This window comes from Pseudomonas sp. PI1 (assembly GCF_000812405.1).
Classification (GTDB): Bacteria; Pseudomonadota; Gammaproteobacteria; order Pseudomonadales; family Pseudomonadaceae; genus Pseudomonas; species Pseudomonas citronellolis.
In genome coordinates, this window is record NZ_JWMC01000091.1 from 1 (window position 1) to 56657 (window position 56657).

A 56657-nucleotide genomic window follows, 5' to 3' on the forward strand; every position below is an offset into this window, starting at 1 on the left:
ATTCGCGAGGGTAGCCCGGCTCCATCGGGCCCGTATGTCGGGGCAAGCCTTTTTGGTTCCTTTTGTGGCGTTTGACAAAAGGGACTCGCCCGAGGGGGAGAAACAAGAAGGTCGGGCAGACTCGGTGCGGCGCAGAAACACCCAAGCCAAGGCAACTGGGTTATTCCCCTTCGGGCCAGCGCAAGCTTCGCGATGAAGCCGCGTCCCGCGTTCGCGGGAATGACGAGGGGAGTGAGGAGTTTCAGGATGACTCCAAACTCCCCGCCCACTCCGAACGGCCCCCTCTCCCGCTTGCGGGAGAGGGTTGGGGAGAGGGGCTCTTGAACCCAACACTTAGCTCACCGGTAACTACTGTTCGCGAGCAAGCTCGCTCCTACGAAAAGCCCCTGGCCCGCCTCAGATCTCCCGCGTCGGCACATGCCCGAACAGCTTCTGCGAGAAACGCACCCGCTCCTCCGGTGTCTCCTGCACGCCCTTGGCCTGCAGCTCCACCAGGTGGGCCTCCACCGCCTGGGCGCGGCCGGTCAGGCCGCAGTCGTTGGCGATCTGGATGTTCAGCCCGGGGCGGGCGTTGAGTTCGAGGATCAGCGGGCCCTTGTCCTGGTCCAGCACCATGTCCACGCCGATGTAGCCCAGGCCGCACAACTCGTAGCAGCCGGCGGCCAGCTTCATGAAGCCGTCCCAGTGCGGCAGCTGCACGCCGTCCACCGCGTTGGTGGTGTCCGGGTGCTTGGCGATCTTGCGGTTCAGCCAGGTGCCCTGCAGGGTGATGCCGGTGGCCAGGTCCACGCCCACGCCGATGGCGCCCTGGTGCAGGTTGGCCTTGCCGTTGGACTGGCGCGTCGGCAGGCGCAGCATGGCCATCACCGGGTAGCCCATGAGGACGATGATGCGGATGTCCGGCACGCCTTCGTAGCTGATGCTGCGGAAGATCTGGTCGGGGGTGACGCGGTACTCGATCAGCGCGCGGTCGCGGTGCCCGCCCAGGGAGTACAGGCCGGTGAGGATGCTGGAGAGCTGGTACTCGATCTCCTCGCGGCTGATGATGCGCCCGGAGACGGTCTTGAAGTTGCCCTCGAAACGGTCGGCGATCACCAGGATGCCGTCGCCGCCGGCGCCCTGCGCCGGCTTGATGACGAAGTCGTTGCGCTCGCCGATGATGGAATCGAGCTTCTCGATCTCCTTCTCGGTGGAGATGATCCCGTACATCTCCGGCACGTGGATGCCGGCGGCGATGGCGCGTTCCTTGGTGATGATCTTGTCGTCGACGATCGGGTACAGGTGGCGCTTGTTGTACTTCAGCACGAAGTCCGCGTTGCGCCGGTTGATGCCCATGATGCCCTTGGCTTCCAGGGCTTTCCACCGCTTGATCAGGCCGAACATGGCTCAGTCCTTCAGGAAGGCTTTGAAGCGGAACAGCTCGGTCAGGCGGTAGCCGCGGTAGCGACCCATCGCCAGCATGAAGGCCACCAGGAGCAGCAGCACCGCCGGGAAGGTGAACACGAAGTACACCAGCTCCGGCACGCGCATCAGGATGTGCGCCAGGGCCGCGGCGAACAGGGTGCCCACCGCCGCCTTCATGGCGTGCGCGGCGCCGCGTTCTTCCCAGGTGATCGACAGGCGCTCGATGCTCATGGTCAGGATCACCATGGGGAACAGCGCCACCGACAGGCCGCTCTCGAAGCCCAGGCGGTGGCTGAGCAGGCTGATGGCGGCGATCATCACCACCACGAAGGTCAGCACCACCGACAGCCGCGGCAGCATCTGCAGCTTCAGGTGCTCGAGGTACGAGCGCAGCGACAGGCCCAGGGCGGTGATCACGGTGAACAGGCCGATGCCCCACTGCAGGCCGGTCTCGCGGAAGGCGAGGGCGATCAGCACCGGGGTGAAGGTGCCGAGGGTCTGGATGCCGATCAGGTTGCGCAGGACCAGGATCACCAGCACGCCGAAGGGGATCATGATCATGATCTGGAAGGTCTGCTGGGTGGACAGCGGCAGGCCGTACAGCGAGTAGTCGAGGAAGGACGCGTCGGTGTTCTCGTTGGTCAGCTTGGCCAGGCGGATGGCGTTCATCTCGCTGTTGTTCAGGCTGAAGCTGATCAGTGCCTTCTTGCCGCCTTCCACCGCCAGCAGCGGCTCGTCGCCCAGCCACCAGATCAGGCGGTCGGCGGGCAGGCCGCGCTCGCCGGTTTCCGGGTTGAAGTACAGCCAGTCCTTGCCGTTGTAGCTGCGCAGCCACAGTTCCGGGCTCTGCGCCTGGTTGGCCAGCAGGCGCAGGGTGTGCACGCGCTCCATGGGCACGTGGGCCTGGGCCAGCAGGGTCTCGACGATGTACGAGCGCTTCTCCAGGCTGGTGTCGCCGGCCAGCAGCAGCTTGACGTTGTCGTCGGCCAGGTTGTTGGCGCGCTTGATGGTTTCGCTGACGAAGGTCTCGATGTCCGCCGAGTGCTGGCGGATGGGCGCGATCAGCGCTTCGGCGGCGATCTTCTCCGGGCCTTCCAGGGGCGGGCTGTCACGGAAGATCGGGCCTTTTTCCTTGGGTTGCTCGCCGCTGAAGCGCTTGGTCAGCACCAGGCGGTAGTAGAGCGTCTGCTTGCCGTTGGCGCGGCGCGAGGACCAGGTCACCTTGCGGTTGCCGTCGGCGCGGTTGATGCTCACCCCGTAGTTGTTCGAGACGAAGCTCTCGTTGAGGCTGACGTAGCCCTGGGTCAGCGGCGGCACGAACATCTGCACCTTGACCGGGGTCTTCGGCGCGGCGAGGAACTCGACCTTGGCGTCGATGTTCCACAGGTCGTCGGTTTCCGCCTCGGTCATGGGGATGCCGAGGATGAAGATCTGGTAGGCGGTGATGGAAACGCCCAGGACCACCAGGATGGCGATCAGGATCTTCAGGTGCAGGTTGATGGAGCGCATGGGCTTTACTCGGCAGGTTTCGCAACGGGGCAGCCGGGCTGGCCGGCGGCGTATTTCAGGCTGGGGTCGACCAGGGCGCCGAAGCGCTTGAGCGCGTCGGAGCCGATCAGCAGGGGATATTGGAATGCGCTGCGGTCGGTAAGGTTCACTTCGATGGTGCGGCGCAGCCTGCCCAGGCAGACGTCCAGCTCGATGACCGGACGCGCGGTGTAGGCCTTGCCCTCGTCGGGGTCGAAGTCGCCGTGGCGCCGCTTGATCTTGCTGATGCGCGCCAGCGGCCGCTCCAGCGGCTGGCTGTCGGCGGTGTCGGTGGCCAGGTAGAAGCGCACCCAGGTTTCGCCGTCGCGCTTGAAGCGCTTGATGTCGCGGGCGCTCAGGGAGGCGGTCTTGGCGCCGGTGTCGAGCTTGGCCGCCAGCACCTGGTCGAGCTGGCCGATGTGGGCGTATTCGATGAGCCCGTAGACGGTCTTGCCGGCGGCGCCGGCGGGGCCGCCGAAGGCCGCCAGGAAAATCAGGAGCAGCAGGGCTGTGGGCTTGAGTCTCATAAGTCCTGAGCGCTGGGGGCCGTAGGCCAGTGAACGGGTACATCCGGCAAACGCCACGGCCTGCGGGCGAGTCATCCTTGGCCGGGGCCTGGGCCCCCCAGGAGGGATGCGGGGCGCGATTCTAGCACGCAGGTGCCGTGTGACGACACCCGCCAGGCCCCGGCGGGCGGCAGCGTGAGCCGGTTCACAGGGCCGTGTGGGGCTACTTCAGGCGGCGCTCGACGCCTTTCTCCACCATGATCTTGGCGGCGATCTCCTCCACCGAGAAATGGGTGGAATTGATGTAGGCGATGTTCTCGCGGCGGAACAGGTTCTCCACCTCGCGCACCTCGAACTCGCACTGGGCGAAGCTGGCGTAGCGGCTGTTGGGCTTGCGCTCGTTGCGGATGGCGGTGAGCCGGTCGGGGTCGATGGTCAGGCCGAACAGCTTGCCCTTGTAGGGCTTGAGGGCGTTGGGCAGCTGCAGGCGCTCCATGTCCTCCTCGGTCAGCGGATAGTTCGCCGCACGAATGCCATATTGCATTGCCATATAGAGGCAGGTGGGCGTCTTGCCGCAGCGCGACACGCCGACCAGGATCAGGTCGGCCTTGTCGTAGTAGTGGGTGCGGGCGCCGTCGTCGTTGTCGAGGGCGAAGTTGACCGCGTCGATCCGCTCCATGTAGTGCGGATTGTGGCCGATGCTGTGGGATTTTCCGACGGAATACGACGAGTCCGCGGATAATTCCTGCTCCAGAGGGGACAAAAAGGTCGAGAAGATGTCGATCATGAAGCCGTTCGACTGGGCCAGGACCGCCCGGATCTCACGGTTGACGATGGTGTCGAAGATGATCGGGCGGGCGCCGTCCGCCTGCGCAGCCGCGTTGATTTGCTGTACCATGACGCGCGCTTTTTCTTCGGTGTCGATGTACGGTCGCGTCAGTTTGTGGAAATGGATGTTCTCGAACTGCGCAAGAAGACTCTGGCCGAGGGTTTCGGCGGTGATGCCGGTTCCGTCGGAAATGAAGAAAGCCGTACGTTTCATTGCGCTGCGGGCCTTAATGTAGGAAAGAATCCTGAGTATGATAGGCCGCGCTTTTGCAAGGCCTCCTGCCGGGGCATTGTCACTTATTTTTCTGGCCGCGGCCAGAAAGGGGCGGTGTCGCGGTGGCCCGTTTGAGCTTTTCCAACATTCAGTGGAGAGATCACCTTGGTAGAGTACGTAGTTTCCCTCGATAAGCTCGGCGTCCATGATGTCGAACGTGTGGGGGGCAAGAACGCATCCCTGGGCGAAATGATCAGCAACCTCGCCGGTGCTGGGGTTTCGGTTCCCGGTGGTTTCGCCACCACCGCCCAGGCCTACCGTGACTTCCTCGAGCAGAGTGGCCTGAACGACCGCATTCACGCCGCCCTGGACGCCCTCGATGTCGACGACGTCAACGCCCTGGCCAAGACCGGCGCGCAGATTCGCCAGTGGGTGATGGACGCCGAGTTCCCCGCCCAGCTGGACGCCGACATCCGCAAGGCCTTCGCCGAGATGGCCGGCGGCAACGACAACATGGCCGTGGCCGTGCGTTCCTCGGCCACCGCCGAAGACCTGCCGGACGCCTCCTTCGCCGGCCAGCAGGAGACCTTCCTGAACATCCGCGGCGTGGACAACGTGATCCGCGCGGCCAAGGAAGTCTTCGCCTCCTTGTTCAACGACCGTGCCATCGCCTACCGCGTGCACCAGGGCTTCGACCACAAGCTGGTCGCCCTGTCCGCCGGTGTGCAGCGCATGGTCCGCTCGGAAACCGGCACCGCCGGGGTGATGTTCACCCTGGACACCGAGTCCGGCTTCCGTGACGTGGTGTTCATCACCGGCGCCTACGGCCTCGGCGAGACCGTGGTGCAGGGCGCGGTGAACCCCGACGAGTTCTACGTGCACAAGCCCACCCTGGAAGCCGGCCGCCCGGCGATCCTGCGCCGCAACCTGGGCAGCAAGGCGATCAAGATGATCTACGGCGACGAAGCCAAGGCCGGCAAGTCGGTCAAGGTGGTCGACGTGGAGAAGGCCGACCGCGCGCGCTTCGCCCTGTCCGACGCCGAGGTCACCGAACTGGCCAAGCAGGCGCTGATCATCGAGAAGCACTACCAGCGCCCGATGGACATCGAATGGGCGAAGGACGGCGACGACGGCAAGCTGTACATCGTCCAGGCCCGCCCGGAAACCGTGAAGAGCCGTTCCAGCGCCACCGTGATGGAGCGCTACCTGCTCAAGGAGAAGGGCAAGGTCCTGGTGGAAGGCCGCGCCATCGGCCAGCGCATCGGCGCAGGCCCGGTGAAGGTCATCCACGACGTCTCCGAGATGGACAAGGTGCAGCCCGGCGACGTGCTGGTCTCCGACATGACCGACCCGGACTGGGAGCCGGTGATGAAGCGCGCCAGCGCCATCGTCACCAACCGCGGCGGGCGTACCTGCCACGCGGCGATCATCGCCCGTGAACTGGGCATCCCGGCCGTGGTCGGCTGCGGCAACGCCACCGCCGTGCTGAAGGACGGCCAGCAGGTCACCGTGTCCTGCGCCGAAGGCGACACCGGCCTGATCTACGAAGGCCAGCTGGGCTTCGACGTGCGCCAGAACTCGGTGGACGCCATGCCCGAGCTGCCGTTCAAGATCATGATGAACGTCGGCAACCCGGACCGCGCCTTCGACTTCGCCCAACTGCCCAACGAGGGCGTGGGCCTGGCCCGCCTGGAATTCATCATCAACCGCATGATCGGCGTGCACCCCAAGGCGCTGCTGAACTTCGCCAGCCTGCCGGCCGACATCAAGGAAAGCGTCGAGAAGCGCATCGCCGGCTACGACGACCCGGTGGGCTTCTACGTCGAGAAGCTGGTCGAGGGCGTCAGCACCCTGGCCGCGGCCTTCTGGCCGAAGAAGGTCATCGTGCGCCTGTCGGACTTCAAGTCCAACGAGTACGCCAACCTGATCGGCGGCAAGCTCTACGAGCCGGAAGAAGAGAACCCGATGCTTGGCTTCCGCGGCGCCTCGCGCTACATCAGCGAATCCTTCCGCGACTGCTTCGAGCTGGAATGCCGGGCGATGAAGAAGGTCCGCAACGAGATGGGCCTGACCAACGTCGAGCTGATGGTGCCCTTCGTGCGCACCCTCGGCGAGGCTTCCCAGGTGGTCGAACTGCTGGCCACCAACGGCCTGAAGCGCGGCGAGAACGGCCTGAAGGTCATCATGATGTGCGAACTGCCGTCCAACGCCCTGCTGGCCGAGGAGTTCCTGGAGTTCTTCGATGGCTTCTCCATCGGCTCCAACGACCTGACCCAGCTGACCCTCGGCCTGGACCGCGACTCGGGCATCGTCGCGCACCTGTTCGACGAGCGTAACCCGGCGGTCAAGAAGCTGCTGGCCAACGCTATCCAGGCGTGCAACAAGGCCGGCAAGTACATCGGCATCTGCGGCCAGGGCCCCTCGGACCACCCGGACCTGGCCAAGTGGCTGATGGAGCAGGGCATCGAGAGCGTCTCGCTGAACCCCGACTCGGTGCTCGACACCTGGTTCTTCCTGGCCGAAGGCCAGGCCTGACGCCAACCGAACCTGCGGGTTCAGGAAGGGCGGGTGCTTGCACCCGCCCTTTTTTCGTGCCAACCCATTCCACGACATGCACAGCAGTAGCCGACTCTTTCCCGTGGCGCTCGTCAGCGCCGACCTGCGTGGCGACCTCACCGAGGACGTCTACCGCCTGAAACCCAACAACAGCCCCGACCCCAGCGTCGAACTGGCGCTGACCCGCCTGGGCCTGCCGGGCCGCGAGCAGCGCGGCGCGCCGGTGATCCTGGTGCACGGCAGCTTCTCCAACCGGCGCTTCTGGTACTCGCCCAAGGCCATCGGCCTGGGGCCGTACCTGGCGCGCGCCGGCTTCGACGTGTGGATACCGGAGATGCGCGGCCACGGCCTGTCGCCGCGCAACCTCGACTATTCGCGCAACAGCGTCGCCGCCTACGCGCGCTTCGACCTGCCGGCCATCGCCGACTTCGTCGTCGAGCAGAGCGGCCGGGCGCCGCACTGGATCGGCCATTCCCTGGGCGGCACCAGCCTGGCGGCGGCCCTCGGCGGCGGCTACCTGGCGGCGGAACAGGCCGCCAGCGTGGCGCTGTTCGGCAGCCAGGTCAGCCGCGACTACTGGGTGCTGAAGCTGCCGCCGGTGGCCTGGGGCGGGCGCCTGCTGCTCAAGCGCATGGGCGTGATCCCCGGCCCGCGCCTGCGCCGCGGCCCGGAGGACGAGCCCATCGGCCTGGCCCTGGAGGCCTTGCGCTGGCATGGCCTGTTCGGCCGCTTCGGCGAGCGCGACAATGACTGGTGGGGCGGCCTGGCCAAGGTGACGGCGCCGGTGCTGGCGGTCAGCGCCGAGGGCGACCGCCAGGACCCGCCCTGGGCCTGCCGCAAGCTGTTCGAACAGTTCGGCTCGGAAGTCCGTGAGTACCTCTGCCTGGGGCGCCGGCAGGGCTTTTCGGAAAACTTCGGGCACGTCGAGATGCTGGTGAGCAAGGGCGCCCAGCGCGAGGTCTGGCCGCGGGTCCTGCACTGGCTGCAGCACCAGGCCCTGCCTCCCGGCAACCCGTAGGATTACAGGCGGCGCCGAGGTGCTTTTCGTAGGAGCGAGCCATACTCGCCAGCGGGCCCTGCCCGCGATTTCGCGCGCAGGGCGCGCTCCTACAGGGGAATGGCGCGGGTGGGGCAGCGTAGGAGTGGACCTCATCCGCGAATCGCGCCGGGATGGCCGGCTATCGCGGACAAGGTCCGCTACGGGGGGAGGAATACCGTGCCATCCGGCGGGCTGTAGGAGCGGGCCCTGCCCGCGATTTCGCGCGCAGGGCGCGCTCCTACAGGGGAATGCCGTGGGTGGGGCAGCGTAGGAGCGGATCTCATCCGCGAATCGCGCCGGGGCGTCCGGCTATCGCGGACAAGGTCCGCTCCTACGGGGGGCGGATACCGTGCCTCCCGGCGACCTGTAGGAGCGGGCCCTGCCCGCGATTTCGCGCGCAGGGCGCGCTCCTACAGGGGAATGACGCGGGTGGGGCGGCGTAGGAGCGGATCTTATTCGCGATCCGCGCCGGGACGTCCGGCTATCGCGGACAAGGTCCGCTCCTACGGGGGGAGGAATACCGTGCCATCCGGCGAGCTGGGAGCGGGCCCTGCCCGCGATTTCGCGCGCAGGGCGCGCTCCTACAGGGGAGTGACGCGGGTGGGGCAGCGTAGGAGCGGATCTTATCCGCGATTCGCGCGGGACGTCCGGTTATCGCGGACAAGGTCCGCTCCTACGGGGGGAGGAATACCGTGCCATCCGGTGGGCTGTAGGAGCGGGCCCTGCCCGCGATTTCGTGCGCAGGGGAATGGTGCAGGTGGGGCGGCGTAGGGCGAATAACCGTTCGCGGTTATCCGCCGATACACCGAGGCTACAGCCAACGCCCAGGTCAACCCTGGCGCCGCCGGCAATCAAGGCCAAACGGCGGATAACGCCGTAGGCGTTATGCGCCCTACGCGTGCCTCCCGGCGAAAGGCGCCAAGCCGCAGAGCGGGGCGGCGGGCGTAGGCGGATGGCGTGACAGTCGCTAGACTGTGACGCCAAGCCGGGTTCCGGTCATTCCGGGCTTCATCGCCGCTCCGCCGGTCCGCCGCAGGTTCATCCCGACACTCCAAGGAGTCTCTCCATGCAATACGTCACCCCTGATCTGTGCGATGCCTATCCCGACCTGGTCCAGGTCGTCGAGCCCATGTTCAGCAACTTCGGCGGTCGCGACTCCTTCGGCGGCGAGATCGTCACCATCAAGTGCTTCGAGGACAACTCGCTGGTCAAGGAGCAGGTGGACAAGGACGGCAAGGGCAAGGTGCTGGTGGTCGACGGCGGCGGCTCGCTGCGCCGCGCGCTGCTGGGCGACATGCTGGCCGAGAAGGCGGCGAAGAACGGCTGGGAAGGCATCGTGGTCTACGGCTGCATCCGCGACGTCGACGTGATCGCGCAGACCGACCTGGGCGTGCAGGCCCTGGCCAGCCACCCGATGAAGACCGACAAGCGCGGCATCGGCGACCTCAACGTGGCCGTGACCTTCGGCGGCATCACTTTCCGTCCGGGCGAGTTTGTCTACGCCGACAACAACGGCATCATCGTCTCCCCCCAGGCCCTGAAAATGCCCGAGTGAGCTGAACGCCGGGCGCCTTCGCCGGTCAATGGTCGAGCCCGCCGGCGGCGCCCGGCACTTCATGGCATTTCTGGAACAGGCGATGCAGCAATACGAAAGCGGCACCGAGCGTGGGCTGATCTACGGCTACGTCCTCGATGGCCACGGCGGCGGCCGGCAGATTTCCCGCAGCGAACTGCCGCTGCTGGACCTCAAGCCCGAGGAAAGCCTCTGGGTGCACTGGGACCGCGGCGTCCCCGAGGCGCAGTCCTGGCTGCGCGACTCCAGCGGGTTGAACGAATTCACCTGCGACCTGCTGCTGGAGGAGGCGACCCGCCCGCGCCTGCTGGACCTGGGCGCCGAGCGCCTGCTGCTGTTCCTGCGCGGAGTCAACCTCAACCCCGGCGCGGTGCCCGAGGACATGGTCTCGCTGCGGGTGTTCGCCGAGAAGCAGCGGGTGATCTCCCTGCGCCTGCGCCCGCTCAAGGCAGTGGCCGACCTGCGCCAGGACCTGGCCGCCGGGCGCGGCCCGAAGAACGCCTCGGAGCTGGTGCTGAGCCTGGCGCACTACCTCACCGACCGCATCGATACCCTGATCGGCGGCCTGGCCGACGAACTCGACGCCATGGAGGAGGCCATCGAGGAAGACGAGCGCAACGTGCCCGACCAGGCCGAGCTGCGCGCCCTGCGCCGGCGCTCCGCGGGCCTGCGGCGCTACCTGGCGCCGCAGCGCGACATCTACTCGCAGCTCACGCGGATCAAGTTGTCCTGGACGCTGGGCGACGACGCCGACTACTGGAACGAGCTGTACAACCGCCTGACGCGCAACCTCGAGGAACTGGAGCTGGTGCGCGAGCGCATCTCGCTGATCCAGGAGGCCGAGCACCGGCGGATCACCGAGCGGATGAACAAGACCATGTACATTCTTGGTATCATCACCGGCTTTTTCCTGCCCATGAGTTTCGTGGCCGGGCTTCTGGGCATCAACGTAGGCGGGATTCCGGGCTCCAGCGCGCCGCACGGCTTCGCCATGGCCTGCCTGCTGATGGCCGTGATCGCCGCGACCCAGTGGTGGATCTTCCGCCGCCTGCGCTGGCTCTGATGTGACTTGTGGGGGTGTGGCTGCGTCAAGGCAGCACACGAAGGAGAGCTGTGCATGCACGATCCGTTCGAAGAATCCCTGCGCAACCTGCTGCGCATGCCGGACCAGGAGCCGGAGGAAGACGCGCGCCTGGGTCGCGTGCTGAAGACCGCCAACCGCCAGGTCGGCGCCGGCGACCTGTTCAGCCTCATGGGCCACTGGCTGCAAGCCCTGAGCCTGGGCGTAAGCCGCGGCGCCGCCCACCTTGCGCCGGTGTCCCGGCGCCCGCAGAATTCCGCCCCTTCCGCTGACAAGGCCGACTGAAGATGCAATTCGATATCTGGACGCAAAGCCTGCTCACCGCCATGAACACCCTGTGGGGCAAGCTCGCCGGGTTCATCCCGAACCTGCTCGGCGCCCTGGTGGTGGTGCTGCTGGGCTTCGTCGTGGCCAAGCTGCTCGACGCCCTGCTGTCCAAGCTGCTGGCCAAGCTCGGCCTGGACCGCCTGATGGGCGGCACCGGCCTGACCAAGCTGATGGCCCGCATCGGCATCCAGGTGCCGGTCTCGACCCTGGTGGGCAAGATCGTCTACTGGTTCGTGCTGCTGGTGTTCCTGGTCTCCGCCGCCGAATCCCTGGGCCTGCAGCGCGTCTCCGCCACCCTCGACGTGCTCGCCCTGTACCTGCCCAAGGTGTTCGGCGCGGCCCTGGTGCTGATCGTCGGCGTGCTCCTGGCGCAGTTGCTCAACAGCGTGGTGCGCGGCGCCGCCGAGGGCGTGGGCCTGGAATACGCCGGCGGCCTGGGGCGCGTGGCCCAGTGGCTGGTGATCATCATCAGCATCTCGGTGGCCGTCGGCCAGCTCGAGGTCAAGACCGACCTGCTCAACTACATCATCGCCATCGTGCTGATCACCGTCGGCCTCGCCGCCGCCCTGGCCCTGGGCCTGGGCAGCCGGGAGATCGCCGGGCAGATCATCGCCGGTATCTACGTGCGCGAGCTGTACCAGGTCGGGCAAGAGGTGAAAGTGGACGATGTCGAAGGCATCATCGAAGAAATCGGCACCATCAAGACTATTCTGATGACCGATGAGGGCGAGTTGGTGTCCATTGCCAACCGCGTGCTCCTCGAGCGCCGTGTGACCAGCCGCTGAGATGATCCCGTGCAACGCCGACGCCGCTTCGCGAAAGCCGCGTCGGCGGCCGACATGACCTGGCCCGAACCCGACTTGAACAAGCCGCAACCATTGTCCCAGCGCTACGACCCGCGCCAGCTGACCGACGAGGAGCTGGTGGAGCGCGCCCATGACGAGCTGTTCCACGTCACCCGGGCGTACGAGGAGCTGATGCGCCGATACCAGCGCACGCTGTTCAACGTCTGCGCGCGCTATCTGGGCAACGATCGGGATGCCGACGACGTGTGCCAGGAAGTGATGCTCAAGGTGCTGTATGGATTGAAGAACTTCGAGGGCAAATCGAAGTTCAAAACTTGGTTGTACAGCATCACTTACAACGAGTGCATAACCCAATATCGCAAGGAAAGACGAAAGCGCCGGCTGCTCGATGCGCTGAGCCTGGACCCGCTCGAGGAGGCTTCCGAGGAGAAGGCGCCGAAGGTCGAGGAGCGAGGCGGCCTGGACCGATGGCTGGTACATGTCAATCCCATCGATCGGGAAATTCTGGTGCTACGATTTGTCGCAGAGCTTGAATTCCAGGAGATCGCCGACATCATGCACATGGGCCTGAGTGCGACTAAGATGCGATACAAGCGTGCACTGGATCGGCTGCGCGAAAAGTTTTCGGGCATATCCGAAACATAGTTGGGTAAATGTTGTCTCTCTAATTCGCAAGTTCTGATAAACTTGCCCGCAAGTTGTATGGCCTGCCTTTTGTCGGCGGTCATCGGCTTACTGACCACCAAGATGGGGATTTAACGGATGAAACTGAAGAACACCCTGGGCGTCGTGATCGGCTCCATGATCGCTGCTTCCGCCGTGAATGCTTTCGCTCAAGGCCAAGGCGCAGTCGAAGCCGAAGCCTTCGGCAAGCGCTACTTCACTGACAGCACCCGCAACATGAAGAACGGGGACCTCTACGGCGGTTCCGTCGGCTACTTCCTGACCGACGACGTCGAGCTGGCGCTCTCCTACGGTGAATACCACGACATTCGTGGCACCTACGAGTCCGGCAACAAGAAGGTCCATGGCAACCTGGCTTCCCTGGATGCCATCTACCACTTCGGTACCCCGGGTGTCGGCCTGCGTCCGTACGTTTCCGCCGGCATCGGTCACCAGAGCCTGACCAACGTCAACAGCGAGAACGGCGGCCGTCAGAACCTGACCATGGCCAACATCGGCGCCGGCCTGAAGTACTACTTCACCGAGAACTTCTTCGCCAAGGCCAGCCTCGACGGCCAGTACGGCCTGGAGAAGCGTGACAACGGTCACCAGGGCGAGTGGATGGCTGGCGTCGGCGTCGGCATGAACTTCGGTGGCGGCGCCAAGCCGGCCCCGGCTCCGGAGCCGGTCGCTGAAGTCTGCTCCGACGAAGACCACGACGGCGTCTGCGACAACGTCGACAAGTGCCCGAACACCCCGGCCAACGTCACCGTTGACGCCAACGGCTGCCCGGCCGTCGCTGAAGTCGTCCGCGTCCAGCTGGACGTCAAGTTCGACTTCGACAAGTCCAAGGTCAAAGAGAACAGCTACGCTGACATCAAGAACCTGGCTGACTTCATGAAGCAGTACCCGTCCACCTCCACCACCGTTGAAGGCCACACCGACTCCGTCGGCACCGACGCCTACAACCAGAAACTGTCCGAGCGTCGCGCCAACGCCGTTCGTGACGTGCTGGTCAACGAGTACGGTGTGGAAGGCGGCCGCGTGAACGCCGTTGGTTATGGTGAGAGCCGTCCGGTTGCTGACAACAGCACCGCTGAAGGCCGCGCCGTCAACCGTCGCGTAGAAGCCGAAGTGGAAGCCCAGGCCAAGCAGCAGTAATTGGTCTGAGTTCCAGGAAAAACCCGGCCTAGGCCGGGTTTTTCTTTGCCTGCGAAAAAGTCTGTTCAGGTGCTTGGGAGAGGGCTTCGTTTGTGGTTCTTGGCTCTGTGCTCCCATCTCCCCATCGTCATTCCCGCGGACGCGGGACGCGGCTTCATCGCGAACAGCGCTTGCGCTGGCCCGAGGGGGAATAACCCAGAGACGTCTTGTTTGGGTGTAGCGCGCCGCACCGAGTGCGTTGATGTTTCTCGTTTCGCCCCCCCGGGCGAGTCCCTTTTGTCAAACGCCACAAAAGGAACCAAAAAGGCTTGCCCCGCATACGGGCCCGATGGAGCCGGGCTACCCTCGCGAATTCCCCCGCCACGGAGGCCCGCCCCGAGGGTACGTCCCTGTAGCCCATCGGGGCTCTCGCGACATCCATGTCGCATGACCTCCTGAGCGCCGGTTTCGCTCGGCCTTCTGAAGGGGCGTTCCGGTGCGCTCGGATGTTTCTCTGGAAGTCCAAGAGCAAACGCGCTTTTGCTTTTGCTCTTCGTAGGAGCGAGCTTGCTCGCGAACCCAACCGCCCGTCACTGGGTTCCCGCGTCTGCGGGAATGACGGGGTGGGGTCAGGTGTCTCAGGATGACTCTGAACTCCCCAGCAGCTCAGGACAGCCCCCTCTCCCTTCAGGGAGAGGGCTGGGGAGAGGGCGCTCTTGAACCCAGCACCTACGCCACCGAGAAACCCCGTTCGCGAGCAAGCTCGCTCCTACAGCCCTGATGGCATCGGTGCATCGGCCAACGGCGGATAACCGCGAACGGTTATCCGCCCCACGTCTCGGAACAGTCGTTCAAGCGCTGCGCGCCAGCTCCAGCGCGGCCTCGGCGGCGACTTCGCCGATCACCAGGATGGCCGGGCTGCGCAGGCCGAAGGCGCTGGCGTCGTCCAGCATCATCCCCAGGCTGCTGCGGCATTCGCGCTGCCGGGGCAGCGAGGCGTTTTCGATCATCGCCACCGGCATGCCCCGGCGCATCCCGCCCGCCAGCAGGCCGTCGCGGACTTCCGCCAGGCGTGCCACGCCCATGTAGATCACCAGGGTGGTGCCGGACTGGGCCAGCGCCGGCCAGTTCGGTTCGCTGTCGTCCTGGGTGTGTGCGGTCACCAGAGTGACGCCACGGCTGATGCCGCGCAGGGTCAGGGGGATGCCGCAGGAGGTGGCGGCGGCCAGCCCGGCGGTGATGCCGTTGACCAGCTCGCAGGCGATGCCGCGGGCCTCCAGCCAGGCCGCTTCTTCGCCGCCACGGCCGAAGATGCACGGGTCGCCGCCTTTCAGGCGCACCACGCTGAAGCCCTGGCGGGCGTAGCGCAGCATCAGGCGCTGGATGAAATCCTGGGGCGTGGAACGGCAGCCGCCGCGCTTGCCCACGCGCACCACCCGGGCGCCGGGGCAGTGCTCCAGCAGTTGCGGGTTGACCAGGTCGTCGAGCAGCACCACCTGGGCGCCGGACAGCGCGCGCACGGCCTTCAGCGTCAGCAGCTCCGGGTCGCCGGGACCGGCGCCGACCAGCCAGACTTTTCCACTCATCTTCTCTCTCCTCAGGCGTTGGCGGCGAGGGCGCCGGCTTCGCTGGCCAGCAACCGCCGTATTTCGGGAACACAGGAACCGCATTGGCTGCCGCAGCCCAGTTCGCGCTTCAGGCCGTCCAGGTCCAGGCCGCGGACGATGCCTTCGCGCACCTGGCTCAGGCGCACGTTCCTGCAATTGCACAAGGTCTTGTCGCTGGCCTCGGCGACCTGCGCGCCGGGCGGGGCGAGCAGTTTGCGGCGCAGGTCGGCGTCGCTTTCGCCGGACAGCCACAGCGCCTTGAGCCAGTCGCTGGCGATGCCGCTGCCGGCCAGGCGCAGGCCGGCGATGCGGCCGTCTTCCAGGCGCACCCGCTTGCCCTGGACGCGGCGCGGGTCGTCGTAGGCCAGCACCGGGCCGTCGAGCAGGTCGAGCAGCGCATCGACCTGCTGCAGCCAAGCGGCGTCCGGCGCCGCGCTGGCGGCGGCGCGCACCTGCAGGGCAGGGCGCTCGCGGCCGGCCAGGGTGAAGCTGGCGTAGTCCAGGCCGTCGAACAGCGGGCGCAGGGCCTCGAAACGTTGTTGCAGGTCGCCTTCGACCAGCGCGTAGAACTGCCAGGGCAGCGTCACGGCGGCGACTTCCACTGCGGCGTGCTTGAGTTCCGGCTGCCGCGACAGCGGGTCGAAGGCCGGCAGGGTCAGGGCGTTCACCCCCAGGCCCTTGAGGAAGCGTTCGCCCCAGTGCATGGGCAGGAAGGCCTGGCCGGGCAGCAGGCCGTCGTCGGCCTGCACCGGCAGCACCAGGCTGCCGCGGCGGCTGCTCAGGCGCACCAACTGGCCGTCTTCCAGGCGCCGCCGGCGCAGTTCCGCCGGGTGCAGGCCCAGGCAGGCTTCCTCGACGTGGCCGAAGGCGCTGGCGGCGGTGCCGGTGCGCGTCATGCCGTGCCACTGGTCGCGCAGCCGGCCGGTGTTGAGGATCAGCGGGAAGCGCGCCTCGCGGCGTTCCTTCGGCGCGCGGTAGGCTTCGGCGATGAAGCGGGCGCGGCCGTTGGCGGTGGCGAAGTTGCCGTCGGCGTAGAGGCGCTTCAGGCCCTGGCTGGCGCCTTCGGGCAGCGGCCATTGCTGCGGGCCGCGCGCATCCAGCAGGGCGTAGCTGATGCCGCCCAGGTCGAGGTCGCGGCCCTGGGTGAGCGGGCGGTACTCGTCGAACAGCGCCTGGGGATGGGCGAAGTCGAACAGGCTCGGCCGGCCGGGACGCAGGCGGCGCTCCAGGCGGCGGGCGAAGTCGCAGGCGATGGACCAGTCGGTGCGGGCCTCGCCGGGGGCCGGCACGGCGCGGCGCACGTGGCTGACGCGGCGCTCGGAGTTGGTCACCGTGCCTTCCTTCTCGCCCCAACTGGCGGCCGGCAGCAGCAGGTCGGCGTAGCGGCAGGTCTCGCTGGTGGCGAAGGCTTCCTGCACCACCACGAAGGGGCAGGCTGCGAGCGCTTCGCGTACCCGCGCCTGGTCCGGCAGGGATTGCGCGGGGTTGGTGCAGGCGATCCACAGGGCCTTGATGCGCCCGTCGCGCACTGCGTCGAAAAGCTCGATGGCGGTCAGCCCGGGCTGCTCCGGCAGCGCTTCGACGCCCCAGTACCGCGCGACTTCGGCGCGGTGCGCGGCATCGCCGGCGTCGCGGTGGCCGGGCAGCAGGTTGGCCAGGCTGCCGGTCTCGCGGCCGCCCATGGCATTGGGCTGGCCGGTGAGGGAGAAGGGCCCGGCGCCGGGACGGCCGATCTGCCCGGTGGCCAGGTGCAGGTTGATCAGCGCGCTGTTCTTGGCGCTGCCGGCGCTGGACTGGTTCAGGCCCATGCACCACAGCGAGAGGAAGCTCGGCGCATGGCCGATCCACTGCGCGCAGCGTTGCAGGTCCTCCACGGCGATGCCGCAGATTTCCGCCACCGCCACCGGGCCGTAGTCGCGCACCAGGTTCTTCAGCTCGTCGAAGCCCTGGGTGTGGGCCTCGATGTAGGCGCGGTCCACCCAGCCTTCCCAGAGCAGCAGGTGGAGGATGCCGTGGAACAGCGCCACGTCGGTGCCGGGCTGGATCGCCAGGTGCAGGTCGGCCAGCTCGCAGGTGTCGGTGCGCCGCGGGTCGATGACGATCACCTTCATCTGCGGCCGCGCCGCCTTGGCCGCCTCCAGCCGGCGGAACAGCACCGGGTGGGCGTAGGCCATGTTGCTGCCGGCGATCAGCACGCAGTCGCTCTGCTCCAGGTCCTCGTAGCAGCAGGGCGGGGCGTCGGCGCCGAGGCTGCGCTTGTAGCCGACCACCGCCGAGGACATGCACAGCCGCGAGTTGCTGTCGATGTTGTTGCTGCCGACCAGGGCGCGGGCCAGCTTGTTGAAGGCGTAGTAGTCCTCGGTCAGCAGTTGCCCGGAGACGTAGAAGGCCACGCTGTCCGGGCCATGCTCGCGGATGGTTTCGGCGAACACCCCGGCGGCGTGTTCCAGGGCGCTGTCCCAGTCCACCCGGCTGCGCGCCAGTTGCTTGCCCAGGCGCAGCTCGGGATGCAGCGCGCGGGCGGCCAGGTCGCCGGTCAGGTGCAGGCTGGAACCCTTGCTGCACAGGCGCCCGAGGTTGGCCGGGTGGTCCGGGTCGCCGCGCACGCCGAGGATGCGCTCGCCGTCGTGCTCGATCAGGACGCCGCAACCCACGCCGCAATAGCAGCAGGTGCTGGCGGTGACTTGGCGTTCGCTCATGGGGCTCTCCCGTGTCGCGGCCGCCTCAGGCGCAGGCGGCCAGGTCTTTCAGGGCCAGCAGCACGCGGCCGTTCTCCACCTTCACCGGGTGGCGGTGGGCGCAGCCGACGTCCGGGGCCACGGCGTTGCCGCTGTCCAGCTCGATCTGCCAGTTGTGCAGCGGGCAGGCCACCCGCTTGCCGAAGATCAGGCCCTGGGACAGCGGCCCGCCCTTGTGCGGGCAGCGGTCGTCGAGGGCGAAGACTTCGTCGTCGGCGGTGCGGAACAGGGCGATGACGCCACGGGGCGCGGCGATCACGCGCGAGCCCAGCGGCTGGATGTCTTCCAGGGCGCAGATGTCTTGCCAGTTCATGGTGTGTTCTCCCAGGCCGGTCAGGCGCTTTCCAGTTGCACGAGCGGGATGCGTTCGAATTCCTGCTTCAGCCGTGGCTGCTCGATGCGCTGTTGCCACGGGTCCTGCTCCAGCGACAGGGCGTACTGCAGGCGCGCGTTGAGCGCCTTGCGGTTCTCCGCGTCCTCCAGCACGGCTTTCCTGATGTGCTCCATGCCCACGCGCTGCAGGTAGTGCACGGTGCGCTCCAGGTAGAAGGCTTCCTCGCGGTAGAGCTGGAGGAACGCGCCGCTGTACTCGCGCACTTCGTCGGCGCTCTTGAGCTTGACGAAGAACTCCGCCACCTCGGTCTTGATCCCGCCGTTGCCGCCGATGTACAGCTCCCAGCCGGAGTCCACGCCGATGATGCCGATGTCCTTGATGCCGGCCTCGGCGCAGTTGCGCGGGCAGCCGGAGACGGCGAGCTTGACCTTGTGCGGCGACCACATGTTGAACAGGTCGTGCTCCAGGTCGATGCCCAGCTGCGTCGAGTTCTGCGTGCCGAAGCGGCAGAACTCGCTGCCCACGCAGGTCTTCACGGTGCGGATGGACTTGCCGTAGGCGTGCCCGGAGGGCATGTCGAGGTCCTTCCAGATCGCCGGTAGGTCTTCCTTCTTCACCCCCAGCAGGTCGATGCGCTGGCCGCCGGTGACCTTGACCATGGGCACGTTGTATTTGTCGGCGACGTCGGCGATGCGCCGCAGCTCGGCCGGGTTGGTCACGCCGCCCCACATGCGCGGCACCACCGAGTAGGTGCCATCCTTCTGGATGTTGGCGTGGGCGCGTTCGTTGATCAGGCGCGACTGCGCGTCGTCCTTCGCCTCGCCCGGCCAGGTGGAGATCAGGTAGTAGTTCAGCGCCGGGCGGCAGGTGGCGCAGCCGTTGGGCGTGCTCCAGTCCATGAAGCGCATGGCCTCGGCCATGGAGGTCAGGTGGTGCTCGCGGATGGCCTTGCGCACCTGGCCGTGGTTGAGTTCGCTGCAGCCGCAGATGGCCTTCTCGCTCTTGGGCTTGACGTCCGCCGCGCCGCCCACGGTGCTGATCAGGATCTGCTCCACCAGGCCGGCGCAGGAGCCGCAGCTGCTGGCCGCCTTGGTGTGCTTCTTCACCTCGTCGACGCTGAACAGGCCGTTCTCCTGGATGGCCTTGACTATGGTGCCCTTGCACACGCCGTTGCAGCCGCACACCTCGGCGTTGTCGGGCATGCTCGCGGCGCTGCTCTGGCCCTGGTGGCCGGCGTCGCCCAGGCTGCTTTCGCCGAACATCAAGTGGTCGCGGATCTGCGCCACGTTGTGGTTCTCGCGGATCTGCCGGAAGTACCAGCCGCCGTCGGCGGTGTCGCCGTACAGGCAGGCGCCGACCAGCACGTCGTCCTTGATCACCAGCTTCTTGTAGACGCCGCCGATGGGGTCGGAGAGGGTGATGGTCTCGGTGCCTTCGCCGCCCATGAAGTCGCCGGCGGAGAACAGGTCGATGCCGGTGACCTTGAGCTTGGTCGAGACCACCGAGCCCTTGTAGCTGGCGAAGCCGAACTGGGCCAGGTGGTTGGCGCAGACCTTGGCCTGCTCGAACAGCGGCGCCACCAGGCCGTAGGCGATGCCGCGGTGGCTGGCGCACTCGCCGATGGCGTAGATGCGCGGGTCGTAGGTCTGCAGGGTGTCGTTGACCAGGATGCCGCGGTTGCAGGGGATGCCGGATTTTTCCGCCAGCTCGGTGTTGGGGCGGATGCCGGCGGCCATCACCACCAGGTCGGCGGCCACCACGTCGCCGTCCTTGAACTGCACGGCGCAGACGCGGCCGTCGCCGTTGTCCACCAGCTCGTCGGTGACGGTGTTCAGGCGGAAGCGGATGCCGCGCGCCTCCAGGGCCGATTGCAGCAGCTTGCCGGCGGTACGGTCGAGCTGGCGCTCCAGCAGCCAGTCGGCGAGGTGCACCACGGTGACGTCCATGCCGCGCTGCTTGAGGCCGTTGGCCGCTTCCAGGCCGAGCAGGCCGCCGCCGATGACCACCGCGTGGCTGTGGCTTTTCGCGGTGTCGATCATGGCCTGGGTGTCGGCGATGTCGCGGTAGCCGATCACGCCCTCCAGGCGGTTGCCCGGCACCGGCAGGATGAAGGGGTTGGAGCCGGTGGCGATCACCAGGCGGTCATACTCGGCCTCGCTGCCGTCGGCGGCGTAGACCTTGCGCAGGCGGCGGTCGAGCTTCACCACCTTGCGGTCGAGCAGCAGGCGGATGCCGTTGTCGGCGTACCAGTTGAGGTCGTTGAGGACGATGTCCTCGAAGGTCTGCTCCCCGGCCAGCACCGGCGAGAGCAGGATGCGGTTGTAGTTGGGGTGGGGCTCGGCGCCGAACACGGTGATCTCGTAGAGGTCCGGGGCGATCTTCAGCAGTTCCTCGAGGGTGCGGATGCCGGCCATGCCGTTGCCGATCAGGACGAGCTTGAGCTTCTTCATGCAAGGGCTCCTGGTATCACGGAAAACAAAAAAGGCGTCCCGCCGGTTGCCCGGCGAGGACGCCTTTGTCCAAGTCCCGATCGATCGGGAAGTGCGAGCCTCTTCGTTGAGGGACGCGCTTTTGTAGATTGTTGCCAGTGCTCTTGCAGGTGCCGTGCCAGGTCGTCGGAGCGCGGATTCAGCGGGGTTTCGCGATGCTGCCGGGGTTTTCCTGCACCGTGATGAGGCGGGCGGGTTCGAACTGGTGCGCGCTCAGTGGCGCAGCAGCCAGGCCAGCAACGCCAGGTTGAGCAGCAGCGAGGCCAGCGCCAGGGCGCGCCAGAAGCGCAGCGGCTCGCGTTCCAGCAGCGGCCGCGGGCGGCTGGCCAGGCCGGCCTGGCGTTCGCCCTGTTCCAGCTCCAGCAGGGCTTGCTCGGCGGTCTCGAAGCGTTGCGCCGGGTCGGCGGCCACGGCGCGCAGCAGCCAGGCGTCGAGCCAGGCCGGCAGGTCGGGGCGGTAGCGGCTGGCTGGCGTCGGGCTGCCGAAGCGCGGGTGCTGGAAGGCTTCGATTTCGCCGTAGGGGTAGCGTTCGCAGAGCAGGCGGTAGAGGGTGACGCCGGCGGCGTAGAGGTCCTGGCGCGGCTCCGGGGCGGCGCCCTGGAAGCTTTCCGGGGCCAGGTAGGAGGGCGTGCCGGGCAACTGGTGGGCTTCGTCGCCGGACAGGCCCGGGCAGTAGGCCAGGCCGAAGTCCAGCAGGCGCAGCTCGCCGTCCTCGCCCAGGTGCAGGTTCTCCGGCTTGACGTCGCGGTGCAGGATGTTGCGCCGGTGCAGCTGGCCGAGGGCATGCAACAGGCGTGGCGCCAGGGATTGCCATTGGGCCAGCGGCAGGGGGCCCTGACGCTGGCGTTCGGCCAGGGTCTGCCCGGGGTATTCGCGCATCACGTAGTAAAGGTGCTGGCGCTGCGGCAGGCCGTGCAGTTCGGGGAAGTGGCGGCCCTGCACGCGGCGCAGGAACCATTCCTCCAGCAGCAGGGCCTGGCTGGCCCGTGGCTCGTCGTGCAGCGCCGGCGGCAGCGTCTTCAGCAGCCAGGGGCGTTGCTGGGCGTCGCGCACGCGGTAGATCAGCGATTGCCGCGACTGCGCCAGGCGGCCCTCGACCTGCCAGCCCTCGAACATCTGGCCGTGGCGCAGTTCCGGCGGCAGCGGCCAGTGCTCCAGTTGCGCCAGGGTATCGCCCAGGCCGCTGGCGGGCAGGGCGTCGATGCGCACCAGCAGGGCGCTGGCATTGTCCTGGCTGCCGGCCAGGTGCGCGGCCTTGACCAGGGCTTCGGCGGCGCCCCGCGGTTCGCGGGCATCGGCGAGGATGCGGCGGATGCCGGCGTCGCCCAGGGTGGCCCAGACGCCGTCGCTGGCCAGCAGGAAGCTCTCGCCCTCCTGCAGCTCGCCGTCGCGGTAGTCCACCACCAGGTGCTGGTCCAGGCCCAGGGCGCGCTTGAGCACGTGCTGCATGCCCGGCTGTTCCCAGACGTGGTCCTGGGTCAGGCATTCCAGCTCGCCGTCGCGCCAGCGGTACAGGCGGCAGTCGCCGACGTGGGCGAGGGTGAAGCGCCGGCCGCGCAGGACCAGCGCGGTGAGGGTGGTGAGCAGCGGCTGGCCGCCGCCGTTGGCCTGCAGCCAGCGGTTCTGCGACAGCAGCAGGCGGTCCAGGGCCTGGGCGATGGCCCAGGTCTCCGGGGTGGCGTAGTAGTCGCTGGCCAGCGCCTGCACGGTCAGGCGCGCGGCCAGGCCGCCGTCGGCGCACTGGCTGACGCCGTCGGCCAGGGCGAACAGGTGGCCCTTGCTGGCGGCCAGGTCGGCGGGCGGGGTGACCACCCGCAGGGCATCCTGGTTCTCCGTGCGCGGGCCGGTGGCGCTGGCCTGGGCGATGGTCAGTTGCAAGGTCATGGGGGTTGTGTGCTCTTCGTAGGAGCGAGCTTGCTCGCGAAGGGGGTTGGGCTGCGGTGAATCAGGTTGACTCCGCGCCCTCACCCCAGCCCTCTCCCAGAGGGAGAGGGGGCCGTTCGGAGGGGGCTGGGGGACCGTCTTCATCCTTTCACCTCGTCATTCCCGATCCGCCTTTTCAACGGCGGATAACCGCGAACGGTTATTCGCCCTATGTTCCCGCGTTCGCGGATGAGGAGTATCAGGATGACTCCAAACTCCCCACTCGCTCAGGACAGCCCCCTCTCCCTTCAGGGAGAGGGTTGGGGAGAGGGCGCTCTTACACCCAGCACCTACGCCCCAGGAAGCCTTCAAACCCGCGCCGCAGTCACCGCAGCACTGCCCCAGGTAGTACGCCAGCGCCGCTTCACCCCATGCAGGCCGAACCAGGCCAGTACGCCGAGGGCGGCGAACAGCCACAGGCCCAGTTGGTAGTCGCCGCTGGCCTGCTTGATGGCGCCCAGGCCCGCGGTCAGGCAGAAGCCGCCGATGCCGCCGGCCATGCCGATCAGCCCGGTCATCACCCCGATGCTCTGGCGGAAGCGCTGCGGCACCAGCTGGAACACCGCGCCGTTGCCGGCGCCCAGGCTGAGCATGGCGGCCACGAACAGGCCGAGGGCGGCCACTGCGTTGGGCAGGTGGAAGCCGACCGCGGCGATGCACACCGAGGCCACCGTGTACATCGCCAGCAGGCTGCGGATGCCGCCGATGCGGTCGGCCAGGGCGCCGCCCAGCGGGCGCATCAGGCTGCCGGCGAAGACGCAGGCGGCGGTGTAGTAGCCGGCGGTGACCGGGTCCAGGCCGTACTGGTCGTGGAAGTAGCCGGGCAGGGTGGCGGCCAGGCCGAGGAAGCCGCCGAAGGTCACGCTGTAGAAGAACATGAACCACCAGCTGTCGCGGTCGCCGAGGGCCTTGAGGTAGTCGCCCAGGGATTTCGGCGCCGGCCGCTCGGGGGCGTTGCGGGCGAGCAGGGCGAATACCGCCAGGGTCAGCAACAGCGGGATCAGGGCGAAGCCGAAGACGTTCTGCCAGCCGAAGGCCGCCGCCAGCACCGGGGCGAACAGGGCGGCGAACACGGTGCCGGAATTGCCCGCGCCGGCGATGCCCATGGCCTTGCCCTGGTGCTGCGGCGGGTACCACTGCGAGGCCAGCGGCAGGGCCACGGCGAAGGAGGCGCCGGCCATGCCCAGCAGCACGCCGAACAACAGCGCCTGCTCCAGGTTGTGGATGCCCAGGCTCCAGGCGCCGGCGAGGCTGGCGATGACGATCACCTGGGCGAACAGGCCGGCGTGCCTGGGCGACCAGCGGTCGGCCAGCAGGCCCATGACGAAGCGCAGCAGCGCGCCGGAGAGGATCGGCGTTGCGACCATCAGGGCGCGCTGCTGGGTGGTCAACTGCAGGTCGGCGGCGATCTGTACGGCCAGCGGGCCGAGCAGGTACCAGACCATGAAGCTCAGGTCGAAGTAGAGGAAGGCGGCGAACAGCGTCGGCGCGTGGCCGGCTTTCCAGAAGCTGGTGTTCATGGAGGGTACCTCGTCAGCAACGGTAGAGGGGTTCGTGGCGCCGCCGTCAGCGGCGGTCGCGCGTCTCGTTCAGGTCCCGCACACCCCTGCGCCGGGGTGAAACGAAAAAGGCGCCGCTCCGCGCGCTACCCCAGGGGGCAGGTGCGGATGCGACGCCTTTGTCGTGTGAATGGGGGATCGCCGTTGATCGCCACCGCAGGTGCCACAGCAAGGGCCGGGCCAACCGCGCAGGTGGCGTGGAATCGGCTACCTGGCCGGCGAAACCGGCCCAGGGGCGAACCAGAAAGGGGCGCCGGGGCGGGCCCGGTGCCCGCCGATGGGGCGCTTCAGTCCACCCGGTTGACCGCCGGGAAGGCCGTCTTCATGGCCTCGGGCATGGGCACCACCTTGCGCTGGCGGTAGTCGAAGAACACGAAGCCGGACTTGGCCATGGCCACCAGGGTGGCGTCGGCCGGGCGGGTGATGCGGAAGATGATGTCGCCGCCGTACCTGTTGAAGTCCATCACGCCCACCTCGAACAGCAGGCGGTCGCGGGCGTGGGCCTCGGCGCGGTAGGTGGTGGCCAGGTCGGTGACGATGATGCCGACGCCGTCCGCGCCGACGCCCTCGCTGATGCCGAAGTCGAACAGGAAGCGCGCGCGGGCCTCGGAGATCATCGAGATCATGGAGTCGTTGCCCAGGTGGCGGGCGCCGTTGATGTCGGTGACGCGGACGGTCAGCTGGGTCTGGTAGCAGAACAGTTCCTCGGGGAACTGCAGGTCGAGGCGGGCCATGGGTACCTTGCGCGAAGCGGTGTAAGAAGGGGCCGATTCTAGGCCCTGGCGGCCCGCCCGGGCAGCCTGCCGGCGGGCGATTTCAGCGGTGGGCGATGTTGATGTGGTAGAAGGTCACCCGCGCGCCCTCGTCGCTGGGGCCGTAGTTGTCGGCGATGTAGGCGCCGGCCTTGAAGTACAGCAGCTGTTTCGACCAGGTGCTGCTGAGCGCCTTGCTGTAGTAGTTCTCCGCGCCGTCGGCGCTGCGCGCGCGGATGCCCAGGTTGCCCGAGGAGGTGACGCGCAGGCTGTAGGTGACGCGCTCGCCCAGCTGCACGCCGTTGAGCAGGGGCACGTTGACCACCGCGGAGTCGTCGGGGTGGTTGCGCACCAGGGCCTCGATGCGCCCGCTCTCCTGGCCGGGGATGTAGTGGTACTGCAGCTTGACCAGCGGCTCGCCGTCGTTGCTGTAGGGCGACTTGCTGTGGATCTGGCCGATGATCACCTTGTTCTTCGACGGCACCTGTTCCACCGTCAGGGTGGCGCGCAGCTCGTTGTCGGCGGCGCGGTAGTACCAGTTGTAGATGGAGCCGTCGGGCAGCGTCTCGCGCAGTTCGCTGCGCGGGAAGACGCTGTCGGAGGTGTGCGAGCCGGTGACCGGCACCCAGAAGGTCATCCGCGCGCTGTTGCGGGTGAAAAAGTGGCTCTGGTAGCCGCGGGCGATCTGCTGGGTGGTGACCTCGGTGGGCCTGGGGTCGGTGGGAACGCTGAGGTTCCAGGTACTGATGTCGAGCATGGGTGCCTCTGCTGGGCCGGCGTGCCGGCGCTGACGGGTGGGCGTCCGGGGGCCTGGCCAGGCGCGCCCACTGCGGGCTTCCGCGCAGGCGGCGGAAGCGGGTCCTGGCCCCGCCATGGCGGCGGGGCGGCGGCAGCATAGGCCGCTTCGCTCGCGGGCTGGGCCAGCAGTGGCGCTGGCGCGATGATCGCGCGGTGCCGCCGCTGGCCACTGGCCGCGGCTCAGTGGCCCAGCATCTCGTGCATCGCGATGATCTGCTCGGCGACCTGCACCAGCTTCTGCTGGCGGCTCATGGCCTGGCGGCGCATCAGGGTGTAGGCCTCTTCCTCGGGGCAGCCCTTCATCTTCATCAGCAGCCCCTTGGCCAGCTCGATGCGCTTGCGTTCCACCAGTTGCTGCTCGCGGGCCTGCAGCTGGGCGCGCAGGGCCTGGTCGCTCTCGAAGCGGGCCATGGCCACTTCGAGGATCGGCTGCAGGCGCTCGGCCTGGATGCCTTCGACGATGTAGGCGCTGACCCCGGAGCGGATGGCCTGGCGCATCACCTGGGGGTCGTGCTCGTCGGTGAACAGGACGATGGGGCGGGGCTGGTCGCGGCTCACCAGCACCACCTGTTCCAGCACGTCGCGGCCGGGCGAGGCGCTGTCGATGAGGATCACGTCCGGGTGCAGGGCCTGGACCTGCGCCGGCAGGTCGACGCTCAGGCCGGATTCGTCGAGCACTTCGAAACCGGCCTCGACCAGTGCGGCGCGCAGGCGCCCGACCTTGCTGGCGGTGTCGTTGATCAGCAGGATGCGCAGCATCTTCGCAGCTCCCTCAGGCGTCGTTCAGGGCGTGCAGGGCGAAGCCGCGGGCATAGCCGGCGGGGTCCGTGCCATCCCAGGGCTTGCCGTCGATCAGCGTCGAACTGCGCAGGCCGCGCTCGTCCACGGCGATGCCCTGGGCCTGGGCGGCTTCGCGGTACAGCGCCTGCTGCTGCACCTGCCCGGCGATGGCGAGGTAGTCCGGCTCACCGCGCAGCAGGCCCCAGCGGCGGAACTGGGTGATGAACCACAGGCCGTCGGACAGCCAGGGCTGGTTGGCCCGCCCGGCGTCGTGGAAGCGCAGCGGGTGGGCGTCCTTCCAGGCGTGGCCGAGGCCGTCCTGGTAGTGGCCGAGCAGGCGCGGCTCGATGCTCGACAGGGGCGCGTCGAGGTAGTCGCTGCCGCTGATCAGTTGGGCGGTGCCGCGCAGGTTCGCCTCGCTGGCCTCGATGAAGCGGCTGGCGTCGAGCAGGGCCATGACCAGGGCGCGGGCGGCGTTGGGGCACTCCTCGACGAAGGCGCGGGTGGCGCCGAGGACCTTTTCCGGGTGGTCCGGCCAGATGGACTGGCTGGTGGCGACGGTGAAGCCCATGCCTTCGTCGATGGCCAGGGCGCCCCAGGGCCCGCCGGCGCAGAAGCCGTCGATGCGCCCGGCGCGCAGGTGCTCGACCATCTGTGCCGGCGGCACCACCAGGGTGTCGACGTCGCGCAGCGGGTGGATGCCCAGGCTGGCCAACCAGTAGTAGAGCCACAGGGCGTGGGTGCCGGTGGGGAAGGTGTGCGCCAGGGTCAGCCGCGCGCCCTGGCCCAGGACCAGCTGGCGCAGGGCATCGGCGCTGGTCACGCCGTCGCGCTGCAGGGCGGCGGAGAGGTTGATCGCCTGGCCGTTCTGGCACAGGCCCATGAGCACCGCCATGTCGGTGGCCGGCACCCCGCCGATGCCCAGCTGCACGCCGTAGACCAGCCCGTACAGGCAGTGGGCGGCATCCAGCTGGCCGCCGAGCAGGCCGTCGCGGAGCATGGCCCAGGAGCCCTGGCGGTGCAGGTTGAGCGTCAGCCCGTAGGGCTGGGCGAAGCCCTGGGTGGCCGCGACTATCAGCGAGGCGGCGTCGCTCAGGGCCATGAAGCCCAGGTCGAGCACGCTCTTTTCTGGTGCATCGGAGCCCGCGACCCAGGCCAGTGGGTGCAGTTCGGCGGTCATGTCGGTCATCGCTACCTCGGGGCAAAAAGGCGCCGCTTCGCCCCGCGCCAGGCGGGCGGGCGAAGGAACGCCGGTGTCGGTGGACGACCCGCCGTTGGGCCGTGCCGCAGAAGCTCTAGCAAGGGCAGTGCCAGGGGCAAGGACAGCGCCAGGCGATCGCCAGGGCATAAAGAAGCCCCGCCGGACGGCGGGGCTGGGAGGCAGGGAGCAATCCTCGAGAGGCTACAACTGGCACGGGCTCCGTCGCGGATATCGGCAGGGCCTGTATTCCACCTTAGCCACCCGGCCGTGGAGCGCAATGTTCAATAGGTACTAGGCCCAAAGTCCTAGATGGCACCTGGCTACGCCTCTTCGCGGGGCGTGGCGGTGGCCGCTCAGCGCGCCTGGATCTGCTCTATCCACGGCTCCAGGCGTTGGCCGAAGGCCACCTCGGCGCCGAAGGGCTGCGGTTGCTCCTGGGCCGCGCGCTGTTCGGCGCGCGGGGCCAGGCCCTCCAGTTCGTCGTGCCAGCGCTGCGGCACGTTGAGTGCGCGCACGCCCTCGGTGCTGGCGCTGCCGCCGAGGGCCCAGGCGCGGTTGCGGTACAGCGAGATGGGCCGCACCTGGCCGTGGACGATGGCGTAGTGCTGGCGGTCCGGGTACTGCTGGCGCAGGGCCTGCAGGTCGGTGCCGGCGTCGGCCAGGAACAGCCGGCTGGCGCGCTGTTCCTCGTTGTCCAGGGCGCTGCGCTGGAAGTCGCGCTCGCTCTTCAGGTGCACGTCGTCGGGGCTGGCGGCCAGGCGTTTTTCCGCCTGGGCCAGGCGCTCGCGGGCCAGGGCCAGCTCGCGCTGGTACAGCGGGCCGTCCAGTTCCAGCACCAGCAGGGCGTCGCGGGCCTGCTGGCGGTCGAAGGCCAGGGCGCTGTCGCGGTCGACCTTGTCCGGCACCTGGAAGCCCAGCGCGTGCATGGTCTCCAGCGGGATGCGCGGGGCCCAGGCGGCATTGGCCTCGTCGCCGGGGATGCGCCACAGCAGGCGCAGGCTCACGCCGCTGTTCTCGCGGTGCCAGTCGCTGTTGCGCTGCAGTTCGCGCTCGCTGAGGCTCAGGCGGCTGTCCGGCTCGCCGCTGCGGTTCCAGGCCGCGGCGCCGAGGGCGGCGGCGTTGCTCAGCAGGATCAGGCCCAGCAGCAGGCCGTGGTTGCGGGTGATGTTCATCACAGGCGTCCTCCCAGCAGGCCGTGGGCGTTGCGCAGGTAGCGCAGGAACAGCAGGATCAGCACCGCCGCCACGCCCAGGGCGAGGAAGAACAGGTACTTGGGCAGCACCTCCCACCACCAGTCGTAGAACTTGGTGAAGAGGAAGATGACGAAGAACGCCAGCCCCGTGTTGACCACCTCCGGCCACTCGCGGCGCGCGCCCAGCCAGATGGCCGCGGCGGCGCAGACGAAGCCGAGAATCTGGTACAGCCCCTCGATGCGGTGCGGGGCGAAGGGCAGGTAGCTGCCGTTGCCCCAGTTGGCCAGCACCAGCATGGGCACGAACAGCGCCAGCAGGCCGAACACCCGGTACAGCGCGGCGAAGCCGTCGAAGCGGCGCTGCTCGAATACCAGCGGCACCAGGAACACCAGCACGGCGGCGGGGAAGAAGTTCTCCGGGCGTTCGCCCGCGTCCAGCCAGTAGACGCCGCCCCAGGTGCCGAAGCGCGCGGCGACGAAGCCCATCAGGCAGAGCAGCCCGGCGCCCAGCAGCAGCCGCGCGTCGCACAGGTAGGCCAGCAGCAGGGCGTAGGCCGCCCAGGGCAGCAGGGCGCGCTCGGACGGGGTGATGTTGAAGATCTGCCCGAGCATGCTGATGTTCAGCACCAGCGCGGCGAAGGCCAGCATGGCCGCCAGCTTGGCGAAGTAGCCGGAAGCGTCGCGGCGTTGCAGCCAGAAGGTGGCCAGCAGGGTGATCGCCGAGGCGCCGACGAGGATGCCCACCTGCACGGCTTCGCCGAACAGGCCCCAGAACTGGTAGAAGAGGAAGAACAGGCTGGCGGCCAGGGCCAGCGCGCCGAGGAAGGAGGCGATGCGCATGCCCAGGGACAGGCGGCTGTCCTGGCTGTCGCGGTCGATGTCGAACCGCTCGCGGTATTCGTCCAGCAGGCGCAGGTGGTGCGCCTGCAGGCCCTCGCGCTGGGCCGCGTCCAGGCTCAGCGCGCCTTCCTCGCCCAGGCGCTGCAACTCGCGGGTGAAGGCGTGGATGTCATCGACGCGCTGCTGGGCGTCGTGATGGCTGAGCGTGGGCATGGCGCACCTCGTAGGAGCAACTGTCTTGCCGACTGCACCGGATCGCTCTGCGTAGGATGGGTTGAGCGAAGCGATACCCATCATCACGGCAGCATGGGTTTCGCAGGCTCAACCCATCCTACGAGTGCGTGCATCCGGTGGAGTAGGGGTAGTCATCTTTCCACTCTAGCGACTCCCGCGGCGGCTCTCCACTGCGGCGCTCGGCCGTGGCCGGGCCGGGTGCGCCAGTCGAAAGTCGGTGTCGGCCGGCGCGCGGCCCGCGGCAGACTGCGCGGACCATCCACCCCATCGGAGTCGCCCATGTCGCACCTGCTGTCCTTCGCCAAGGGCGCGCTGGCCATGTTCTGGCTGGCCGCCGCGGTCAACCTGCTGTACCCGTTCGGCGAGCTGTACCGCCCGCTGCTGTCGCTCTCGGTCGTGCTGCTGGCGGTGCACGCCGGCGAGGTGCTGCTGCTGGGCCGGCGCCTGAAGGCGCGCCGGCAACCCTGGCTGGAGCGCCTGCAGGTACTGTTCTTCGGCGTGCTGCACCTGCCCGCGCTGCGGGTAAATCCGTGATTTACATAAGCTTTACCCTGTAGCCGGGCACCGCCGCCGGGGCGCCGGGTCTGATCCTACAAGCCGCTGATTCGAAGCGGATGCCGATCAGGAGTTAGCCATGCGTCGCCTTCTCGTTGCCCTGCTGTTGTTCCTGCCGCTGTCCGGCTGCGTGGTCTACGAACACGACCACGGCGGCTGGCGCGGCGGCCATCGCTACTACGCGCCTCCGCCGCCGCCGGTGCGCTACGCCCCGGCCCCCGGCTACTACTGGCATCGCTGATGCCCCTGCTGACGGCACCTTCGGGTGCCGTCAGTCGTTCTGCGCCGGGCCTTCGATGGGCTGGCCGTCGACCTGCAGCAACAGCTCGACGAACGCCTGCGCCGCCGGCGACAGGCTGCGGCTGGCGTGGCGCACCAGGCCGTAGGCCGAGCCGCGTAGCGCGGCGTCGCCGGCCTGGCGCGGCCAGGGCAGGGTGGCCAGGCGCCCGGCGGCAACGTCGGCGGCCACCACGTCGGCCACCGCCAGGCACAGCACGTCGCTGCCGCGCACCAGTTCCTTGAGCATCAGCACGTCATCGCACTGCACGTCCAGCGGCTGCTCGCGGCCCAGGCTGCGGGCCAGGCGCTGGTGGGCGTCGCGCGGCAGGCGCGGGCCGGCCAGCGGGTAGTCGCGCAGGTCGTCGATGGCCAGGCGCCCGCGCGCCAGCAGCGGGTGGCCGGGGCGGCAGAACAGCAGGCTGTCGTGCTCGCGCAGCGGCTGGATGTCCAGGCGCGGGTCGCCCTGCAGTTCGCGGCAGTCGGCGACGAACAGTTCCAACTCGTCGTCCAGCAGGCGCCGGTGCAGCAGCTGCCAGTTCTCGATGGCCAGCGCCACGCTGACCCGCGGGAGGGCCCGGCTGAAGGCCGCGAGGGTCTGCGGCAGCAGGCGCGCAGCGGGGAAGGGGCCGGCGCCCAGGCGCAGTTCGCCGGCCTCCAGGTTGCCCAGCTGGCTCACCGCGTTGTCCAGCGCGCGGCTGCCGGCCAGCAGGCGGCGGGCGTGTTCCAGCACCAGCCGGCCGTGGGCTGTCAGGCTGATGCCGCGCGGGTTGCGGTCCAGCAGGCGGCAGTCGAGCTGGCTTTCCAGGGCCTGGATGCTGCGCGAGAGCGCCGGCTGGCTGAGGTTCACCGCTTCGGCGGCGCGGGCGAAGTGGCCGTGTTCGGCGAGGGCGACGAAATGGCGGAGCTGGCGCAGGTCGGTCATGCTTGGCTTGCATCAGTATTGGCAAAGGAATGCATTGGAATTATTGCCATGCCTGCGGGCATAGTGCCAGGCATTCCCATAACAAGAACCGGAGTTTTCCATGCTGCGCCTTTCCGCCGCCGTCCTGCTGGCCGGCCTGTCGCCCGTGCTGCTCGCCGCCGACGACCCCGCCGATGCGCCCAAGCCGCCCAGCGCCTTCACCGTGGCCCTGCAGCAGAAGGTGCGCGAGGCGCTGCCGTTCAACGACCGCGCCGACTTCGCGCGGGTCGAGCAGGGCCTGATCAAGCGCCCGGAGCAGCTGGTGATCCGCAACGACGACGGCAGCGTGGCCTGGCAACTGGGCGGCTTCGGCTTCCTCGATGCCGGCCAGGACATCGACAGCATCAACCCCAGCCTGCAGCGCCAGGCCCTGCTCAACCTCAAGTACGGGCTGTACAAGGTCGCCGACGGCATCTACCAGGTGCGCGGCTTCGACCTGGCCAACATCACCTTCGTCCAGGGCGACAGCGGCTGGATCATCATCGACACCCTGACCACCCCGGCCACTTCCAAGGCTGCCTACGCCCTAGTCAGCCAGGAACTGGGGCAGAGGCCGATCAAGGCGATCATCTACAGCCACGCCCACGTCGACCATTTCGGCGGGGTGAAGGGCCTGGTGAGCCAGGAACAGGTGGACAAGGGCGAGGTGCAGATCATCGCGCCCAAGGGCTTCATGGAGTCGGCGATCAAGGAGAACGTGCTGGCCGGCAATGCCATGCTGCGCCGCGCCACCTACCAGTACGGCACCGAGCTGCCCCAGGGCCCGCGCGGGCTGGTGGACATGGCCATCGGCAAGGCCGTCGCCCACGGGCCCATGAGCCTGATCGCGCCGACCCGCACCATCGACAAGCCCGACGAGCAGCTGCGCATCGACGGCGTCGACTTCGCCTTCCAGAACACCCCCGGCACCGAGTCGCCTTCGGAGATGAACGTCTGGCTGCCGAAGCAGAAGGCGCTGCTGATGGCCGAGAACGTCACCGGCACCCTGCACAACCTCTACACCCTGCGCGGCGCCGAGACCCGCGACGCGCTGGGCTGGAGCAAGTACATCAACGAGGCGCTGCACCGCTACGGCAACCAGGCCGAGGTGATGTTCGCCGTGCACAACTGGCCGCGCTGGGGGCATGAGGACATCGTCCGCACCCTGGAGAAGCAGCGCGACCTCTACGGCTACCTCAACGACCAGAGCCTGCACCTGGCCAACCAGGGCGTGACCATCAACCAGATCCATGAGCGCTTCCAGCTGCCGCCGGAGCTGGCCAACGAGTGGTACAACCGCGGCTACCACGGCTCGGTCAGCCACAACGTGCGCGCGGTGGTGAACAAGTACCTGGGCTATTACGACGGCAACCCGGCCACCTTGAACCCGCTGGCGCCGGAGGATTCGGCGAAGAAGTACGTGGAATTCATGGGCGGCGCCGAGCACGTGCTGCAGATGGCGCAGAAGTCCTTCGACCAGGGCGAGTACCGCTGGGTGGTGGAGGTGGTCAACAAGCTGGTCTTCGCCGAGCCGGATAACCAGGCCGCCCGCCGCCTGCAGGCCGACGCCCTGGAGCAGCTGGGCTACCAGGCGGAGAACGCCGGCTGGCGCAACAGCTACCTGGCCGCGGCGGACGAACTGCGCCACGGCGTGCCGCGCGACCTGCCGTCGCTGAAGACCTCCAGCGCCGACGCCCTGGCCGCGATGGACACCGGCCTGCTGTTCGACTACCTGGGCGTGCGCCTGAACGCCGGCAAGGCCGAGGGCGAGGACTTCGCCATCAACCTGGTGTTGCCGGACATCGGCCAGGAGTACCTGCTGGAGCTGAAGAACTCGCACCTGAACAACATCCGCGGCGTGCACAGCGAAGACGCCGGGCAGACGGTGACCATCGACCGCGCCGACCTCAACCGCCTGCTGCTCAAGGAGGCCAACCCGGTGGTGCTGATCGCCCAGGGCAAGCTGAAGAGTTCGGGCAACCCGCTGTTGCTGGCCAAGCTGTTCGGGATGCTGGATGACTTCGAGTTCTGGTTCGATATCGCCACGCCGGGGAAGCGCGAGGGGTGATGCGGGAAGACGTACCCTCGTAGGATGGGTTGAGCGAAGCGATACCCATCACCAGGGTCCGATGGGTATCGCAAGCTCAACCCATCCTACGCAGAGCATCGCGGCGCAGGCGGCGGGCCAGTTGTTCACTCCCGGAAGAGCGCCCTCTCCCCAGCCCTCTCCCGCAAGCGGGAGAGGGGGCCGTTCGGAGCGGGGGATAGTTCAGCGTCAGCCGGCGAGTTCGCAGGGCGGATAACCGTTCGCGGTTATCCGCCGCATTTCGGCGCCCCTACAAGCACGGCATTCCCCGTAGGAGCGGACCTTGTCCGCGATGGCCGGAACCACCGGCGCGATTCGCGGATAAGATCCGCACCTACGCCGCCCCACACCGCGGTATTCCCCTGTAGGAGCGCGCCCTGCGCGCGAAATCGCGGGCAGGGCCCGCTTACAGTTTGCTGGGAGGCATGGCGTTCTCGCCCGTAGGACCTTGTCCGCGATGGCCGGAACCACCGGCGCGATTCGCGGATAAGATCCGCTCCTACGCCGCCCCACCCGCGGTGTTCCCCTGTAGGAGCGCGCCCTGCGCGCGATATCGCGGGCAGGGCCCGCTCCTACAGGTTGTCGGGAAGCACGGTATTCCTCCCCCCGGAGCGGACCTTGTCCGCGATGGCCGGAACCACCGGCGCGGTTCGCGGATAAGATCCGCTCCTACGCCGCCCCACCCGCGGTGTTCCCCTGTAGGAGCGCGCCCTGCGCGCGAAATCGCGGGCAGGGCCCGCTACGGTGTTCCGCTCAATAGGCCACGGTGAAGCGCTGGCGGTGGTGGGCGGGGCGTTCCGCTTCGTCGAGCATGGCCACGGCCAGGTCGGGGAGGGAGATGCGGCTTTCGCCTTTGGCGTCGAACAGCACCTGGTCGCCGCCGATGCGGAAGCTGCCGGTGCGCTGTTCGCCTTCCAAGAGCATGGCCGGGCTGAGGAAGGCCCAGTCCAGGGCCTTTTCGCCGCGCAGCTGGTCGAGGGCGTCGGCGGCGCCCAGGGCGCCCTGTTTCCAGGCTTCCGGGAACTCCGGGCTGTCCACCAGGCGCTGGCCGGGGGCGATTTCCAGGCTGCCGGCGCCGCCGAGCACCAGCAGGCGCTTCACCCCGGCGGCCTTGGCGCCGTCGAGGATGGCCTGGCTGCCGCGGGCGTGGGCGGCGCGGATGTCCGGGTTGCCCCAGCCGGCGTTGAAGGCGCTGATGACCACGTCATGGCCGGCCACCGCCTTGGCCACCTGCGCGGCGTCGTAGACGTCGGCGCGCACGACGGTGAGGCCGGCGCGGTCGGCCAGCTTGGCCGGGTCACGGACCAGCGCCGTCACCAGCAGGCCGCGGCGCAGGGCTTCTTCCAGGAAATAATGGCCGACATGGCCGGTGGCACCGATCAGGGCGATTTTCATCGTAAAGCTCCAGGGCAAAGGCCGTAGCACGGCGGAATGGCGCCCATGATCGGCCACGCCCGGCGCGGGAAAAACCGGCCGGGTCGCCATGCACTCGTAAGCTGTGCTTCACAATCCCTGGTCGAACAGCTTCTGCACCACCGAGAAGTCCTTGTCGCCGAAGCCCTGCTTGAGCAGCAGGCGGTAGAGGCTGGTGGCCAGGCTGCCCAGCGGCGTGGCGTTGCCGGTGAGCTGCGCGGCCTCCTGGGCCAGGCCGAGGTCCTTGGCCATCAGCGCGCTGAGGAAGCCGCCCTCGTAGCCGCGCGAGGCCGGGGCGTTTTCCATCACCCCGGGCCAGGGGTTGTAGACCTCCAGCGCCCAGTTGCCGCCGGAGCTGCGCCGCATGATCTCGGACAACACGACCGGGTCCAGGCCGTTGGCCACGCCCAGGGCCAGGGATTCGGCGGTGCCGATCATGAGGATGGCCAGCAACTGGTTGTTGCACACCTTGGCCACCTGGCCGGCGCCGTCGCTGCCGGCGTGGAAGATGTTGCGGCCCATGGCGGAGAAGATCGGCTTGGCCTTCTCCAGCACCTGGGCGTCGCCGCCGACCATGAAGGTGAGGGTGCCGGCGACGGCGCCGCCGACGCCGCCGGAGACCGGCGCGTCGAGCATGGGAATCCGGCGTTCAGCCGCCGCATGATGGACCTTGCGCGCCGAGGCCGGGGCGATGGTGGAGCATTCCAGCACCAGGGTGCCGGGGGCGATGTGCTGCAGCAGGCCCTGCTCGCCGAGGTAGAGCCCCTCGACGTGCTGGCTGGCCGGCAGCATGGTGATCACCACGTCGACGCCGTCCACCGCGTCGTGGGCGCTGCGCGCGGCGCTGGCGCCCAGCGGCACCAGGCTGTCGACGGCGCTCTGCACCAGGTCGAAGACCCGCAGCAGGTAACCGGCCTTGAGCAGGTTGGCGGCCATGGGCGCGCCCATGTGGCCGAGGCCGATGGAGGCTATCTGTTTCATCCGCGTTCTCCTCTGGTTGCCAGGGGTGAACGCCACGAAGCACGTCTTTCACGGGGAGGGGGCGGGGCTACAGGTCCGCCAGCGGGTGCGCGCCCTCCCAGGTCGCCTCGAAATGCGCGTCCACCACTGCCTCAGGTATGGCAGCGATCCGTGGCCAGTGCCAGTGCGGCGTGTTGTCCTTGTCGATCAGCCGGGCGCGCACGCCCTCCGGGAATTCCGGGTGGCGGCAGCAGTTCAGGCTCATGGCGTATTCCATGCGGAACACCTCGGCGAGCGACGAATGGCGCGCGCGGCGGATCTGCTCCCAGACCAGCCGGGCGGTCAGCGGGCAGCCGCTGGCCAGGGTTCGCGCGGCCTTGGCCAGCAGCGGGTCGGCGTCGTTCTGCAGGGCGGCCAGGGCCTGCCAGGCGTCGTTGGCGTCGGCCACGTCGAGCAGCTGGTCCAGGCGCTCGCGGCGCGGCAGCAGCTGGGCCTCGGGCAGTTCGCCGCGGGCCTCGTGCTCCAGGGCGCGGAGCAGGCTGTGCAGCTGCACCTCGGGCTGTTCGCGCCAGTTCAGCTGGATTAGCCCGGTGATCAGGTCCTCCTGCTGGTTGTCCAGCAGGAAGCGGTCGGCCAGGTCCAGGTCCAGCGCGTCGCGGGCGTTCATCTGGGTGGCGCCCAGGCCCAGGAACAGGCCCAGGCGCCCCGGCAGGCGGGCGAGGAACCAGCTGGCGCCGACGTCCGGGTACAGGCCGATGCTCACCTCCGGCATGGCCAGGCGGCTGGATGGGGTGACGATGCGCACCCCGGCGCCCTGCATCAGGCCCATGCCGCCGCCCATGACGTAGCCGTGGGCCCAGCACAGCAGCGGCTTGCCGTAGCTGTGGATGAGGTGGTCGAGGCGGTATTCGTCGGCGAAGAAGCGCCGCGCCAGTTCCGGCACCTCGCCGGGGTGTTCGCGGCAGGCGTCGACCAGCTTGCGCACGTCGCCGCCGGCGCAGAAGGCCTTGGTGCCGGCGCCGCGCAGCAGCACGCAGGCGATGTGCGGGTCGTCGCGCCAGATCTGCAGGCGCTGCAGCAGCGCCTCGATCATCGGCAGGCTGAGGGCGTTGAGGCTCTTTTCCGCATCCAGGGTCGCTATGCCGATGCGGAAGCCGTGCAGGCCGTGGCGTTCCTCGAAAAGTACATTCATCGGGTCATCCTTACTTGTTGCGCCAGTTCGGTTCGCGTTTCTCCAGGAAGGCGTTGACGCCCTCGCGGGTGTCGTCGGCGTCGAACAGGTCGACGAAGCGCTCGCGCTCCTCCGGCAGCCAGGTGTTCGGGCCGCGCTCGCGGGCGCCCTGGATCAGCGGCTTGATGGTGCGCACCGCCACCGGGCTCTGCCGCGCCACCTTGGCCGCCAGCAGCAGGGCGGTGCCGCGGGCCTCGCCGCTGTCCACCACCTGCTCGACCAGGCCGATGCGCTGGGCGGTCTCGGCGTCCACCCGCTCGCCGCAGAGGATCATGCGCTTGGCCCAGCCTTCGCCGACCAGCCAGGCCAGCGCCTGGGTGCCGCCGGCGCACGGCAGCAGGCCCACCGCGGCCTCGGGCAGGGCCATTTGCGCATGGCGCTCGGCGATGCGGATGTCGCAGGCCAGGGCGCATTCCAGGCCGCCGCCCATGGCGTAGCCGTTGATCGCGGCGATGGACACGCCGCGGAAGTCGCGCAGGGCCTCGAAGGCCTCGCCGAAGCGCCGGGCCATTTCGCGGGCGCGGGCCTTGTCGCCGTCGGCGAACATGTTCAGGTCGGCGCCGGCGGAGAAGAACTTCGGCCCCTGGCCGGTGATCACCAGGGCGTAGATGTCGTCGTCGCGGTTGAGGTGCTCGATGAGCTGGCGTAGGCCGATCAGCGAATCGCGGTCCCAGGTGTTGGCCGGCGGGTGGTTGATGGTGACCAGCGCGGTGTGGCCGTGCTTCTCCACGGTGAGCTTGTGGGTCAGGTCGAAGTGGCCGGGCTTGTAGGGTTCGACGGCGGTGCTCATGGGGTTCTCCTTGGCAGGGCGCGGGCCGGGGCTGGCGCCGGGGTATGCGGGGACTCTAGGGGGCCCGGGCCTGGGCGTCCATGTCCGTTGCGTTCGGATTGGACCGCCCGGGCGGGCGTTTTTTCCATCTTTCTGCGCGGTGCTTTTCGTGGCATGGGTATCGCTTCGCTCAACCCATCCTACGGGCGAGGGCCGGGTGCGGGGCGGTTACAGCAGGCGGTCGAGCATGCCGCCCTGGTCGAGCAGCCGGCGCGCGACTATCACCCGCATGATCTCGTTGGTGCCTTCGAGGATCTGGTGCACGCGGCTGTCGCGCACCCAGCGCTCCAGCGGGTAGTCGTTGAGGTAGCCGTAGCCGCCGTGCAGTTGCAGGGCCTCGTTGCACAGGGCGAAGCAGCGGTCGGTGGCGAAGCGCTTGGCCATGGCGCAGTACAGCGTCGCCTCGGCGTCCTTGTGGTCCAGCTTGTGCGCGGCCAGGCGCACCATCTGGCGGCTGGCGGTGAGGTCGGTGAGCATGTCGGCCAGCTTGAACTGCAGGGCCTGGAACTCGGCCAGGGCCTTGCCGAACTGCTTGCGTTCCTCGACGTAGCGCAGCGACTGCTCCAGCGCTGCCTGGGCCGCGCCCAGGGAGCAGCTGGCGATGTTCAGGCGGCCGCCGTCCAGGCCCTTCATGGCGTAGACGAAGCCCTGGCCTTCCGGGCCGATGCGGTTGCCCGCCGGGATGCGCACGCCCTCGAAGGTGATGGTGCGGGTGGGCTGGGCCTTCCAGCCCATCTTGTCCTCGTTGCGGCCGTAGCGGATGCCTTCGGCGTTGGCCGGCACCAGGAAGCAGGAGATGCCCTTGGCGCCGTCCGCGCCGGTGCGCGCCATGACGATCAGCACGTCGGTGCTGCCGGCGCCGGAGATGAAGGTCTTGGCGCCGTCCAGCACGTACTCCTCGCCGTCGCGGCGGGCGCGGGTGCGCAGGTGCGCGGCGTCGGAGCCGGCGTCCGGCTCGGTGAGGCAGTAGGAGGCCAGCGACTCGCCGCCGATTAGCCCGGGCAGCCACTGCGCCTTGAGCGCGGCGTCGCCGAAGCTGGCGAGCATCCAGGCGGCCATGTTGTGGATGGTGATGTAGGCGGTGGTGGCCACGCAGCCGGCGGCCAGTTGTTCGAAGATCAGCGACGCGGACAGCCGCGACAGGCCGAGGCCGCCGTCTTCCTCGGCGATGTAGAGGCCGAGGTAGCCCTGCTCGGCGGCGCGGCGGATGACGTCGACCGGGAAGTGGTGCTCGCGGTCCCAGTCCGCGGCGTGCGGCGCCAGTTCGTGGCGGGCGAAGGCTTTGGCGCTTTCCACCAGCAGGCGCTGTTCTTCGCTGAGATCGAATTCCATGGAGCTTCCTCGGTTTGTTCTTGTGAAGTGGGACAGCCTGCCACGGTTATAGCGCGAGGCGGGCACCGCTGTGGATTGACGATCTTGCCTCGGGGATGGACGATCTTGGCATTGGATCGACTTCCCAGGGTATTCATCCGCATGTCCGGCAGCCCGCTTCTCTCGGCCTGGCCCCTGCCGCAGCAGGGCGTCCGCTTCATCACCCCGCCACGCCTGCGCCGCGCCCTGGCGCGGCACCCGCTGGGCCAGGCCTGCTACCCGCTGGCGCTGGGCTATTACCCGGCCGCCGCCGGGCACCGCATGGAGCGCCAGGCGCCGGACGACCACCTGCTGATCTACTGCAGCGCCGGGGAGGGCTGGCTGAGCTGCGCGGATGGACGATTCGAGGTGCTGGCCGGCGACCTGCTGGTGCTGCCCAAGGGCCTGGCCCATGCCTATGGCGCGGCGCCCGGGCGGCCCTGGTCGATCTACTGGGTGCACCTGGACGGCGCCCTGGCCGAGGAGTTCCTGCGCCCGCTGGGCTCCTCGCCGCGCCTGCGGGTGGGTGTGCAGCCGCGCCTGCGCGGGGAGTTCGACGCGCTGCTGGCGCTGCGCCGCCAGGGCCTGAGCCTGCCGCACTTCATCCACGCCGCGCATTTGCTGCAGGCCCTGCTCACCTCCCTGGCGCTGCGCCCGGTGCGCGCCCAGCTGAAGTCCGGCGCGGTGCTGGACATCGAGGCGGTGCAGGCGCTGATGCGCGAGCACCTGGACAGCAGCCTCAACCTCGACGAGCTGGCCGCGCAGTTCCGCCTGTCGCGCTTCCACTTCGCCAAGACCTACCGCGCCCTGACCGGCCGGGCGCCGATCCAGGACTTCATCCGGCTGAAGATGACCCACGCCTGCCGCCTGCTCGACCAGGGCCACCTGGAGGTGCGCCAGGTGGCCGAGCAGCTCGGCTATGCCGATGCCTATTACTTCTCGCGGCTGTTCAAGCGGGTGGTGGGGATGGCGCCCAGCCACTACCGGGCGCTGCACCAGGGCTGAGGCTCAGCGGCCGGCGAGCAGGCGCTGCCAGAGCTTCACTTCTTCGTTCAATTGCGCGCGCAACTGCGGGATGGGCTGTTGCAGCGCCGGGCAGTTCTGCGCCAGGCGGCGGAAGGCCGGCAGCTCGGCCAGGGCATCGCCGGCCAGGGCCGGATTGCGCAGTTGCTCGGCCACCTGCACCAGGTCGGCGAGGTCGGCCGCGCCGTCGTGCTCGCGCTCCCAGCGGCTGCGCTGGCGGGCGCATTCGATGGTCAGGGTGGGCAGTTTCCAGACGGTCATGATGACCACGCCGATGTCGCCGGACAGCTGCTCGCACAGGCGCTGCAGCGACTCGGCGTCGCGCGGGTACTGCGGCCAGCGCTCCAGCTCGGCCAATAGCGGCAGGCTGCCGACGTCCTGCAGCAGGCCGCCGAGGATGGCGTCGTCGGCCTCGGCCACCTGGCTGTGCTGGGCGAGCAGGGCGCTGTAGGCGGCGCGTTCGCGGGCGGCGTTCCAGCGCGCGCGGAACATCTGCTGGAGGATGCGTTCCTTGCCGATGTAGAGGTTGCGCAGGGAGAAGCCCAGCACCAGGTTGCCCAGGCGCCGCGTGCCCAGGCGCGCCAAAACGTCGCGCAGCGAGGCGCAGGGGCGCGCGCCGCGCAGCAGCGGGCTTTCGGCGAACTGCATGAGGTAGGCGGCCAGCGGCGGGTCGGCGTTGATCACCCGCGCCAGTTGCTCCAGCGAAGTGCGCGCATCGCCCAGCAGGCGGCGCACGCGCAGGTGCGACTCGGGCATCTGCGGCACCTTGGCCTCGCCCTTGAGAAAACGGTTGTACAGCGCGAAGCGCACGGCGTCGGCAGGGGGGATGGCAGGAGAGCTTTCCGAGGGATCCATGGACTTTGCCGCATTGACAAGGGGCGGGAGCTTTTCTTAGGGTGCGGCGGCCATGTTCCATCAGGTGTCCCATGACCGAGACCGACGATCGTATCAAACTGGAAGAGAGCTGGAAGAGTGCCCTGCGCGAGGAGTTCGACAAGCCGTACATGCGCGAGCTGGGCGAATTCCTGCGCAAGGAGAAGGCCGCCGGCAAGGTGATCTACCCGCCGGGCCCGCTGATCTTCAACGCCCTCAACTCCACGCCGCTGGACAAGGTGAAGGTGGTGATCATCGGCCAGGATCCCTACCACGGTCCCGGCCAGGCCCACGGCCTGTGCTTCTCGGTGCAGCCGGGGGTGCCGGCGCCGCCGTCGTTGCAGAACATCTACAAGGAGCTGCAGCGCGACCTGAACGTCCCCATCCCCAGCCACGGCTACCTGCAGCACTGGGCGGAGCAGGGCGTGCTGCTGCTCAACACCTCGCTGACGGTGGAGCAGGCCCGCGCCGGCTCCCACGCCCAGGCCGGCTGGCAGCAGTTCACCGACCGGGTGATCGAGGTGGTCAACGAGCGCTGCGACGGCGTGGTCTTCCTGCTCTGGGGCTCCCACGCGCAGAGCAAGCAGAAGCTGATCGACCCGCGCAAGCACCTGATCCTCAAGTCCGCCCATCCGTCGCCGTTGTCGGCCTACCGTGGCTTCCTCGGCAACGGGCATTTCAGCCGGACCAACAAGTTCCTCGAGCAGAATGGCAAGACGCCGATCGATTGGGCGTTGCCGGAGGTTTGAGGGGCTGGGGTTGTGTATGCCGGGTGTTTCGGTGCTGGGGGTGGCCGCGCGCCCTCTCCCCAGCCCTCGGCTGCGCGCCCCGCCCTGAAGGGAGAGGGGGCTGTCCTGAGAGGAGTGGAAGTCAGGCTTCATCCTGAAAGTTCTACTGCGTTGCGGTATCAGGCTGAAACCGATCAACCCGACCGCGCCGAACGGCCCCCTCTCCCTCTGGGAGAGGGCTGGGGTGAGGGTAGGGAGTCAACCCGAAGCACAACCGCCGACGGTGAACACAATCGCGGACGGAGTCCGCTCCTACCCCCTCCGGTAAGCACAAGACCCGTAGGATGGTGTTGAGCGAAGCGATACCCATCACCGCAACTGCCAGCGGTGAACACCGTTCGCGAGCAAGCTCGCTCCTACGAAAAGCCTTCAGCCTTCCCCGTTCAACTCTCCGGCAGCGTATAGCGCTCGGCGAAATACTGCCGGAAGAACTCTACCGCCACCCGCACCCTGGCCGAGCTGGCCAGGGGCGCGGCGTGCACCGCCCAGATGTCCGCCTGCTGCTGGTATTCCGGCAGCACCTGCACCAGGCGGCCGTCGGCCAGGCTGTCGTGCACGTCCCACCAGGAGCGCAGGAGGATGCCGCGGCCGTCCAGGCACCACTGGTGCACCACCTCGCCGTGGTTGGATGACAGCGGCCCGGTGACCTTCACGTTCTCCTCGCCGCTGGGGCCCTCCAGGTGCCAGACGCCGAAGGGGTGGTCGCGCTCCTTGATCACCAGGCAGTCGTGGCTGGTCAGCTCGGCCAGGCTGCGCGGCGTGCCGCGGCGCTCCAGGTAGGCCGGCGCCGCGCAGAGCACCCGGCGGTTCTTCGCCAGGGGCTTGGCGATGAGGTTGGCGGCGATCTCGTTGCCCACGCGGATGTCCAGGTCCACGCCCTCGGCCACCAGGTCCACCAGGCGGTCGTGGACGTCCAGGCGGATGTCCAGCTGCGGGTAGCGCGCCGCCAGCTCCGACAGCGCCGGGGCGACGAAGCGTCGGCCCAGGCCCAGGCTGCTAGCGATGCGCAGCTGGCCGCTGGGTTCTCGGTGCAGCGCCGAGACCTCGTCGCCCATGCGCTGCACCGAGTCGAGAATGCGCAGCGCCCAGTGGTACACCCGTTCGCCGTCCTCGCTCACCGACACCCGCCGGGTGGTGCGGTGCAGCAGGCGCACGCCGAGGTTCTGTTCCAGCAGGCGGATGCGCTTGCTGATGAAGGCGGTGGACATGCCCAGCTCGCTGGCGGCGGCGGCGAAGCTCGCGCGCTTGGCGACCTGGACGAAGACGGCGAGGTCTTCCAGGTTCGGCAGATTGTTCACGATTCGTGTCTTAAGAATCCATGGAAAGCAGGATTATGTTTTCGAATGGCGCTTATAGCATGGTCGGCACGACAAGCCCTACAGCCACAAGAGTGTGCCCAGCATGAGCAAGACCTATCGCATCGCCGCCATCGCCGGCGACGGCATCGGCAACGAAGTCCTCCCCGAAGGCCTGCGCGTCGTCCAGGCGGCGGCCGCCAAACACGGCCTGGCGCTGGAGTTCGAGCACTTCGAGTGGGCCAGCTGCGACTACTACCTGCAGCACGGCAAGATGATGCCCGACGACTGGTTCCAGCAGCTGCAGGGCTTCGACGCCCTGTACTTCGGCGCGGTCGGCTGGCCGGACAAGGTGCCCGACCACATCTCCCTGTGGGGCTCGCTGCTGAAGTTCCGCCGCGAGTTCGACCAGTACGTGAACATCCGCCCGGTGCGCCTGTTCCCCGGCGTGCCGTGCCCGCTGGCGAACAAGCAGCCCGGCGACATCGACTTCGTGGTGATCCGCGAGAACACCGAGGGCGAGTACTCGTCCCTGGGCGGGCGCATGTTCGAAGGCACCGAGAACGAGTTCGTGCTGCAGGAATCGGTGTTCACCCGCCGCGGCGTCGACCGCATCCTCAAGTACGCCTTCGACCTGGCCCAGAGCCGCGAGCGCAAGCGTCTGACCTCGGCCACCAAGTCCAACGGCATGGCCGTGAGCATGCCCTACTGGGACGAGCGAACCGAGGCCATGGCCGCCAACTACCCGCAGATCACCTGGGACAAGCAGCACATCGACATCCTCTGCGCGCGCTTCGTGCTGCAGCCCGAGCGCTTCGACGTGGTGGTGGCCTCCAACCTGTTCGGCGACATCCTCTCCGACCTCGGCCCGGCCTGCGCCGGCACCATCGGCATCGCGCCCTCGGCCAACCTCAACCCCGAGCGCAGGTTCCCCTCGCTGTTCGAGCCGGTGCACGGCTCGGCGCCGGACATCTACGGCAAGAACATCGCCAACCCCATCGCCATGATCTGGTCCGGCGCGCTGATGCTGGACTTCCTCGGCCAGGGCGACGCGCGCTATCGCGCCGCCCATGACGACATCCTCGCGGCCATCGAGCAGGTCATCGCCGCAGGCGAGGTGACCCGCGACATGGGCGGCCAGCGCTCCACCCAGGAAGTGGGCGAGGCCATCGCCGCGCGCGTCGCCGGCTGAGTTCCCCCGGCCCGCTGCGCAACGGGAAGGCGCAGCGGGCCGCCAATGATCCGGAAGGCCCCATGAGACCTGCGCTTCAGGCTTGCAGGCAGAAAACGTTACGGGCACAATGTTAACCATTGGATTTTGGTTAACTTAAGGTTTACAGAAGGAAGCGCAAGCACAGCCGAACGAAACAATCCTTCCCACCCACAGACGGGATTTGCCTACCCACGGGCGGGGAGACTTCCATAGCTCCAGGAGTCGATTGATGTCGCACAAGAACAAAAAGATTGATGTGTTCCTGATAACCGTAAGCCTCGTCGCCGTGCTGCTCACCGTGGTCGGCCTGGCCGCGTTCCCGGAACAGTCCGGGCAGCTGGCCAACACCCTGTTCGAACTCTCCACCCGCACCTTCGGCACCAGCGTGCAGCTGCTGGTGTTCTCCAGCTCCCTGGTGGTGCTGTACCTGGCCTTCAGCAAGTACGGCCACATCCGCCTGGGGAGCGGCAAGCCGGAATACTCCACCGCCACCTGGGTGTTCATGTTCATCTGCGCCGGCATGGGTTCCTCGACCCTGTACTGGGGCGTGATGGAGTGGGCCTACTACTACCAGACCCCCGGCCTGAACATGGTCCCCGAGTCGGCCCAGGCGCTGGAATACAGCGTCAGCTACTCGTTCTTCCACTGGGGCATCAGCGCCTGGTCGATCTACGCCCTGGCCTCGCTGGCCATGGCCTACCACTTCCACGTGCGCAAGAAGAGCGGTCTGAACCTGGCTTCCATCGTCGAGGCCGTCACCGGCTTCAAGGCCACCGGCCCGGTGGGCCGCGCGGTGGACCTGATCTTCCTGCTGACCATGATGGGCGCGCTCACCGTGTCCCTGGCGCTGACCGCCTCGACGCTCACCCGCGGCCTCTCCGGCCTGGTCGGCACGCCCGACACCTTCATGGTGCAACTGATGGTCATCGGCGTGATCGCCGTGCTCTTCTCGCTCAGTTCCTACATCGGCATCGACGGCGGCCTGCAGCACCTGAGCAAGATGGTCTGCTACGGCGCCCTGGTGTTCGCCGCGGTGGTGCTGCTGGTCGGCCCGACGCAGTTCACCATCAACAACACGGCCAACGCCGTGGGCCTGATGATCCAGAACTACGTGCACATGAGCCTGTTCACCGACCCGGCCGGGGACGGCGCCTTCACCCGCAACTGGACGGTGTTCTACTGGCTCTGGTGGGTGTCCTACGCGCCCGGCGTGGCCATGTTCGTGACCCGCGTGTCGCGCGGCCGGCAGATCAGGGAAGTGGTGTTCGCCCTGCTGATGGGCGGCAGCTTCGGTTGCTGGTTCTTCTTCGGCGCGCTGGAAAGCTACAGCATGCACCAGTTCATCACCGGTGCCATCGACGTGCCGAAGATCCTCAGCGAGCACGGCGGCGAGAGCGCGGTGGAAGCGCTGCTGGCGGCCCTGCCGATGGGCAAGGCGTTCCTCGCCGTGTACCTGTTCATCATGGCGGTGTTCTGCGCCTCGCACATGGACGCCGCGGCCTACGCGGTGGCCGCCACCAGCACCCGCAACCTGCAGGAAGGCGACGACCCGACGCCGACCCACCGGCTGTTCTGGTGCGTGACCCTGACCCTGGTGCCGCTGGCCATGCTCTTCGCCAAGGCCTCGCTGTCGACCATGAAGACCGCGGTGGTGCTCACCGCCATCCCGTTCATGGCGATCCTGCTGGTGAAGATCTACGGCTTCCTCAAGTGGATGGTGCAGGACTACGGCTCGATGCCGGCGCACCTGATCGAGGAAGAGGCCGCCCGCCTGGCCGGCGAGGAGCCCCACGCCGAGCCGCAGCCGGTGGCCGCCGCGGCGCCCGCGCAGTAAGCGATACGGCCCGCCTCCCGAGCGGAGGCGGGCACCCCGCGGCAAATTTTTTTGCCCGGTTTGTTAACCAGTAGATATCCGTTAACCAATAAGTAAAAAGCACGGCGAGCCCGTGCCTGAAACCGGAGACCAACCGATGAACGACTTCCAGCGCCTGCCAGCCGATTTCTGCGCCAACCACGAAGAAGCCTTCACCATCCCCGCGCACTTCTACACCAGCAAGGCGGTGTACGAGCACGAGAAGGAAGCCATCTTCGCCCGCAGCTGGATCTGCGTGGCGCACCGCAGCGAGGTGGCGGAGAACAACGCCTACATCACCCGCGAGGTGATCGGCGAAAGCATCATCGTGGTGCGCGGCCGCGACGGCGTGCTGCGCGCTTTCTACAACGTCTGCCCGCACCGCGGCCACCAACTGCTGGAAGGCAGCGGCAAGGCCAAGAACGTCATCGCCTGCCCGTACCACGCCTGGACCTTCAAGCTCGACGGCGAGCTGACCCACGTGCGCAACTGCGACGCCGTGCAGGGCTTCGACAAGGGCGACTACGGCCTGGTGCCGCTGCGCGTGGAGGAATACGCCGGCTTCATCTTCATCAACATGGACAACGACGCCGGCAGCGTCGAAGACCAGTTGCCGGGCCTGCAGGCGCGCATGCGCCAGGCCTGCGCGGTGATCGACGACCTGCAGCTGGCGGCGCGCTTCGTCACCACCACCCCGGCCAACTGGAAGTCCATCGTCGACAACTACCTGGAGTGCTACCACTGCGGCCCGGCGCACCCCAGCTTCGCCGACTCGGTGGACGTCGGCCAGTACGGCCACACCCTGCACGGCAACTGGTCGCTGCAGTACGGCATCGCCAAGTCCTCGGAGCAGTCGTTCAAGGTCGACGAATCGGTCAAGGACCCGTCCTTCGCCGGCTTCTGGGCCTGGCCGTGCACCATGTTCAACGTGCCGCCGGGCGCCAACTTCATGACCGTGATCTACGAGTTCCCGGTGGACGCCGAGACCACCCTGCAGCACTACGACATCTACTTCCTCGACAAGGAACTGACCGAGGAGCAGAAGGTGCTGGTGGAGTGGTACCGCGACGTGTTCCGCCCCGAGGACCTGCGCCTGGTGGAAAGCGTGCAGAAGGGCCTGAAGTCCCGCGGCTACCGCGGCCAGGGCCGGATCATGGTGGACAAGCAGCGCAGCGGCATCAGCGAGCACGGCATCGCCCACTTCCACAACCTGATCGCCGTCGCCCACCTGGAAGACTGATGGCCAGCGCCGACACCGAGGTGATCGCGCTGGCTAGCGCCACCCAGCTGATCTCCAACGAGGTGGCGCCGTTCGGCGGGGTGAAGCAGTCCGGCCTGGGTCGCGAGGGCTCGAAGTGCGGCATCGAGGACTATCTGGAAATCAAGTACCTGTGCCTCGCCGTTTGAGCGGGGATAGGTCGCGGCGAGCGGCAGGGCCTGCCGCTCGCCGATGCAGTCGAGGTGAATGATGGCCAACAAATACGAGATGTTCAGCGTCCGCGTCAGCGCGGTGGAACAGGCGACGCCGCTGATCAAGCGCTTCACCCTGGTGCGCGAGGACGGCCAGCCGCTGCCGGCGTTCAGCGGCGGCAGCCATGTGATCGTGCAGGACCCGGCGGGTAGTTTCAGCAATGCCTACTCGCTGATGAGCGACCCGCGCGACCTCAGCCACTACCAGATCGGCGTGCGCCTGGAAGAGCAGTCCAGGGGCGGCTCGGCCTTCATGCACGGCCAGGTGGAGGTCGGTACCCGGCTGACCATCTCTACGCCGAACAACCTGTTCGCCCTGGACCCCGGCGCCGGGCGCCACGTGCTGATCGCCGGCGGCATCGGCATCACCCCGTTCCTGGCCCAGCTGCACGACCTGGAAGGCGGCGCTACGCCTTACGAGCTGCACTACGCGTTCCGCAGCCCGGAGCACGGCGCGTTCCAGGCCGAGCTGGAGCAGGGCCCGCATGCCGGGCACGTGCGCTTCTACATCGACAGCCTGGGGCGCAAGCTCGACCTGGCGGCGCTGTTCGCCGGCCTGGCGGGGGATGCCCATGTGTACGTGTGCGGGCCCAAGCCGCTGATCGATGCGGTGATCGAAGGCGCCAAGGCAGCCGGCATCGCGGACGAGCGCGTGCACTGGGAACAGTTCGCCGCCGCCCCGGTCGAAGGCGCCGCTTTCACCGTGGTGCTGGCCCGCTCCGGCCGCGAACTGCGGGTGGAGGAGGGCATGACCATCCTCCAGGCCATCGAGAACGTGAAGGCGGCCAAGGTCGAATGCCTGTGCCGCGAGGGCGTATGCGGCACCTGCGAGACGGCCATCCTCGAAGGCGAGGCGGAACATTTCGACCAGTACCTGAGCGACGAGGAAAAGGCTTCGCAGCAGAGCCTGATGCTCTGCGTATCGCGCGCCCGGACGGCGCGGTTGGTGATCGATCTCTGACACCGATGCGCTTCGTGGGCGCGCGCGTTGCGCGCGAATCGCGGGCAGGGCCCTACAGGTGGTTAGCCGGAGGTATCGGCGCGATTCGCGGATGAGATCCGCTCCTACGGGGTGGCCTCACACCCTGCTCTGACGACTGCGCCGATGCGCTCTTCGTAGGAGCGAGCTTGCTCGCGAACCCAACCATCCGTCACGCGTTCGCGGGAATGACGAGGGGGCGGGAGTATCAGGATGACTCTAAATTCCCCGCTCGCTCCGAACAGCCCCCTCTCCCGCTTGCGGGAGAGGGTTGGGGAGAGGGGCTCTTCGCGCCCGGCCCGCCTCAATGCTTGATCATCACGTGCCGCGCCACCGTGTAGTCCTCCAGGCCGTACAGCGACAGGTCCTTGCCGTAGCCGGACTGCTTGAAGCCGCCGTGGGGCATTTCGCTGCACAGCATGAAGTGGGTGTTGACCCAGGTGCAGCCGTACTGCAGGCGCGCCGCCACCCGGCTGGCGCGGCCGACGTCGCGGGTCCACACCGAGCTGGCCAGGCCGTACTCGGAGTCGTTGGCCCAGCGGATGGCCTGCTCGACGTCGCTGAACGGGGTGACCGAGACCACCGGGCCGAACACTTCGTTGCGCACTATCTCGTCGTCCTGCTGGGCGTTGGCCACCACCGTCGGCTGGTAGAAGAAGCCGTTGCCGGCCACCGCCGCGCCGCCGGTGGCGATGCGGATGTGCGGGCTGGCCTTGGCCCGTTCGACGAAGCCGGAGACGCGCTCGCGCTGGCTGGCGGTGATCAGCGGGCCCAGTTCGGTGGCCGGGTCGTCCTGCAGGCCGGTCTTCAGGCTGGACACGGCGTTGGCCAGGTCGGCGACGAAGTTGTCGTAGATCTTCTTGCCGGCGTAGATGCGGCAGGCCGCGGTGCAGTCCTGGCCGGCGTTGTAGAAGCCGAAGGTGCGGATGCCCTCGACCACGTCGGCCAGGTCGGCGTCGTCGAAGACGATCACCGGGGCCTTGCCGCCCAGTTCCATGTGCAGGCGCTTCACGCTGTCGGCGGCGCTGCGGATGATTGCCTTGCCGGTGCCCACCGAGCCGGTCAGCGAGACCATGCGCACCAGCGGGTGGCTTACCAGCGGGCTGCCCACCGTGGGGCCGCGGCCGAACACCAGGTTGACCACCCCGGCGGGGAACAGCTCGGCGATGAATTCGGCCAGGCGCAGGGCGGTCAGCGGCGTCTGCTCCGAGGGCTTGAGCACCACGCAGTTGCCGGCGGCCAGGGCCGGGCCGAGCTTCCAGGCGGCCATCATCAGCGGGTAGTTCCAGGGCGCGATGGAGGCGATCACTCCCACCGGGTCGCGGCGGATCATCGAGGTGAAGCCGGGCAGGTACTCGCCGGCCGCCGAGCCGGGCAGGCAGCGGCAGGCCCCGGCGAAGAAGCGGAACACGTCGGCGATGGCCGGGATCTCGTCGTTCAGCGCGGCGGCGTAGGGTTTGCCGCAGTTCTGCGATTCCAGGCGCGCCAGCTCCGCGGCGTGTTCCTCGATTTTATCGGCCAGGCGCAGCAGGAGCTGCGCGCGGTCCTTCGGGGTGGTCTGCGACCAGCCGTCGAAGGCGGCGTCGGCGGCGCGCACGGCGGCGTCCACCTGGGCCTCGCTGGCCTCGGCTATCTGGCCCAGCACCTCGCCGGTGGAGGGGTTGAGGATGTCCAGTTTCTCGCCTTCGCCGGCGACGAACTGGCCGTTGATCAGGAGTTTGCTTTGCATTGCGGGGCTCCTCTGCTTCGGTGGCTGGATGCCCGCCGCGGCGGGCCGCCGGTTCACTTGCCGCCGCCGGCCACGTCGCTGGTGCCGCGGGTCAGGTAGTAGGCGCCGAGGATCGGCAGCATGGTCGCCAGCATCACCAGCATGGCCACCACGTTGGTGATGGGCACGTCGCGCGGGCGGGTGAGCTGGTTCAGCAGCCACAGCGGCAGGGTGCGCTCGTGGCCGGCGGTGAAGGTGGTGACGATGATCTCGTCGAAGGACAGCGCGAAGGCCAGCATGCCGCCGGCCAGCAGGGCGGTGGCGATGTTCGGCAGGACGATGTAGCGGAAGGTCTGCCAGCCGTCGGCGCCCAGGTCCATGGAGGCCTCGATGAGGCTGAACGAGGTGCGGCGGAAGCGCGCTATCACGTTGTTGTAGACGATCACCACGCAGAAGGTCGCGTGGCCGATGACGATGGTCAGGAAGCCCGGTTCGATGCCGAGGGTCTTGAACGCCGAGAGCAGCGCGATGCCGGTGATGATGCCGGGCAGGGCGATCGGCAGGATGAGCATCAGCGAGATGCCTTCCTTGCCGAAGAAGTCGCGGCGGTACAGCGCGCCGGCGGCCAGGGTGCCGAGGACCATGGCCACCAGGGTGGCGACGCAGGCGATCTTCACCGACAGCCAGATGGCGTCGAGCACGTCGCCGCGCTGGGCCACCTCGGCGAACCAGCGCAGGGTGAAGCCCTGCAGCGGGAAGCTGTAGGCCGACTCCTCGGTGTTGAAGGCGTAGAGCAGGATCACCAGGATCGGGAAGTGCAGGAACACCAGCCCGCCCCAGGCGGCCAGGCGCAAGGCCCAGGAAGCTCGCTCAGAGTGCATCGAAGGCCCCCAGCCGCTTGGCGATGGACAGGTAGACGGCGATCAGCACGATGGGCACCAGGGTGAAGGCCGCGGCCAGCGGCATGTTGCCGATGGAGCCCTGCTGCACGTAGACCATGGTGCCGATGAACAGCCCGCTGGGGCCCACCAACTGCGGGATGATGAAGTCGCCCAGGGTCAGGCTGAAGGTGAAGATGGAGCCGGCCACCACGCCGGGGAAGGCCAGCGGCAGGATGACCTGGGCGAAGGTCTGCCGCGGCCGCGCGCCCAGGTCGGCGCTGGCCTGCAGCAGCGACGGCGGCAGGCGCTCGAGGGCGGCCTGGATCGGCAGGATCATGAACGGCAGCCAGATGTAGGTGAACACCCAGAAGCGCCCCAGGTGCGAGGTGGACAGGGTGTTGCCGCCCACCCCGGGCACGTCCAGCAGCAGGTCGAGCAGGCCCAGCAGGTGCAGCTTCTCGATGATCCAGTAGAGGATGCCGCCCTTGGCCAGGATCACCGTCCAGGCGTAGGCCTTGACGATGTAGCTGGCCCACATCGGCAGCATCACCGCGATATAGAAGAAGGCCTTTTCCTTGGGCCCGGCGAAGCGCGCCATGTAGTAGGCGATGGGGAAGGCCAGCACGGCGCTGGCCAGGGACACCGCCACGGCCATGCCCAGGGTGCGCAGCACGATGTCGTAGTTGGCCGGGTTGAACAGCGCCGCGTAGTTGGCCAGGGTCAGCTGCGGCGTCACCGCCATGGTGAAGTCGTCGAAGGTGTAGAAGCTCTGCCAGAGCAGGGCGAACAGCGCACCGATGTAGATCACCCCGAACCACAGCAGCGGCGGGATCAGCAGCATCAGCAGGTAGAGACTGCTGCGCCGGTAGAGGAAGCTTGTGACGGCGCGCATCATGGCAGCGGTTCCTCGCGCAGCGGCACCAGCGCGCTGCGCGCCCAGCAGGCGCTGACCGCCTCGCCGGGCTGCGGGCGCTGCTCCTCGCGCTCGCCGTTGGGCAGCGCGGCCACCAGCCGGCCGCCGGCGTCCAGGGCGATCTCGTAGCGGCTGGCGGCGCCCAGGTACTGCACGTCCACCAGGGTGCCGGCGACCTGCAGCTCACCCTCGCGCGGCTGGCCGAAGCGCACGTGCTCCGGGCGCAGCGACCAGGCCCCGGCCGCGCCGAGCAGGCGCTGGGCGAGGTCGCCGCGCAGCACGTTGGCGGTGCCGACGAACTCGGCGACGAAGGGCGTGGCCGGCTTCATGTAGAGGTTGCGCGGGGTGTCGACCTGTTCGATGCGGCCCTTGTTGAACACTGCCACGCGGTCGGACATGGACAGCGCCTCGCCCTGGTCGTGGGTGACGAAGATGAAGGTGATGCCCAACTGGCGCTGCAGTTTCTTCAGCTCCACCTGCATCTGCTCGCGCAGCTTCAGGTCCAGCGCGCCCAGGGGTTCGTCCAGCAACAGCACCCGCGGGCGGTTGACCAGAGCCCGGGCCAGGGCCACGCGCTGGCGCTGGCCGCCGGAAAGCTGCGCCGGCTTGCGGCTGCCGTAGGTGGCGAGGGCGACCATGTCCAACGCCTCTTCGGCGCGCTTGAGGCGCTCGGCCTTGGCCACGCCCTTGACCTTGAGGCCATAGGCGACGTTGTCCAGCACGTTCATGTGCGGGAACAGCGCATAGTCCTGGAACACCGTGTTCACGTCGCGCTCGTAGGGCGGCAGCCCGGCGGCCTCCTGGCCGTGGATGCGGATGGAGCCGGCGGAGGGCTGCTCGAACCCGGCGATCAGCCGCAGGCAGGTGGTCTTGCCTGAGCCGGAGGGGCCGAGCATGGAGAAGAACTCGCCATCGCGGATTTCGATGGACACCCGGTCGACGGCTTTCACCTCGCCGTAGTGGCGGCTCACCTCGGTGAACTGGACGGCTGTGGTCATGGCGCTACCCGCGTGGCTGGTGTGCTTTAACAGGGTAGTGCATGGGGGAGGGGCCGACGTGGGGCGTACGACCGTTTGCGGTTGTATGCCGTTGTGCCCGAGGTCGAGCCCGAGTGGGCCGGCGATCGAGGTCAGGCGGCGGATAACCGCGAACGGTTATTCGCCCTACGCTCCTGGATGCTTGATCGTGGCGGGGAGGGCGTTCCCTCTCCCTAACCCTCTCCCTGAAGGGAGAGGGGACCGTTGGGCAGGGTTGGGTGTTTTGGAGTCAGCCGGCTAGCACCGTTTCTTCCGGTTGAAACCATTCGTCCTCTCGGCACGGACTAGCCCCCTCTCCCTTCAGGGAGAGGGTTGGGGAGAGGGTGTTCTTGATCCTGGCGCCGACGCCACCGGCAAACCCCGTTCGCGAGCAAGCTCGCTCCTACGAAAAGCCGGAGCGCTACCGCCCGCCCATGATCGCGATGTAATCCTGCGTCCAGCGGCTATAGGGCACGTACTTCCCGCCCTCCGCCTGCGGCGTCTTCCAGAAGGCGATGCGCTCGAACTGGTCGTAGCCGTTGGTGGCGCAGCCTTCGGCGCCGAGCAGCTGGCTGCCCTTGCAACCGGCCGGCGCCGCCGGCACCGAGCCGAACCAGGCGGCGACGTCGCCCTGCACCTTGGGCTCCAGCGACCAGTTCAGCCACTTGTAGGCGCAGTTCGGGTGCTTGGCGTCGACGTGCAGCATGGTGGTGTCGGCCCAGCCGGTCACGCCCTCGGCGGGGATGGTCGAGGCGATCGGCTGTTTCTCGCCCTGCAGGGCGTTGACCTGGTAGGGCCAGGAGCCGGAGGCGGCCACGCCTTCGTTCTTGAAGTCGCTCATCTGCACGGTCGCGTCGTGCCAGTAGCGGTGGATCAGCGCGTGCTGGGCGCGCAGCAGCTTGAGCACCGCGGCGTACTGCGCCTCGGTGAGCTGGTACGGGTCCTGGATGCCCAGGGACGGCTCGGTGGCCTTCAGGTAGAGCGCGGCGTCGGCGATGTAGATGGGCCCGTCGTAGGCCTGCACGCGGCCCTTGTTGCTCTTGCCGTCGGGCAGTTGCTGTTCCTTGAACACCACGCTCCAGCTGTCCGGCGCCTTGGGGAACACCTTGGTGTTGTACATCAGCACGTTCGGGCCCCACTGGTAGGGCGTGCCGTAGTGCTTGCCGTCCACGGTGTGCCAGGGCGCGTCCTGCAGGCGCGGGTCGACGTTCTTCCAGTTGGGGATCAGGCTGACGTCGATCGGCTGCACGCGCTTGCCGTACACCAGGCGCAGCGAGGCATCGCCCGAGGCGGTGACCAGGTCGTAGCCGCCCTTGGCCATCAGGCTGACCATCTCGTCGGAGGTGGCGGCGGTCTTCACGTTGACCTTGCAGCCGGTCTCCTTCTCGAAGGGCGTCACCCAGTCGTAGTTCTTGTCGCTCTCGCCGCGCTCGATGTAGCCGGGCCAGGCGATGATGTCGAGGGCGCCCTCGGGCGCGCCGAGCTGGGCGGCCTGCGGGGCGGCGCTGGCCAGGGCGCAGGCGCCGGCGAAGGCCAGGGGGGCGAGTTTCGGGGAAGGCATGGTCGGACTCCTGTTGGGGGTTCGGAGCCTCTGCGGTCGTAGCGCACCGCGGGCGGGGCACCTGGGCGGACAGCATGTGTCATGGCGAAACGACATCTCTGGCAGCCTAGCCGCGCCCGGCGGGGGCTACAAGCGCAGGCTCGCCATCCACGCATAAGCATAGGCGCAAGCGCGCCGGGCCGGTCGCCGCCACTGGCCTAGACTGAAGCGGTTGGCGCCAAAAGGGGCGGCGCCGGCCCGCTGCCCGCGCCGGTTGCACCAAAGTGGCGCGCCAGTGCCGGGCCTGTTTTGCAAGCCATTGAAACCCAAGGCTTTGTTTCGATGGCACGGGGCTTGCGATGGCAAGGCTACTGGTGGCGACAAGGAGTTCGGCATGTCCCGCACTTTCTACGACGAGATGTATGACGCGAATGGCCAGTGCCGGGCGCACTACCGCGAATTCGCCCGCTGGCTGGCGGCGGCGCCGCCGGAAACCCTGGAGCAGCGCCGGCGCGAGGCCGACCTGCTGTTCCACCGCGCCGGCATCACCTTCACCCTCTATGGCGACGAGCAGGGCACCGAGCGCCTGATCCCCTTCGACACCATCCCGCGCAGCATTCCCATGAGCGAATGGCGCGTGGTGGAGCGCGGCTGCATCCAGCGGGTGCGCGCGCTGAACATGTTCCTCGCCGACCTCTACCACGGGCAGCGCATCATCAAGGCCGGGGTGGTCCCGGCGGAACAGGTGCTGACCAACGAGGGCTACCAGATCGCCATGCAGGGCCTGGACCTGCACCGCGACCTCTATGCCCACATCGCCGGCGTCGACCTGGTGCGCGACGCCGACGGCAGCTACTACGTGCTGGAGGACAACCTGCGCACCCCCAGCGGCGTGAGCTACATGCTCGAAGACCGCAAGATGATGATGCGGCTGTTCCCCGAGCTGTTCGCCGCGCAGCGCATCGCGCCCATCGACCACTACCCGAACCTGCTGCTGGAGACCCTGCGCAGCTCCAGCCCGCTGGACAACCCCAGCGTGGTGGTGCTGACCCCCGGGCGCTTCAACAGCGCCTACTTCGAGCACGCCTTCCTGGCCCGCGAGATGGGCGTGGAACTGGTGGAAGGCGCCGACCTGTTCGTCCGCGACGAGCGCGTGTACATGCGCACCACCGCCGGCCCGCGCCCGGTGGACGTGATCTACCGGCGCCTGGACGACGCCTTCCTCGACCCGCTGGCCTTCAACCCCGAGTCGATGCTCGGCGTGCCCGGCCTGCTGGCGGCCTACCGCGCCGGCAACGTGGTGCTGGCCAACGCCATCGGCACCGGGGTGGCCGACGACAAGTCGATCTACC

47 protein-coding genes and 1 pseudogene (1 of these 48 running past the window's edge) are annotated in these 56657 nt (G+C 68.2%); 19 read left to right on the plus strand and 29 right to left on the minus strand.

Annotated features, from left to right (window positions below):
• Nucleotides 1-396 precede the first annotated feature (396 nt).
• From RN02_RS26675 to ppsR, 4 genes are all read right to left on the minus strand, one after another.
• Complete coding sequence (locus RN02_RS26675) at nucleotides 397-1383, minus strand: alpha-L-glutamate ligase-like protein (RefSeq protein ID WP_009618710.1); 987 nt, start codon at nucleotides 1381-1383, stop codon at nucleotides 397-399.
• A gap of 3 nt (nucleotides 1384-1386) precedes the next feature.
• A complete protein-coding gene (rloB, locus tag RN02_RS26680; RefSeq protein ID WP_043318158.1) occupies nucleotides 1387-2913 on the minus strand; it encodes an osmotic stress tolerance membrane protein RloB in 1527 nt (508 codons plus the stop codon).
• A gap of 5 nt (nucleotides 2914-2918) precedes the next feature.
• Nucleotides 2919-3458, minus strand: a complete 540-nt coding sequence (gene rloA, locus RN02_RS26685; RefSeq protein WP_043272133.1) for a retropepsin-like aspartic peptidase RloA — start codon at nucleotides 3456-3458, stop codon at nucleotides 2919-2921.
• A gap of 202 nt (nucleotides 3459-3660) precedes the next feature.
• The gene (gene ppsR, locus RN02_RS26690; RefSeq protein ID WP_009618715.1) at nucleotides 3661-4479 is read right to left on the minus strand and encodes a posphoenolpyruvate synthetase regulatory kinase/phosphorylase PpsR; all 819 of its coding nucleotides are present in this window, start codon (nucleotides 4477-4479) and stop codon (nucleotides 3661-3663) included.
• A gap of 165 nt (nucleotides 4480-4644) precedes the next feature.
• Between ppsR and ppsA the strand changes: the two genes are divergently transcribed.
• From ppsA to RN02_RS26730, 8 genes are all read left to right on the plus strand, one after another.
• On the plus strand, nucleotides 4645-7014 hold the full coding sequence (gene ppsA / locus RN02_RS26695; protein WP_009618717.1) for a phosphoenolpyruvate synthase: 2370 nt from the start codon (nucleotides 4645-4647) through the stop codon (nucleotides 7012-7014).
• A 76-nt stretch (nucleotides 7015-7090) separates the two neighbouring features.
• On the plus strand, nucleotides 7091-8053 hold the full coding sequence (locus RN02_RS26700; RefSeq protein ID WP_043318160.1) for an alpha/beta fold hydrolase: 963 nt from the start codon (nucleotides 7091-7093) through the stop codon (nucleotides 8051-8053).
• A 1087-nt stretch (nucleotides 8054-9140) separates the two neighbouring features.
• Nucleotides 9141-9629: a ribonuclease E activity regulator RraA gene (gene rraA / locus RN02_RS26705; protein WP_043272131.1), complete on the plus strand. Its 489-nt coding sequence runs from the start codon at nucleotides 9141-9143 to the stop codon at nucleotides 9627-9629.
• Nucleotides 9630-9711: 82 nt separating this feature from the next.
• Complete coding sequence (locus tag RN02_RS26710; protein WP_009618723.1) at nucleotides 9712-10710, plus strand: zinc transporter ZntB; 999 nt, start codon at nucleotides 9712-9714, stop codon at nucleotides 10708-10710.
• A gap of 54 nt (nucleotides 10711-10764) precedes the next feature.
• Nucleotides 10765-11013: a hypothetical protein gene (locus tag RN02_RS26715; RefSeq protein ID WP_009618725.1), complete on the plus strand. Its 249-nt coding sequence runs from the start codon at nucleotides 10765-10767 to the stop codon at nucleotides 11011-11013.
• 2 nt (nucleotides 11014-11015) lie between these two features.
• Nucleotides 11016-11840 (plus strand): mechanosensitive ion channel family protein, encoded by an 825-nt coding sequence (locus RN02_RS26720; protein ID WP_009618727.1) that lies wholly within the window; start codon nucleotides 11016-11018, stop codon nucleotides 11838-11840.
• Nucleotides 11841-11915: 75 nt separating this feature from the next.
• Nucleotides 11916-12506, plus strand: coding sequence for an RNA polymerase sigma factor SigX (gene sigX, locus RN02_RS26725; protein ID WP_024128632.1), 591 nt, complete (start codon nucleotides 11916-11918; stop codon nucleotides 12504-12506).
• 117 nt (nucleotides 12507-12623) lie between these two features.
• Entirely contained in the window at nucleotides 12624-13685 is a 1062-nt protein-coding gene (locus RN02_RS26730; RefSeq protein ID WP_009618731.1) for an OmpA family protein, read from the plus strand.
• A gap of 830 nt (nucleotides 13686-14515) precedes the next feature.
• On the opposite strand, the gene cobA is transcribed toward RN02_RS26730, so the two are convergent.
• The 12 genes from cobA to RN02_RS26790 form a co-directional block, all read right to left on the minus strand.
• Nucleotides 14516-15250 (minus strand): uroporphyrinogen-III C-methyltransferase, encoded by a 735-nt coding sequence (cobA, locus tag RN02_RS26735; RefSeq protein ID WP_043318163.1) that lies wholly within the window; start codon nucleotides 15248-15250, stop codon nucleotides 14516-14518.
• Nucleotides 15251-15261: 11 nt separating this feature from the next.
• Nucleotides 15262-17970 carry a nitrate reductase gene (locus tag RN02_RS26740; RefSeq protein ID WP_043318165.1) on the minus strand — a complete coding sequence of 903 codons (2709 nt, stop codon included), beginning with the start codon at nucleotides 17968-17970 and terminating at the stop codon, nucleotides 15262-15264.
• A gap of 25 nt (nucleotides 17971-17995) precedes the next feature.
• Nucleotides 17996-18322 (minus strand): nitrite reductase small subunit NirD, encoded by a 327-nt coding sequence (gene nirD, locus RN02_RS26745; RefSeq protein WP_043318167.1) that lies wholly within the window; start codon nucleotides 18320-18322, stop codon nucleotides 17996-17998.
• A gap of 20 nt (nucleotides 18323-18342) precedes the next feature.
• Nucleotides 18343-20793 carry a nitrite reductase large subunit NirB gene (gene nirB / locus RN02_RS26750; protein WP_043318169.1) on the minus strand — a complete coding sequence of 817 codons (2451 nt, stop codon included), beginning with the start codon at nucleotides 20791-20793 and terminating at the stop codon, nucleotides 18343-18345.
• A gap of 252 nt (nucleotides 20794-21045) precedes the next feature.
• A complete protein-coding gene (locus tag RN02_RS26755) occupies nucleotides 21046-22716 on the minus strand; it encodes a bifunctional protein-serine/threonine kinase/phosphatase (RefSeq protein ID WP_043318171.1) in 1671 nt (556 codons plus the stop codon).
• 347 nt (nucleotides 22717-23063) lie between these two features.
• The gene (locus tag RN02_RS26760; protein ID WP_043318173.1) at nucleotides 23064-24275 is read right to left on the minus strand and encodes a nitrate/nitrite transporter; all 1212 of its coding nucleotides are present in this window, start codon (nucleotides 24273-24275) and stop codon (nucleotides 23064-23066) included.
• 326 nt (nucleotides 24276-24601) lie between these two features.
• Nucleotides 24602-25048, minus strand: a complete 447-nt coding sequence (locus RN02_RS26765; protein WP_043318175.1) for a thioesterase family protein — start codon at nucleotides 25046-25048, stop codon at nucleotides 24602-24604.
• Nucleotides 25049-25130: 82 nt separating this feature from the next.
• A complete protein-coding gene (locus RN02_RS26770) occupies nucleotides 25131-25823 on the minus strand; it encodes a polysaccharide lyase family 7 protein (protein WP_009618743.1) in 693 nt (230 codons plus the stop codon).
• A 221-nt stretch (nucleotides 25824-26044) separates the two neighbouring features.
• The gene (locus tag RN02_RS26775) at nucleotides 26045-26623 is read right to left on the minus strand and encodes an ANTAR domain-containing response regulator (RefSeq protein ID WP_043318177.1); all 579 of its coding nucleotides are present in this window, start codon (nucleotides 26621-26623) and stop codon (nucleotides 26045-26047) included.
• A 13-nt stretch (nucleotides 26624-26636) separates the two neighbouring features.
• Nucleotides 26637-27833, minus strand: a complete 1197-nt coding sequence (locus tag RN02_RS26780) for a CmpA/NrtA family ABC transporter substrate-binding protein (protein ID WP_082033900.1) — start codon at nucleotides 27831-27833, stop codon at nucleotides 26637-26639.
• 365 nt (nucleotides 27834-28198) lie between these two features.
• The gene (locus RN02_RS26785) at nucleotides 28199-29017 is read right to left on the minus strand and encodes a DUF4824 family protein (RefSeq protein ID WP_043318178.1); all 819 of its coding nucleotides are present in this window, start codon (nucleotides 29015-29017) and stop codon (nucleotides 28199-28201) included.
• A complete protein-coding gene (locus RN02_RS26790; protein WP_043318180.1) occupies nucleotides 29017-30090 on the minus strand; it encodes a DUF2157 domain-containing protein in 1074 nt (357 codons plus the stop codon). Before RN02_RS26790 ends, RN02_RS26785 begins: the two co-directional genes overlap by 1 nt.
• A 300-nt stretch (nucleotides 30091-30390) precedes the next feature.
• On the opposite strand from RN02_RS26790, the gene RN02_RS26795 reads away from it, so the two are divergent.
• Both RN02_RS26795 and RN02_RS34050 read left to right on the plus strand, forming a co-directional pair.
• Nucleotides 30391-30645: a DUF1145 domain-containing protein gene (locus RN02_RS26795; RefSeq protein WP_043318182.1), complete on the plus strand. Its 255-nt coding sequence runs from the start codon at nucleotides 30391-30393 to the stop codon at nucleotides 30643-30645.
• A gap of 100 nt (nucleotides 30646-30745) precedes the next feature.
• The gene (locus RN02_RS34050) at nucleotides 30746-30907 is read left to right on the plus strand and encodes a hypothetical protein (protein ID WP_009618749.1); all 162 of its coding nucleotides are present in this window, start codon (nucleotides 30746-30748) and stop codon (nucleotides 30905-30907) included.
• Between the two features lie 30 nt (nucleotides 30908-30937).
• Here RN02_RS34050 and RN02_RS26800 read toward each other — a convergent pair whose 3' ends face one another.
• On the minus strand, nucleotides 30938-31867 hold the full coding sequence (locus RN02_RS26800; RefSeq protein ID WP_043318184.1) for a LysR family transcriptional regulator: 930 nt from the start codon (nucleotides 31865-31867) through the stop codon (nucleotides 30938-30940).
• Between the two features lie 100 nt (nucleotides 31868-31967).
• Between RN02_RS26800 and RN02_RS26805 the strand changes: the two genes are divergently transcribed.
• The gene (locus RN02_RS26805; RefSeq protein ID WP_043318186.1) at nucleotides 31968-33953 is read left to right on the plus strand and encodes an alkyl/aryl-sulfatase; all 1986 of its coding nucleotides are present in this window, start codon (nucleotides 31968-31970) and stop codon (nucleotides 33951-33953) included.
• A gap of 771 nt (nucleotides 33954-34724) precedes the next feature.
• Here RN02_RS26805 and RN02_RS26810 read toward each other — a convergent pair.
• From RN02_RS26810 to RN02_RS26830, 5 genes are all read right to left on the minus strand, one after another.
• Nucleotides 34725-35366 carry an NAD(P)-dependent oxidoreductase gene (locus RN02_RS26810; protein ID WP_043318189.1) on the minus strand — a complete coding sequence of 214 codons (642 nt, stop codon included), beginning with the start codon at nucleotides 35364-35366 and terminating at the stop codon, nucleotides 34725-34727.
• Nucleotides 35367-35474: 108 nt separating this feature from the next.
• Nucleotides 35475-36365 carry a 3-hydroxyisobutyrate dehydrogenase gene (gene mmsB / locus RN02_RS26815; protein ID WP_043318191.1) on the minus strand — a complete coding sequence of 297 codons (891 nt, stop codon included), beginning with the start codon at nucleotides 36363-36365 and terminating at the stop codon, nucleotides 35475-35477.
• 67 nt (nucleotides 36366-36432) lie between these two features.
• Nucleotides 36433-37536, minus strand: a complete 1104-nt coding sequence (locus RN02_RS26820) for an enoyl-CoA hydratase/isomerase family protein (RefSeq protein ID WP_043318193.1) — start codon at nucleotides 37534-37536, stop codon at nucleotides 36433-36435.
• Between the two features lie 10 nt (nucleotides 37537-37546).
• Complete coding sequence (locus tag RN02_RS26825; RefSeq protein ID WP_009618757.1) at nucleotides 37547-38365, minus strand: enoyl-CoA hydratase; 819 nt, start codon at nucleotides 38363-38365, stop codon at nucleotides 37547-37549.
• 207 nt (nucleotides 38366-38572) lie between these two features.
• Nucleotides 38573-39736, minus strand: a complete 1164-nt coding sequence (locus RN02_RS26830; RefSeq protein ID WP_009618759.1) for an isobutyryl-CoA dehydrogenase — start codon at nucleotides 39734-39736, stop codon at nucleotides 38573-38575.
• A 141-nt stretch (nucleotides 39737-39877) separates the two neighbouring features.
• On the opposite strand from RN02_RS26830, the gene RN02_RS26835 reads away from it, so the two are divergent.
• The gene (locus RN02_RS26835) at nucleotides 39878-40759 is read left to right on the plus strand and encodes an AraC family transcriptional regulator (protein ID WP_043318195.1); all 882 of its coding nucleotides are present in this window, start codon (nucleotides 39878-39880) and stop codon (nucleotides 40757-40759) included.
• 3 nt (nucleotides 40760-40762) lie between these two features.
• Here RN02_RS26835 and RN02_RS26840 read toward each other — a convergent pair whose 3' ends face one another.
• Entirely contained in the window at nucleotides 40763-41632 is an 870-nt protein-coding gene (locus tag RN02_RS26840; protein WP_177331077.1) for an HDOD domain-containing protein, read from the minus strand.
• A gap of 71 nt (nucleotides 41633-41703) precedes the next feature.
• On the opposite strand from RN02_RS26840, the gene ung reads away from it, so the two are divergent.
• A complete protein-coding gene (gene ung / locus RN02_RS26845; RefSeq protein WP_043318197.1) occupies nucleotides 41704-42399 on the plus strand; it encodes a uracil-DNA glycosylase in 696 nt (231 codons plus the stop codon).
• A 422-nt stretch (nucleotides 42400-42821) separates the two neighbouring features.
• Here ung and RN02_RS26850 read toward each other — a convergent pair whose 3' ends face one another.
• Nucleotides 42822-43736, minus strand: a complete 915-nt coding sequence (locus tag RN02_RS26850; protein WP_043318199.1) for a LysR substrate-binding domain-containing protein — start codon at nucleotides 43734-43736, stop codon at nucleotides 42822-42824.
• A 103-nt stretch (nucleotides 43737-43839) separates the two neighbouring features.
• Here RN02_RS26850 and RN02_RS26855 point away from each other — a divergent pair, with 103 nt between their 5' ends.
• The 5 genes and pseudogenes from RN02_RS26855 to RN02_RS26870 all read left to right on the plus strand — a co-directional run bounded on the left by RN02_RS26855 (nucleotide 43840) and on the right by RN02_RS26870 (nucleotide 49229).
• A complete protein-coding gene (locus tag RN02_RS26855; RefSeq protein WP_043318200.1) occupies nucleotides 43840-44925 on the plus strand; it encodes a tartrate dehydrogenase in 1086 nt (361 codons plus the stop codon).
• A gap of 250 nt (nucleotides 44926-45175) precedes the next feature.
• Nucleotides 45176-46780, plus strand: coding sequence for a BCCT family transporter (locus RN02_RS26860; protein WP_043318202.1), 1605 nt, complete (start codon nucleotides 45176-45178; stop codon nucleotides 46778-46780).
• Between the two features lie 136 nt (nucleotides 46781-46916).
• Nucleotides 46917-48038, plus strand: coding sequence for an aromatic ring-hydroxylating oxygenase subunit alpha (locus tag RN02_RS26865; RefSeq protein WP_043318205.1), 1122 nt, complete (start codon nucleotides 46917-46919; stop codon nucleotides 48036-48038).
• 41 nt (nucleotides 48039-48079) lie between these two features.
• Nucleotides 48080-48205: pseudogene (locus RN02_RS32830) on the plus strand (aldehyde dehydrogenase family protein); the annotation flags it as partial.
• Nucleotides 48206-48266: 61 nt separating this feature from the next.
• Nucleotides 48267-49229: a PDR/VanB family oxidoreductase gene (locus tag RN02_RS26870; protein ID WP_043318207.1), complete on the plus strand. Its 963-nt coding sequence runs from the start codon at nucleotides 48267-48269 to the stop codon at nucleotides 49227-49229.
• Between the two features lie 322 nt (nucleotides 49230-49551).
• Here RN02_RS26870 and RN02_RS26875 read toward each other — a convergent pair whose 3' ends face one another.
• The 5 genes from RN02_RS26875 to ydcS form a co-directional block, all read right to left on the minus strand.
• The gene (locus tag RN02_RS26875) at nucleotides 49552-50976 is read right to left on the minus strand and encodes a gamma-aminobutyraldehyde dehydrogenase (RefSeq protein ID WP_043318209.1); all 1425 of its coding nucleotides are present in this window, start codon (nucleotides 50974-50976) and stop codon (nucleotides 49552-49554) included.
• A 53-nt stretch (nucleotides 50977-51029) separates the two neighbouring features.
• On the minus strand, nucleotides 51030-51836 hold the full coding sequence (locus tag RN02_RS26880; RefSeq protein ID WP_009618775.1) for an ABC transporter permease: 807 nt from the start codon (nucleotides 51834-51836) through the stop codon (nucleotides 51030-51032).
• Nucleotides 51826-52731 (minus strand): ABC transporter permease, encoded by a 906-nt coding sequence (locus RN02_RS26885; RefSeq protein WP_043318211.1) that lies wholly within the window; start codon nucleotides 52729-52731, stop codon nucleotides 51826-51828. The genes RN02_RS26880 and RN02_RS26885 overlap by 11 nt, the downstream gene beginning before the upstream one ends.
• Nucleotides 52728-53747, minus strand: a complete 1020-nt coding sequence (locus RN02_RS26890; RefSeq protein ID WP_043318213.1) for an ABC transporter ATP-binding protein — start codon at nucleotides 53745-53747, stop codon at nucleotides 52728-52730. The genes RN02_RS26885 and RN02_RS26890 overlap by 4 nt, the downstream gene beginning before the upstream one ends.
• A 439-nt stretch (nucleotides 53748-54186) precedes the next feature.
• Entirely contained in the window at nucleotides 54187-55326 is a 1140-nt protein-coding gene (gene ydcS, locus RN02_RS26895) for a putative ABC transporter substrate-binding protein YdcS (RefSeq protein ID WP_043272108.1), read from the minus strand.
• A gap of 373 nt (nucleotides 55327-55699) precedes the next feature.
• Between ydcS and RN02_RS26900 the strand changes: the two genes are divergently transcribed.
• Nucleotides 55700-56657 carry the 5' portion of a circularly permuted type 2 ATP-grasp protein gene (locus tag RN02_RS26900; RefSeq protein WP_043318215.1) on the plus strand. It continues 452 nt past the right edge of the window, so the window shows 958 of its 1410 coding nt (coding positions 1-958); its start codon is at nucleotides 55700-55702; the stop codon falls past the right edge of the window.

Excerpts from the sequence above, each read along its gene's own strand:
- RN02_RS26675 (WP_009618710.1), bottom strand. The coding sequence starts at position 1,383 with ATGTTCGGCCTGATCAAGCGGTGGAAAGCCCTGGAAGCCAAGGGCATC.
- rloB (WP_043318158.1), bottom strand. The coding sequence starts at position 2,913 with ATGCGCTCCATCAACCTGCACCTGAAGATCCTGATCGCCATCCTGGTG.
- rloA (WP_043272133.1), bottom strand. The coding sequence starts at position 3,458 with ATGAGACTCAAGCCCACAGCCCTGCTGCTCCTGATTTTCCTGGCGGCC.
- ppsR (WP_009618715.1), bottom strand. The coding sequence starts at position 4,479 with ATGAAACGTACGGCTTTCTTCATTTCCGACGGAACCGGCATCACCGCC.
- RN02_RS26700 (WP_043318160.1), top strand. The coding sequence starts at position 7,091 with ATGCACAGCAGTAGCCGACTCTTTCCCGTGGCGCTCGTCAGCGCCGAC.
- rraA (WP_043272131.1), top strand. The coding sequence starts at position 9,141 with ATGCAATACGTCACCCCTGATCTGTGCGATGCCTATCCCGACCTGGTC.
- RN02_RS26710 (WP_009618723.1), top strand. The coding sequence starts at position 9,712 with ATGCAGCAATACGAAAGCGGCACCGAGCGTGGGCTGATCTACGGCTAC.
- RN02_RS26715 (WP_009618725.1), top strand. The coding sequence starts at position 10,765 with ATGCACGATCCGTTCGAAGAATCCCTGCGCAACCTGCTGCGCATGCCG.
- RN02_RS26720 (WP_009618727.1), top strand. The coding sequence starts at position 11,016 with ATGCAATTCGATATCTGGACGCAAAGCCTGCTCACCGCCATGAACACC.
- RN02_RS26730 (WP_009618731.1), top strand. The coding sequence starts at position 12,624 with ATGAAACTGAAGAACACCCTGGGCGTCGTGATCGGCTCCATGATCGCT.
- cobA (WP_043318163.1), bottom strand. The coding sequence starts at position 15,250 with ATGAGTGGAAAAGTCTGGCTGGTCGGCGCCGGTCCCGGCGACCCGGAG.
- RN02_RS26740 (WP_043318165.1), bottom strand. The coding sequence starts at position 17,970 with ATGAGCGAACGCCAAGTCACCGCCAGCACCTGCTGCTATTGCGGCGTG.
- nirD (WP_043318167.1), bottom strand. The coding sequence starts at position 18,322 with ATGAACTGGCAAGACATCTGCGCCCTGGAAGACATCCAGCCGCTGGGC.
- nirB (WP_043318169.1), bottom strand. The coding sequence starts at position 20,793 with ATGAAGAAGCTCAAGCTCGTCCTGATCGGCAACGGCATGGCCGGCATC.
- RN02_RS26755 (WP_043318171.1), bottom strand. The coding sequence starts at position 22,716 with ATGACCTTGCAACTGACCATCGCCCAGGCCAGCGCCACCGGCCCGCGC.
- RN02_RS26760 (WP_043318173.1), bottom strand. The coding sequence starts at position 24,275 with ATGAACACCAGCTTCTGGAAAGCCGGCCACGCGCCGACGCTGTTCGCC.
- RN02_RS26765 (WP_043318175.1), bottom strand. The coding sequence starts at position 25,048 with ATGGCCCGCCTCGACCTGCAGTTCCCCGAGGAACTGTTCTGCTACCAG.
- RN02_RS26770 (WP_009618743.1), bottom strand. The coding sequence starts at position 25,823 with ATGCTCGACATCAGTACCTGGAACCTCAGCGTTCCCACCGACCCCAGG.
- RN02_RS26775 (WP_043318177.1), bottom strand. The coding sequence starts at position 26,623 with ATGCTGCGCATCCTGCTGATCAACGACACCGCCAGCAAGGTCGGGCGC.
- RN02_RS26780 (WP_082033900.1), bottom strand. The coding sequence starts at position 27,833 with ATGACCGACATGACCGCCGAACTGCACCCACTGGCCTGGGTCGCGGGC.
- RN02_RS26785 (WP_043318178.1), bottom strand. The coding sequence starts at position 29,017 with ATGAACATCACCCGCAACCACGGCCTGCTGCTGGGCCTGATCCTGCTG.
- RN02_RS26790 (WP_043318180.1), bottom strand. The coding sequence starts at position 30,090 with ATGCCCACGCTCAGCCATCACGACGCCCAGCAGCGCGTCGATGACATC.
- RN02_RS26795 (WP_043318182.1), top strand. The coding sequence starts at position 30,391 with ATGTCGCACCTGCTGTCCTTCGCCAAGGGCGCGCTGGCCATGTTCTGG.
- RN02_RS34050 (WP_009618749.1), top strand. The coding sequence starts at position 30,746 with ATGCGTCGCCTTCTCGTTGCCCTGCTGTTGTTCCTGCCGCTGTCCGGC.
- RN02_RS26800 (WP_043318184.1), bottom strand. The coding sequence starts at position 31,867 with ATGACCGACCTGCGCCAGCTCCGCCATTTCGTCGCCCTCGCCGAACAC.
- RN02_RS26805 (WP_043318186.1), top strand. The coding sequence starts at position 31,968 with ATGCTGCGCCTTTCCGCCGCCGTCCTGCTGGCCGGCCTGTCGCCCGTG.
- RN02_RS26810 (WP_043318189.1), bottom strand. The coding sequence starts at position 35,366 with ATGAAAATCGCCCTGATCGGTGCCACCGGCCATGTCGGCCATTATTTC.
- mmsB (WP_043318191.1), bottom strand. The coding sequence starts at position 36,365 with ATGAAACAGATAGCCTCCATCGGCCTCGGCCACATGGGCGCGCCCATG.
- RN02_RS26820 (WP_043318193.1), bottom strand. The coding sequence starts at position 37,536 with ATGAATGTACTTTTCGAGGAACGCCACGGCCTGCACGGCTTCCGCATC.
- RN02_RS26825 (WP_009618757.1), bottom strand. The coding sequence starts at position 38,365 with ATGAGCACCGCCGTCGAACCCTACAAGCCCGGCCACTTCGACCTGACC.
- RN02_RS26830 (WP_009618759.1), bottom strand. The coding sequence starts at position 39,736 with ATGGAATTCGATCTCAGCGAAGAACAGCGCCTGCTGGTGGAAAGCGCC.
- RN02_RS26835 (WP_043318195.1), top strand. The coding sequence starts at position 39,878 with ATGTCCGGCAGCCCGCTTCTCTCGGCCTGGCCCCTGCCGCAGCAGGGC.
- RN02_RS26840 (WP_177331077.1), bottom strand. The coding sequence starts at position 41,632 with ATGGATCCCTCGGAAAGCTCTCCTGCCATCCCCCCTGCCGACGCCGTG.
- ung (WP_043318197.1), top strand. The coding sequence starts at position 41,704 with ATGACCGAGACCGACGATCGTATCAAACTGGAAGAGAGCTGGAAGAGT.
- RN02_RS26855 (WP_043318200.1), top strand. The coding sequence starts at position 43,840 with ATGAGCAAGACCTATCGCATCGCCGCCATCGCCGGCGACGGCATCGGC.
- RN02_RS26860 (WP_043318202.1), top strand. The coding sequence starts at position 45,176 with ATGTCGCACAAGAACAAAAAGATTGATGTGTTCCTGATAACCGTAAGC.
- RN02_RS26865 (WP_043318205.1), top strand. The coding sequence starts at position 46,917 with ATGAACGACTTCCAGCGCCTGCCAGCCGATTTCTGCGCCAACCACGAA.
- RN02_RS26870 (WP_043318207.1), top strand. The coding sequence starts at position 48,267 with ATGGCCAACAAATACGAGATGTTCAGCGTCCGCGTCAGCGCGGTGGAA.
- RN02_RS26875 (WP_043318209.1), bottom strand. The coding sequence starts at position 50,976 with ATGCAAAGCAAACTCCTGATCAACGGCCAGTTCGTCGCCGGCGAAGGC.
- RN02_RS26880 (WP_009618775.1), bottom strand. The coding sequence starts at position 51,836 with ATGCACTCTGAGCGAGCTTCCTGGGCCTTGCGCCTGGCCGCCTGGGGC.
- RN02_RS26885 (WP_043318211.1), bottom strand. The coding sequence starts at position 52,731 with ATGATGCGCGCCGTCACAAGCTTCCTCTACCGGCGCAGCAGTCTCTAC.
- RN02_RS26890 (WP_043318213.1), bottom strand. The coding sequence starts at position 53,747 with ATGACCACAGCCGTCCAGTTCACCGAGGTGAGCCGCCACTACGGCGAG.
- ydcS (WP_043272108.1), bottom strand. The coding sequence starts at position 55,326 with ATGCCTTCCCCGAAACTCGCCCCCCTGGCCTTCGCCGGCGCCTGCGCC.